This is a genomic window from Pantoea sp. YR525 (assembly GCF_900116775.1).
Lineage (GTDB): Bacteria > Pseudomonadota > Gammaproteobacteria > Enterobacterales > Enterobacteriaceae > Pantoea > Pantoea symbiotica.
The window spans coordinates 288,357-346,027 of the sequence record NZ_FPBU01000007.1 but is presented as its reverse complement, the minus strand read 5'-3'; the positions used below and the strand labels follow the sequence as shown (position 1 = coordinate 346,027).

Here is a 57,671-nt window from a genome sequence, read left to right as displayed (position 1 = left end):
CGGTAACGGCGTACAAGGCTGGAATTACAACGCGGGCGTACGCTGGGTGTTTTGATAAAACGGTCACCCTCACAAGCCCGCCGGTTTAGTTGACGGCGGGCTTTTTTACATGTTGCGAGCGCGGTAAAATTGACAACCTACCAATGGTAAGTTACTACTAGTAGCTTATTCATGACGGAGGTTGTCGCTATGCATGCTCTGATTGTTACTGCTCATCCAGATCCTAACTCCTATACTCATCACCTTGTTTCTCAGGTAGCGCATGGTATTGCTGCTGGCGGCCACAGCTATGAAATTGCCGATCTGGCGGCGGAGCAGTTTGATCCGCGCTTCAATCAGGCCGATTTTGATCAGTTCAAAAGTGTTGCGCCGTCGCCTGCCGACGTTGTGGCTGAACAGCAGCGGCTGGACCGTGCGGATGCGCTGGTGCTGGTTTATCCCATCTATTGGTGGTCGTTCCCGGCTCAGCTGAAAGGCTGGATCGATCGCGTTTTCACTCAAGGTTGGGCCTACGATGATGACGGCCAAACCGTGGTGAAAAAGCTCGGCCATTTGCAGGTGCATCTGCTGGCGCTGGGCGCGGCAAGTCAGCGCACCTATGTGCGTCGTGGCTATTTCAGTAGCATGCGCACGCAAATCGATGAGGGGATTTTTGGCTACTGCGGCGCGCCGGTGGTGACCAGCGAATTGCTATTGCCAACCGATGACAATTATCCCGACGCGCATTACACGCTGGCCCACCAACTTGGACAGCGAATTTTTAACGTGAAGGAATTGGCATGAATCAACCCACTCGCCAGCGCATGTCGCATCAGGCACGTCGTCAGCAACTGATTAGCGTGGCGTGGAATCTGGTGCGCGAGCAGGGCAGCGATGCGCTGACGTTAGGGCGCGTGGCAGAAGAAGCGGGCGTCAGTAAACCGGTGGTCTACGATCATTTTGGTACACGCCACGGTCTGCTCGCGGCGCTGTATGAAGATTTCGATCTGCGCCAGAACGCGATTATCGAGGCGGCAATGAATGCCGCCGGTGCCAGCCTTGTTGAGCGAGCTAACGTGGTGGCGTCGAGTTACGTTGATTGCGTGTTGACGCAGGGACGTGAAATCCCGGATGTGCTGTCAGCGCTTGATAGCTCGCCGGAGCTGGCGGAAGTGAAGCGCAAGTACCAGCTCGATTTTATTGAAAAATTCCGTGGCTGGTTTGCCGAAGCAACGTTGCCGCAAGCCAGCATGTGGGGAATGTTAGGCGCTGCCGATGCGATTTCTAATGCGGTGGTATGTGGCGATATCAGCCAGCAGCAAGGATTAGCGGAACTTCAGGCGCTGATTCTGGCGCTGGTGGAACGTCACCAGTAACCGAACAGGAGCAACAGATGTCATTGCGCGAGATTGATACCGCTTGCTGGCAACAACTGGAAACCGGCGCACGCGAGCCTGATTCCGGGTTTCACATCTTAACGCTCGCATCCGTTGATCTACAGGGCAAGCCGCAGGCGAGAACGCTGGTGCTGCGCGCGGTTGATCGTGAAAAACGCACGCTGGAGTTTCATACCGATATGCGCAGCCCGAAATGGCAGGCGCTGGCGGTGAATCCAGAGGTTACGGTTTTGGGTTACAGCGCGAAAACCCAGCTGCGGTTGCAGGGAACGGTCGAGTTGCACGCCGCGCACAGCGCAGTAGCTGAAGCGGCGTGGCAACGATTATCGCACCGGACGCAGCAAACCTATGCTGGCGCTGCGCCGGGAAGCGATATTGGCAACCCATCAAGAAACATAGTCAATGCTGAAGATAATTTCGGCGTCTTGATCATCCAAATCAACCTGCTGGATTGGTGCTTGCTGGCGCGCGAAAACAATCAAAGAGCGTTACTGAATTACCGCTCAGACGGAGCACTCACCAACAGCAAATGGGTGCATCCGTAACTAAGGCGTACATTGTTCCTGCGCCTTGCGACGGACGTTAAACAGCAGATAACTCGCCAGCGCCAATCCCCACACGCCCGTCGCGCCATACAGCAACACGCTGGAAAAACCGTCGGTCAGCACCTGGGCGGCAATATCGTGGGTAAGTAAAACCTCGCCGCCGCCGGCGATGCGCTCGGCCAGCGCATACACATTACTTTGTCCCGGCATAATGCGTTGCAGACTCGCCGCGATGCCCGCCACCAGCAAGCTGCCCATTAGCGCGATATTGATGGCAAGCGTAATCAGGCGCGCGCTGATATCGATGCCAGACGCCATGCCAACGCGATTTCCTGGCACCGATCCGGTTGTGGTGTTGGTGACTGGCGTGTTGGTCAATCCGAGCGCGATGCCAGAGAGCAGCGCGCCCGGCAGTAAACTCATCTGCTGCGCGGCGGCAAACTTCATCAGCATAAAGCCCGCGCCGATGGTGAATAATCCCAGCGGGATCATGCGCGCCGCGCCAAAGCGCACCACCAATTTCTCGCCAAGCGGCGGCATCAGTAAGGTCGGCAAGGTGTAAGCCAGCAGCGCCAAACCGGTTGCCATGCTGTTGTAGCCAAGCCCGCTCTGGTAATAGACCGGCAGATAAATCATCAGCGGCCAGAAACTGAAGTTCATGCCAATTGAGCCCATCAGCGCACCGGAAAAGTCGCGGATGCGGAACACCGAGAAATCAAACATCGGGTGTGGATGACGCTTCTCAACCCATACAAACAGCAGCGCGCTGAGCAGCGTAACCAGCAAAATAAGCTGTGCCGCCAGGCTGCTCCAGCCGAGGCTGCTACCCTGCGTGATGAGGTAGGTTGCGCCGACCACGCTGATTGATAAGGTGATCAGGCCGCCGAGATCGAGCTTTTTGGCTTCAGAATCACGCGATTCCACCACATTTTTCAGTGCGAGGATCAGCGTCAGCAATGCGATAAAGCCGTGCACCAAAAACACCCATTGCCAGCTAAACCAGGCGACCAGCATGCCGCCGATGATTGGCCCGAATCCCAGCCCAAAGCCAAAGGTAATGCCCCACGCGGCGAACGCACGACTGCGCGCTTTTCCCTGTGGAAACTGGAATGACAAAATGGCGATCAGGCAGGTTAACATTGCGCCACCGCTTAATCCTTGCAGCAAACGTCCGACGATCAGCCACCACGCATTGTCCGCCAGCCCGCACATCACCGACGTCACGCCGAAGGCGATAATGCTGATGATGAAAATACGCTTGCGTCCATAGGTATCTGCCAGCGTGCCGGTTGCCATTAACACGGCGGTGCAAGCCAGCGTGTAGGCGTTCATGATCCACTGCAGTTCGCGAAAACTGGCGTGCATCTCCTTTTCCAGCACCGGCAAAATCACCGGTACGCTCGAAATCTCCAATCCCGACATCAATGCGGCCAGACAAACCGCCATCAGCGCCAACATGTTCTTCATACTCAATCCCTGCGATACGTTAAGAGCGTGCCAGCATGAAAGATTGTAGTGACAGTGGAAATCTGCCCGCATGCCATATATCGTCAAGATCGTGCCAATTTCTCCGGTGACCTTTAATGCAAATGATTGCTCCGTTACATGCCCGTTCGCCTGCACCGTTTAACCGCCGCATGGTTCTGCTGGCGTATGAATGCCTGTGTACCTTTGAATTCGGCACGGCGGTTGAGGCCTTTGGGCGCGTCGACGACGCGTTCGGCCAGCCTTTATATGATTTGAGCGTGGCGTCGGTGGAAGAGGGTGTTTTCGGCGCGCAAGGCGGCGTGCGATTGGTGGTCGATGGCGGACTTGAGCTGCTGGAAGAGGCGGGCACCATCGTGATTCCCGGCTGGCGCAGCGTGCATGAACCGGCATCGGATGCGCTTATCGCTGCATTACAAAAAGCACACCGAAACGGCACACGTATCGTTTCGATCTGCGCAGGCAGTTTCGTGTTGGGCGCTGCCGGTTTGCTGGATGGTAAACGCGCTACCGCGCACTGGAACAGCACCGAGATTCTGGCGCAACGCTTCCCACAGGTGCAGGTTGAACACGGCATGATTTATGTCGATGAGGGCAACATCATTACGTCAGCGGGTGGCGCAGCGGGCGTGGATTTGTGTCTGCATCTGATTCGTCGCGATTATGGCATTGAAGTGGCAAACCGCACCGCGCGTCGTATGGTGACGCCGCCGCTGCGTGAAGGGAACCAGGCGCAGCTGATTCAGCAGCCGGTGCCGCAACGGGCGGCAAAGAATCTTTCGCCGCTGCTCGATGATTTACGCAATCACCTCAATACGCCGCTGGTGATTGATCAGCTCGCCAGACAAGCCGGCATGAGCCGCCGCACTTTTTTGCGCCGCTTCCATGACGCCACCGGTACCACGCCAGGAGAGTGGATGTTGAGCGTGCGGCTGGAAAAAGCCTGCGCACTGCTGGAGAGCGGCAAACTGAGCATTGACCAGGTTGCTGAGCAGGCGGGATTTGGATCGCCGGAAACCTTGCGGCATCACTTCAGACAGCGGCTGAATACCACGCCAACGCATTGGCGCAAGGCATTTAACGAAAGAGGGATGGTGCTTTAATTCAGCCAGGTGCGCATAAATGCGCACCCTACGAAAAGCCCGTAGGGTCGCCATTCATGGCGACCGTTTTAAATTTAATTCCCGCGATAAGTCGAATAACCAAACGGACTCAACAGCAGCGGAATATGGTAGTGCTCGCCGTTGCTTTCCATATTGAACTCCACCGGAATTTCCGGGAAGAAGGTTTTCTGGTTGTTCATTTTGTAATAGTCACCAGTTTTGAACACCACGCGATAGCTGCCTGCGCTGGCGGTTTTATCTTCAGGGAACAGCGCGCTGATTCTGCCGTTGCTGTCGGTTTTGCCGCTGGCTAATTTCACCCAGTTATTGTTCTGTTTCTGATCGAGTTCAACCTCAATACCCGCTGTCGGTGAGCCTGTCTGCAGGTTCAATACATGTACGCTGAGCGGATTTTTTGCTGCTGCCGGTTGTGCTGCTCCCGCTGACAGGCTGGTAGCAATCAGGATAGCGCTGGCTGAGGTAAAGAGAGTTTTCATTAAAATATCCTTTTTTAGCAGGTGAATGTGCTGCAATCCTAGGTTCTTCAACAACAAAATAATAATCGATAAGACTAAATGTGAAATTTCTGAGAACAAGCAATGAGTCAAGCGTGTGCCGTCATCGAAAGGGGCGCATTCATGCGCACCTGGTCACCATAAATGGCGACCCTACAAAAGATTGGCGCGTTTTTCGTAGGGTGCGCATTCATGCGCAACTGGTCACCATAAATGGCGACCCTACAAAGGATTGGCGCGTTTTTCGTAGGGTGCGCATTCATGCGCACCTGGTCACCATAAATAGCGACCCTACGAGTTCCGGATCGATTGTGTGTTTCGGTTTCCTGTTTTAGCGCTTCGATAACTATTCATGATTATTCTTAGTGGCCCGTAAGAATAATCCTTCGAAAGTTGTACCAGCCTTGAGACGGTGTACAAATAGAACGTTAAGTCCGCAATTTATTATTAGCCTGCAAATATAGTTTTCTGATTAATAAGCCAAGGGTAAAACCAGGATAAGCGAAGCGGTAAATAGGGTGAGATTGATCAAGAAATGATCAGTTATTCGGATTTTTCGCTATAAATAACTCTCCTGACATCGTTAAATCTGTATTTAAGCGAAGCGTAAATACGGAGTCAGGAGAGTTTTGTGCAGAAGTAAAACGCCGTTAGATGGTTATTCTTGTGCGAAGAATGTTATTTGCGTCGACTAATCTTTCCTCCTTTCCGTCCTGCTTCAATGGCGCGCTCCGGGTCGTTCTTGAAGTTGCCGCCGCTCGCTTGGCCACCCTTGCGCCCAGCCTCAGCTGCACGTTCCTTATTCTCTGCGAAGTTGCCTGCACCACCACGACGTTGCGTCTTTTTTTCTTCCTCATCGGGTTGCTTCTTAGCGTCCGTCATTGGTTCTCCTCTCTCTTAAATACCAACTTGATGCAAAATAAATGTAGTGCCATTTTTACCAGTTTCAAGCCTGGACTAATCTTAAGTCTTAATTCTAAGAGGCTTGCTTGTATTACTTCCAGTTAAATTTTCGATTGTCTCTAAATGTAACTAGCATGAGTTATGGCTTGGGGTTTTTTAACGTCAAGAAGAAAGTGGTGCAGGCCGGATAATAAGCGAAGCGGTAGGCGTGTTTGCTTGTAAACTTAATCGCAATTTCCGTTAGTATTACCTTGCCTTCATGCTTGCCTGCTATGTTTAATTAATCTGCTCATGTCGTATTAATTAACGCTTCGCTTATTCTAATTTATTACTCCGGTTAAGTTGATGTTTAACCCACCTGCCCGCTGACACTGAAACCGCCTCTTCGCGGTTCTTCTCACGAACAGTGCAAGCATTTGTGTCTCTGGCCTGGCGACTTCATCAACTGCCGGGCGCGGCGATCGAAGGCAGTTCGTCGTGTGCTAAAGCGGCGGTCATGCATCTGCTGGTCGCAGCATTTGACGCTGATTTTTAAAGTATGCGATTAGATAAACTATTTCCTTTGAGTCAAATTGCGCTAAATGGCAAAAAAAAGATCATTCTTTCGCTAATCGTAAGGTCCACTTAATCATTTATTTTAAATTAAGCAAAAAAACCAGCTTGCTGCTTTTATATTACTCGCTATCAATAAATGAAAATGATCAATGAAATCGATTTCAACCAAATTGCAGTTTTCACAGGGTGTTTTAATGTGACTGCGTCTCTAATGTTAATGAAATAGCTGACGATAACAGCAGGGATGCTGCCGATTAACTTCCGGAGCCTCTTCCATTTTTAAAATAACACCGTTGTCTTCACACCTTTTCAATCAAAATCATTGAGGTTTCTAAATGGACGTAGTTCAAAGATTTTCGCGTAATGTAAAGTTGCGAACCAAACTTACAATATCCTCTGTACTGAATATTGCGATGCTACTGTTAGTGGCGTTGCTCGGATTAAATTCGCTTTTCTTAGCGGAAACCGGCGTCAATGGCATGATGAAGGATGATTACCCGACCATCGCATTGGGCAACCAGTTGATTGATGAAATCAACGTAACGGTGCAGCAGCAGGCGCTGCTGCTGAGCCCCATTGATGCGCAGCGCAGAGCGACCATTCAAAATAATCTTCAGGAAGCATCGAAAAAGATCAGCGAAACCTACAAGCAATTAGGCGCGCTGGCAACGGATGAGGAATCCATTGCCTTTCTCAAACGCGTTGAATTGAAGCGTGCTGACTTTCTAAAGGAGCGAAACGCTTTCTTCGAGTTAGTGAATAGTGATGTGACAAAAGCGGTGGATTTCTATTTTTCTACTCTTGCCTCAGCGCAAAGAAATTACATCAATGAAGTTGAGGGTTTCATTAATCTGCAAGAGCAGCAAATGAATGGCTCTTACGATAATTTTATGGCGTCTTACAGTAAAACCAAAATTTCTATGCTGATTATTTTTGTGGTGGCTATTTTAGTATCCGCATTAATTGGCTGGATCATTATCCGCTCGATTACTGTGCCATTAAAACATGTGATCGCATTCCTTGGCCGCGTGGCGGATGGCGACCTCAGCTCTGATTTTTATGAGCAGCGTAAAGATGAAATGGGGCAGTTAATTAATGCCATTCAGCAGATGCAGGAAAAAATGTCGGATATTGTCAGCCATATTCGCATTAGCGCTGAACAGATATCCGGCGGCGCGAGCGAAATAATGTCAGGCACCAACGATCTCGCCGCCCGCACGGAAGAGCAGGCCAGCTCGGTGGAACAAACGGCGGCCTCGGTGGAGGAGTTCAGCGCCACCATCAGTAACACGCGAAATAACACCCACGTTGCCGCCGATCTCTCCGCCAAAGCGGAAAGCACGGTGGGACGTAATGCCAGCATGATGGACAACGTCGCCACTAAAATGGCCGAGATCAATGATTCTGCCAGCCGTATGGCGGACATCATCAATCTGATCGATTCGATTGCTTTCCAGACCAATATTCTGGCGCTGAATGCTGCGGTCGAAGCCGCACGCGCCGGTGAACATGGTCGTGGTTTTGCCGTGGTGGCGCAGGAAGTGCGCGCGCTGGCACAGAAAACCGCAACCTCATCGCATGAGATCCGCAATTTAATCGAGGAGTCTTCCACGCGCATTGCCGATGGGCGCGATATGGTCACCGACGCCAATAAGTTGATGAACGGCATGATGTCGAATGTGGCCGAAATGAAAGAGCTACTGGTGCAGATTAATCAGGCCAGCACCGAGCAGGCCGACGGCATCAGCCAGATCAACACTGCAATTAGCCAGATTGATATCACCACGCAGCAGAATGCGTCGCTGGTGGAGCAATCGCTGGCCGCGTCGGCGATGCTGAGTGAGCAGGCGGCAAATATGGTGAATAGCGTGAGCGTGTTTACGCTGCGTCAAACCGCTTAAGGCGATGTGGATCCAGAACGGTCTTCGCGTTCTGGATCTTTTTATTAAATAGCCTGATATTCGCCGGTACCTTCTGGCCACGGCGTCAGTAAATCAAACCCGGTTTCGGTCACTGCGATGGTGTGTTCCCACTGCGCCGACAGCGAGCGGTCTTTGGTGACCACCGTCCAGCCATCGGACAGCACGCTGGTGCCAGCTTTGCCCGCGTTGATCATCGGTTCGATGGTGAAAATCATGCCCGCTTGCAATTCCAATCCCGCGCCCGGCGTGCCGTAGTGCAGAATCTGCGGATCGCCGTGATACACCTCGCCAACACCGTGACCGCAATACTCGCGCACTACGGAAAAACCGGCTTTTTCCGCCACCTGCTGAATTGCCGCACCGATATCCCCTAAGGTCGCGCCCGGTTTTACTACTTTGATACCTGCAACCATTGATTCGTAAGTGATATCTACCAAACGTTTGGCGCGCACCGAAGGCTGACCGACGTAATACATGCGGCTGGTGTCACCGTACCAGCCATCTTTGATGATGCCGACGTCAATATTAACGATGTCGCCATCCTTAAGCTTTTTCTCGCCCGGAATGCCGTGACACACCACGTGATTTACTGAGGTACAGGTGGTTTTGCTGTAGCCGTGGTAGCCGATATTCGCTGGGATCACTTTCAGCACGTTTACCACGTAGTCATGACAAATCGCGTCCAGTTCATCGGTGGTAACGCCCGGTTTGACGTGTGGCGTGATGATCTCCAGCACTTTAGCGGCGGCATGTCCGGCGGCACGCGCAAGTTCGATCTCTTCAGCGGTATGCAGTTTGATGCTCATTACGCGATTCCCTGCGAGGTGAATAAAGGATGGTCGAGCAGTTGCGCTAAATCCGCGCCGCTGTCGCGTTCAACGCGCATCAGCAAGCGCGTTAATTCCTGATGATTGAGTGACGGATAAATCTCGGCCAGCATGCCGATCTTCATCCAGTGTTCTGCCTGCGCATTGATGGAACGGCTCATCGCCGTGCTGGCGATGCGCAGATTCTCATGCATCAGGTCGGAAATTTTTACGATGCCCATGATGAAACCTATATATGAAATGTATGCGATATGTATATAGGCTACTCAGGAATTAGCGGATTTGCAAAGGGGAAATTTTTTAGAGGGAAAGCGGCGGCTTTTCCCTCTGACAACGCGGTTCATTGATAGGTTAGCGAAAATGTCGCCGAGGCATTGGCCTTTCCGCCCGCATCTTCGCTTCGGTAATAGCGTGCGATGAGGGTCACCATAAATGGCGAACCTACAAAGGACTGGCGCGTTTTTCGTAGGGTGCGCATTCATGCGCACCGGCATAAAATTTAATGATGGGTGCCTGATTAAGCTTGCGGCTGCCCAACCGGTCCTTTACTCATGGGGCCGCCGGGAATCGGTTGTTCGGTTTGCACATTAGGGCGACCATCGGGGCCAATAGGGCGGTCAGAGTGATAGCAGCCTGATAACGTTATCAGGGCGGAAAAGATAATAAGCCCACCTAAAAATCGCTTCATATAAACACGTCCTATTGAAGGGTGTAAGAAACAAACGATCAAGCAGTGAAGCCAATCCATGGCATAAAAAATCCTAAGGCGCCTTACTCAGACTTCGTTGGAGGACGACGGCTAATTTTGCCCCCTTTCCGTCCCGCTTCAACGGCTCTTTCAGGATCGTTTCTGAAATTGCCTCCACTGGCTTTGCCTCCCGCTCTGCCAGCTTCTTTCGCACGTTCTGGATCGTTGGCAAAATTCCCTGCGCCGCCTCTGTAGCTCTGTTGTTTCATAGGAAGACCTCTTATCAATGTTCCGTGAGATTTGAGGACTAGCTAGTCACGCTGAAATTTTAGTATGCCGTTGAGGTAAAGCCAGGGCGCAGATGACGATCGTTGAAACGGATCATGAAAATAATTTTGGATGTTTATCGATTTAACAGTGACCTCCGTCACATTTTACAATTCCTGACTATACTTCTGCCTTTTGGGTTTCAACCTTTGCGCTCCAGAGCGCGTTCAATATGCAGGGAACAGGAATGGACACATCGCAGCAAAACAGTGACGACGATTCAGCGCTAAGCAATCTCACCGTCAAACAGCGCATCTTCTTCGTTGTACTGGTGGCGACCATGGGCGCGCTGGCCTTTGGTTATGACACCGGGATTATCTCGGGTGCCTTACCGTTTATGACCTTGCCGCTTGATCAGGGCGGTCTCAATCTCACTCCGTTCACCGAAGGTTTAGTCACTTCATCACTGATCTTTGGTGCCGCGCTGGGTGCTTTTCTCAGTGGCTATTTCTCCGATCGTTTTGGTCGCCGTATCACGCTGCGCTCTCTGGCGCTGATTTTTGTATTGGGCGCAATTGGTACCGCGTTAGCGCCGAACCTGCACGTGATGGTGGCGATGCGTTTTCTGCTCGGGATTGCAGTTGGCGGTGGCTCCTCAACCGTGCCGGTGTTTATTGCCGAAATCGCCGGACCAAAACGTCGTGCGCCGCTGGTGAGCCGCAACGAGCTGATGATTGTTTCCGGTCAGTTGCTGGCGTATGTGGTCAGCGCGGTGATGAGTTTCACGCTTAACGATCCGCATCTGTGGCGTTATATGTTGGCGATGGCGATGATTCCGGGCGCGTTGCTCTTCATCGGCACCTTCTTTGTGCCGGCTTCGCCGCACTGGATGGTGGCGGAAGGGCGTATCAAAGAAGCGAGCCGGATCCTGCACAAATTGCGTGAAACACCGCGTGAAGTGAAAAAGGAGATGACGGAAATGCGCCAGCACGCCAAGGCGGCGCGTCAGGGGCCTTCCGCGCGTGAACTGCTGCAAGAGAAATGGATTCTTCGCTTATTGCTGGTGGGTGCGGGACTGGGCATTGTTATCCAGTTCACCGGCGTGAACGCCTTTATGTATTACACGCCAGTGATTCTGAAAACCACCGGCATGGGCACCAACGCGTCGATTGCAGCGACTATCGGTAACGGCATTGTCTCGGTGCTGGCGACCATGGTGGGCATCAAAGCGGTGGGACGTTTTGGACGTCGCACCATGCTGATGACCGGTTTGACAGTGGTAATCGCCATGCAGCTGGTGCTCGGCTGCGTGCTGCTGCTGATGCCACAAGACATGACGCAAAGTATCTTCGCGCTGGCGGCGATTCTGGTGTTCCTGTTCTTTATGCAGATGTGCATTTCGCCGGTGTATTGGCTGCTGATGTCCGAGCTGTTCCCGATGAAAGTGCGCGGCGTGCTGACCGGCGCTGCGGTTTCATTCCAGTGGATTTGTAACGCGGCGGTGGCGTTTGCTTTCCCGCCGCTGCTGTCTGCCACCGGCAATGGCGCATTCTTCATCTTTGCGGCCATCAACGTCGGCTCGCTGATCTTCGTGATCACCATGCTGCCTGAGACCAAAGGCAAATCTCTTGAGCAGATCGAAAACGAAATGCGTGAGCGGTTTAGCGAGCAGGAGCAGGATCAACAGACCGCCTAACGGCGCTTGAGAATTCCTGGTCACGGGAGGAAGATACGCATCTTTCACCGGGCCAGGATTTCCCATGCTGATCACCGCCGAGAACACGCGCACTTTCAACACCGACATTCGGCTGGCCTGCACGCTGGCCGCCGTTGCGGGCGCACTCAACACCGCAGCGTTTGAAACCGTCGGTTTCTTCTCGGCAAACATGACCGGCAATGTCTCCTCACTTTCCGATCATCTGGCCAAAGCCAATCTGCACGTCGGACTGTTTTTTCTGCTCATCGTGTTGCTGTTTATCGCTGGATCGTCGGTCTCAACGCTGATTATCAACTCCGGCAGACGACGCCAGATTCGCGGCATCTACGCCATTAATATCCTGATTGAAGGCATCGCGTTGCTGGTGCTGGGCGTGATTGAAAGCTGGTTCCGCTTTAGCGGCTCCGGCGTGCTGCTGGTGCTTAGCCTGAGTTTTTTGATGGGATTGCAAAACGCCGTCGTGACGCGCATCTCCAACGCGCGTGTGCGTACCACGCACGTTTCAGGCACCGCGACCGATATCGGTATTGAGCTGGCGATGCTGTTTGATGTGCTGCGCCGCAAAGAATCACCCAAAGATGCGCCGCTCTATATCGAGCGACTTAAGCTGCATTTTTACACCGTACTGGCGTTTTTAGGCGGCGGCGTGCTGGGGATTTGGTTGCTGCAGTGGATGAGTTATTTACTACTGATGGTGATTGGTGCGCTGCTTAGCGTGCTGGCGTTAGCGGCACTCAAACGCCTCTAATCGGTGACCCGCTTCACACTTCTCCACGCTGTTCGCTAATACTGCTTGCCACTTTTTCCGCGCTGTAAGCATGATAGCGCCCGTTAAGGATTGTTACTGTTCGGCAGGCAAAACCTGAGACGCGCCCTTTTTCAATTGAAGAGGGCGCGTCTCAGGTTTTTTTTTGCGCGAAAAACGCGCCAATCCTTTGAAGGGTCGCCATTTATGGTGACCGAAAGACGCTTAACTGGCGAGCATTAGGGCATTGTTCAGGAGAAAGAGTGATGCAATATCAGGAACTGGCGGATGACATCGTTAGCGGTGTTGGCGGCAAAGAGAACATTATCAGCGTGATGCACTGCGCCACGCGTTTGCGCTTCAAGCTGAAAAACAGTCAAAAAGCGCAGACCGCCGCGTTAAAGGACAATCCCGGCGTGATCATGGTGGTGGAGAGCGGCGGCCAATATCAGGTGGTGATTGGCAATCAGGTTGCGGAAGTGTATCGCGAACTCACCGCGCGCCATGCGCTGGATAATCAGAACGAGGCCGCAGATAACGCTGCACCGCAAGGCCTGTTTGCACGCTTTATCGATCTGGTTTCCGGCATCTTTACCCCGTTTATCGGCGTGATGATCGCCACCGGCATCATCAAAGGTTTGCTGGCGTTGGCGCTGGTGCTCGGCGTGATGAGCGCCGACAGCGGCAGCTACAAAGTGCTGTTTGTTGCTAGCGATGGATTGTTCTACTTCCTGCCCATTTTGCTCGGCTACAGCGCCGGTAAAAAATTCGGCGGCAATCCGTTTGTCAGCATGGCGATCGCCGCTGCGCTGGTGCATCCGATGATTCTCGAGGTGCTGCAACAGCAGCAGCAGGGCAATGCGCTGACATTCATCGGCATCCCGCTCGAAGTGTTGAACTACAGCTCTTCAGTGATTCCGATTATCTTCGCGGCCTGGGTTTCCAGTTTGATTGAGCGCTGGGTGCATCCGCGTTCACCCAGCGCGGTGCGTAACTTCACTACGCCGTTGTGCTGCTTGCTGATCACCGTGCCGCTGACGTTCCTGGCGATTGGTCCGGCGGCGACCTGGCTGAGCCGCATGCTGGCCGAAGGCTATCTGTGGATTTACAGCCTGAGCCCAATGATTGCGGGTGCTGTGATGGGCGCGATTTGGCAAGTGTGCGTGATTTTCGGTCTGCACTGGGGATTGGTGCCGATCATGCTGAACAACCTCGCTAACTTTGGTCATGACACGCTGCTGCCATTGCTGATGCCAGCAGTACTCGGACAGGCGGGCGCGACGCTCGGCATCTTCCTGCGAACTCGCGAAGCGAAACTCAAAGCGATGGCGGGATCGGCCTTTACCGCCAGCATCTTCGGCATCACCGAACCGGCGGTGTATGGCGTGACGCTGCCGCGTCGTCGTCCGTTTATCTTCGGCTGCATCGGTGGCGCATTGGGCGCGGCGATCCTCGGCTTCTGGCACACCACCATTTACTCGTTTGGTTTCCCGAGCGTGTTCACCTTTATTCAGGTGGTGCCGAACAGCGGCATTGATGCCAGCGTGCTGGCGGCGTTTGCCGGTGCGGCGGTGGCGTTGCTGTTCGCCTGCATGAGCACTTATCTGTTCGGTTTGACCGAGCCCGCAGCCGAAGTGGTTGCGCCGCCCGCGCCGGTTTCTCCGCCCACCAATCTTACGCGCCGCGAAAGCGTGGTCAGCCCCATCGCGGGCGATGTCATTCCGCTGGAGCAGGTTAAAGACGAAACCTTTGCCAGCGGTTTGCTCGGCAAAGGCGCGGCGATTATCCCGCAGAGTGGCCGAGTGGTTTCGCCGATCGATGGCGTGGTGTCGTCGATGTTCCGTACCGGCCATGCGATTGGCCTGACATCGGCGCAGGGCGCGGAAGTGCTGATCCACGTCGGCCTCGATACCGTGAAGCTCGATGGACAATATTTTTCTCCTAAAGTCGCCAACGATCAGCCGGTCAAAGTGGGCGATCTGCTGCTGGAGTTCGATCTCGATGCAATTAAAGCCGCAGGATTTGACCTCACCACGCCGGTGCTGGTGAGTAATAGCGATGATTTTGTGGATGTGTTAACCCTGAGCCGCACGGCCGTGAGCGAAGGCGCTCCGTTGTTGGCCGTGCTGAAATAATGAGGAGCAAGCAGATGACTAAACGTTTCCCGGACGGATTTTTATGGGGCGGCGCCGTGGCCGCCAACCAGGTTGAAGGCGCGTATCAGGAAGGTGGCAAAGGTTTATCGACGTCCGACCTGCAACCCAAAGGCATTTTCGGTGCGCGCGTCGAGCGCAGCGGTGACGATTTTGGCATCAAAGATACTGCCATCGATTTCTATAATCGCTTCCCGGAAGACATCAAACTTTTCGCCGAAATGGGCTTTACCGTGCTGCGTACCTCAATTGCCTGGACGCGCATCTTCCCGCAGGGCGATGAAGCGGAACCTAACGAAGCAGGCATGGCCTACTACGATCGCCTGTTCGATGAGATGGCTAAATACAACATCACGCCGCTGGTGACGCTGTCGCATTATGAGATGCCGTATGGCTTGATCAAAAAGTACGGCGGCTGGGGCAATCGCATCACCATTGATTGCTTCGAACGCTATGCGCGCGCGGTATTTACCCGCTTCCAGCACAAGGTGAAACTCTGGCTAACCTTTAACGAAATCAACATGTCGCTGCACGCGCCGTTCACCGGCGTGGGTCTGGCAGAAGAGAGCGATCAGCAGGCAATCTATCAGGCGATTCATCATCAGCTGGTGGCGAGTGGACGCGCGGTGAAAGCCTGCCATGAGATCGTTAAGGACGGTAAAATCGGTAACATGCTGCTGGGCGCGCTGCTCTATCCGCTGAGCTGCCGCCCGGCGGACGTGCTGGAAACCTTACAGCAGAACCGCGAATGGCTGTTCTTTGGCGATGTACAGGTGCGCGGCGCGTATCCGGCCTATATGAAACGCTTCTTTGCCGATCGCGGCATCAGCATTGCAATGACAGATGAAGATAAGCGCGACCTGCAAAATACCGTCGATTACATCTCCTTCAGCTACTACATGACCGGCTGCGTCACCACCAATGAAGAGGAGAACCAGAAAGCGCGCGGTAACATTCTCTCTATGGTGCCGAACCCGCATCTGCCGAGTTCCGATTGGGGCTGGCAGATCGATCCAGAAGGGCTGCGCATTCTGCTTAACATCCTGTATGACCGCTATCAGAAGCCGCTGTTTATAGTGGAAAACGGGCTCGGTGCTAAAGATGTGGTGGAAGCGGACGGGCAAATTAACGACGATTACCGTATTCAATATCTCAACGATCATCTGGTGCAGGTGCGTGAAGCGATTGAAGATGGCGTGGAGGTGATGGGTTATACCTGCTGGGGACCGATCGATTTGGTCAGCGCCTCAAAAGCCGAGTTTTCCAAACGTTACGGCTTTATCTACGTGGATCGCGATGATGCGGGCAACGGTACGCTGGCGCGTTCGCGTAAGAAGAGTTTCTTCTGGTATCAGGACGTGATTCGCAGTCATGGCGAAGCGTTGAAGTAAGGCTGTTGGCGGTCGCCATTAATGGCGACCCTACAAAGGATTGACGCGTTTTTTGTAGGGTGCGCATTGATGCGCACCTGGTTCACGCCTCGTCTGCATCATCCTGCAACGCCAGCGTCTCTTTGCGTACCCGCTCAATATGAATGGTGAGAAACATGCGTTCCTCGCTGGAGAGTTCATACAAATATTTCTGCTGAATATGCTGGTCGATCTTCACCGCACATTGATAGGCGAGCGGATATTTATCACGCACCACATCATGCAGCGATTCATCCTCGCTCCACACGCCGCGTTTGCCCAACATACGTTGTGCAAAAAACTTCAAATGGTTAACGAAGCGGTTGTAGCTCAAGCTCTCGGTGCGGTAATCCAGTTGCAGACGATACTTCACGATATGCAGGATCTCTTGCATAAATTGCGTGATGTGCGATACATCGGCGAAATCGCTGTCGAGCTGCGCATTCACCAGATGCAGGGCGATAAATCCGGCCTCATCTTCGGGCAACTCCACGCCCAGCCGCTTGTTAATCAGCGCCAGCGCTTCGATACCCAATGAAAACTCTTGCGGATAGAGCGTTTTGATCTCCCACTTCAAGACGTTGCGAATCGGGATGCCTTGCTGGTGGCGCTCAATCGCAAAATGGCAGTGATCGCACAGCGCGATAGAGAGACTTTCATGCAGCGGCTGGCCCAGTTGCTGACGCGCATTGGCAATGATCAGTTCGCTGGTGGTGATCACCTCAAGCGGGATATCCGACAGCAGTTCGCTGAGCCGGCCTGTCAACGTATCACTTTGCAGCGCAAACACTTTTTCGATTAGCTGCGCATCCAGTTCGTCGCCGACGCGCTTCTGAAACGCCAAACCGCGTCCCATCACAACCTGTTCTTTGCCGTTGTCGCCCAGCACTACCGCGACATTGTTGTTGAGGATTTTCGCGATTTTCATTTTTATCTGCCCTGAAAATAAAAAACCTGACCCACCGGGAGGACGGCGTGTCAGGTTTTGCCTGCGCTGAACGCAGTAACAATCTGGCAAGATCATAATCGGCTGAGCTTTCCCGACAAGCACAGCGACAGTTAAATGTGAAATGCATCATATTTCCAGCGCGATTAATCATTGGCGATCAGACGCTAACGACGCGGCATTTTATGTTTGTAAGGATATCGTAAGGAAATGATCAGATTTTTATAAAGTTTGCGTTAAGGCTGCCGATAGTACCGTAACGTTAAATTAACAGGAGTTGCGTTCATGACTGGGATTTCAACATTAGGCGTCGGTTCAGGACTGGGTTTAAGCACCATCCTCGACAAACTGACTGCGGCAGAGAAGCAATCGCTGGCACCGATTTCCAAACAACAATCGGCGGCGACCGCCAAGTTGTCCGCCTACGGCACGCTCAAAACCGCGATTCAGACTTTCCAGACGGCAAACAACAAATTAAACGATGCCGCGCTTTATACCTCGACGACCACCGCATCCAGTTCAACAGCGTTTAGCGCCGATTCCAACGGCAATGCGCTGGCGGGCAAATACACCATCAGCGTGCAGAAGCTGGCGCAATCGCAAACGCTAACCAGCGATGCCAAAACCGATATCAAAGCGGCGATTGGTAGTGATGCTGATTCCAGAACGCTTAAATTTGTCACTGCAGAAGGTAAAGAGAAGAGCATTACGCTGACCAAAGATCAGACCTCGCTTTCTGCCATTCGTGACACCATCAATAAATCCGACGTTGGCGTGACCGCCAGCCTGATTAAGGTCTCGGCCACTGAATACCGTTTGTCACTGACTTCCTCTGCATCCGGCACCGGCAATGCGGTGAAATCGCTGAGCGTGACCGGCGATGATACCTTGCACGACTTTATCGGCTTTGATGCGACAAATGCTGGCAGCAGCGGCATGACGCAAAGCGTTGAGGCGCAGAACGCCAAGCTGACCGTGAATAATGTGGCGATTGAGAGCAGCAGCAACGTGATCACCGACGCGGTGGAGGGCATCACGCTAAAACTCAATGATGAAACCAGCGGCAACCAAACGCTGACGGTAAGCAGCGATACCAACAAGGCGAAAACCGCTATTACCGATTGGGTAAATGCCTATAACTCGCTGCAGGATACGATGGCGAGTTTGACCAAATTTACGGCGGTGGACGCGGGTAAAGACCCGGATGGCAAAAATGGTGCGCTGCTTGGCGATGGCACATTGCGTAACATTCAGGTGCAGATGAAAAGCATTCTGGCCAACACTTCCGGTTCCAGCGTCTATAAAACGTTATCGCAGGCAGGTATTACAACCGACCCAACCGACGGTAAACTGAAGCTTGATGCGACCAAACTGACCAGCAGTTTGCAGGTTAAACCGGAAGCCATTCGCGACATGTTTGTTGGCGATGGCAAGAAAACCGGCGTTTCGACCGTACTGAACACCACCTTCACTGCGTTCCTTAGCAGCAAAGGTGTGCTGCAGGGCGCGACGGATACCATCAGTAAAAAACTGAATACGCTGACCGATCAGTACAATACCGCCAGCAAACGTATCGATGACACTATCGCGCGTTATAAAAAACAGTTCACCAATCTGGATAAGATGGTTAGCGTGCTGAATAACACCAGCAACTACCTCACCGAGCAGTTCAGTAATAGCACTAAGACTAATAAGTAAGCGTAAATAATAGGTCGCCATAAATGGCGACCCTACGGTAATTTGGCGGGTACGCGGAACGGGCCTTCGTAGGGTCGCCATTCATGGCGACCTCTGTCTCAAACAATAACCTTACTTCTTCTTATTCAACATGGCCTTCAAATCGGCAAACGGATTATAGGTGGCTTCACCGACATCTTTTTGCGCATCTTCTCCTGCCACAACCGTTGTACCGTACTGATCCGCTTCGGTGTACTTCGAATGTTCATGGTCGTGACAATACAGACACAACAACTCCCAGTTACTGCCATCTTCCGGATTATTGGTGTGGTCGTGATCGATGTGATGGACGGTTAATTCGCGCAGATTGGAATAGACAAATTCGCGCGAGCAGCGGCCGCAGACCCACGGATAGATTTTTAATGCTTTTTCACGATAGCCGCTTTCCAGCCGCGTGTAGTTTTTAGGGATTAGAGCCATGCCAATGTTGCCTGTTAGAAAGAGATAAAGTGACATGTTATCCGCACTGCTCGCACCTGCCAATGATGTTTATCATCCCAGAGCATCCCTTCTAAAAAACCTCCTACACTAGGTTGTATCTAAGCGGAAATAAAAGTCCGCCCGCCCCCCATCGATGGAAATTCGCTAATAAAATGATGCCCGTAAATGATTCTCTGTCGGCAAGCCGGATGCAGCGTATCGCGTTGACCATGATGATGGGAATGCTCGCCACGCTCCCTGTGTGGACCAACAAAATTTATTATCGGGATGACCTTTACCGGATACTGGATGGCGATAGATCTGTATGGCTGAGCAACGGAAGACCGGGCACCTGGTTATTACAGGCTTTGGTCTCTTTTGGTAATACGGTCAGCGATGTTTCTCCGCTTAATTTACTGCTTGGATTGCTGGTGCTGAGTGTTGCAGCTGTTTTCTTCACTGAAAAACTTAAAATTCCCCTGATTGGCTACTGGTCATTTGTGCCGCCGCTTTTTGTGGTGCTTAATCCCTTTCTGGCGCAGGGAATGCTGTATACCTTTGACAGCCTCACCATTCTTTTGTCATTCGCGGGCGCGATGCTGGCAAGCATGGTGAACCGATCGAAGCCGTTTCAGGAGATCATTTACACGGCGCTAATATTACTGCTGATTCAGACGCTCTATCAGCCAGGACTTAATGTCTATATTGCTTGCGTAGCGTTGCTGGCTATTTCACGGTTGAATAATGATCAATCTTCATGGACGTGGCTCGCCGGGAAAATAGTGGCGCTGGGCATTGCCATTCTGGTCTATAAACTGGCGATGAATTATTTATTGCCGGTTGAGATCGACTGGTACAGCAAGAAACACAGCAAGCTGTTACTGCCCAATTCAGATTCTTTGCTGGTCATCATTGAAACGATTAAAACGTTTAGTCGTCTTTTCCTCAGCGCCTATCCACGCGACCTGATGATATTTTTATTGTTGCCTTTGCTGATGCTTTTTTTAGGCCTTATTTTGATGGCACACAACTTAAAACAGCAGCGGAAATTAACGGTAAGCGCGGCCATATTGATGTTGAGTGCAGGATTAATCGTCATTATGGCGATTCCCGGTCTTTCTTTGGCATTAGCCACTCCGTTATTTGCGCCACGCATGTTGGGCGCCTGCAGCATTACTTTCCTGTTCTGTTTCTACGTATCCGTGCACACTTTACCTGCAATAAAAAACTGGCTGGCGGGATTCAGTATCATTTTGCTGTTTTATCATTTGGTGGTGATGTTAATAAGTTTCAACACGGTGGTGAATGACCAGCGTTACCAAATGGATGTGATGAATCAGATTAAAATCACGCTGTCGGCGCCTGGCGCACAATCGATTGATTCTCTCGCATTTATTGGTCAGCTGAATGATGCTCCAGAAATACAAACCAATATTCGTAATTTCCCCATCATCGATCATATACGAATGAAAATGCTGGGTGAGTCTGAACCGTGGATTTGGCTGGCTTTGATTAAAAACGCTGGCTTGAGGTTGAAAGCGGTGAAAGCAACCGAAGAGATGAGAGTCATTAAACCGCGTGAATATCTTTCGCAGGGACCGGATTTTGACGCCTTTCAGGATGGTCAAACCATGGTGATTGATTTCAGAAAGTCGGGCGGGCAGGTTAACAAATAATGATTCAGCTGCTCGGTCCGGGAATGATTGTCATATCCCGGACCGAGTTTTGTATATGGTGCTTTTTGGCCGCGTTATTTATTCAGCAGCTCTTTACGTACGATCTCCGCACCGGCGCTTAACGCATCCAGCTTGCCTCTGGCAACGCCGCGCGGTAAAGGAATCATGCCGCAGTTGGTGCAAGGATAGAGTTTGTCGGCGTCGACAAACTGCAGCGCTTTGCGCAGCGTCGCGGCAACTTCTTCAGGCGTTTCAATGGTATTGCTTGCCACGTCAATGGCACCAACCATCACTTTTTTGCCGCGAATCAGTTCCATCAATTCCATCGGCACATGTGAGTTTTGGCATTCCAGTGAGATGATATCGATATTCGACTTTTGCAGCTTAGGAAAGATCTCTTCATATTGACGCCACTCGGTGCCCAGCGTCTTTTTCCAGTCGGTATTGGCTTTTATGCCGTAACCGTAGCAAATATGCACAGCGGTTTCGCATTTCAGCCCTTCAATGGCTCTTTCCAGGGTAGCGATACCCCAATCATTCACTTCGTCGAAGAAGACATTAAATGCCGGTTCATCAAACTGAATAATATCGACGCCCACCGCTTCTAACTCTTTGGCTTCTTCATTGAGAATTTTAGCGAATTCCCATGCCAGTTTTTCACGGCTTTTATAATGGTTGTCATAAAGCGTGTCGATCATGGTCATTGGACCCGGCAGCGCCCATTTAATTGGACGGTCAGTTTGCTGGCGCAAAAACTTAGCATCTTCAACGAACACCGACTTTTGACGACTTACCGGACCCACAACGGTTGGAACACTGGCATCATAACGATCGCGGATTTTTACGATCTCGCGCTTCTCAAAATCCACGCCGTTGAGATGTTCAATAAAGGTGGTAACAAAGTGCTGACGCGTTTGTTCGCCATCACTGACGATATCAATACCTGCCTGCTGCTGATCTTCCAGGCACAAACGCAGCGCATCTTGTTTACCGTCGGTTAATTCCTGATCTTGCAATTTCCACGGCGACCACAATGTTTCGGGCTGAGCCAGCCACGATGGTTTTGGCAAACTACCAGCAGTGGAAGTCGGTAATAATTTTTTCATAGCAGGTGACCTTATATTTTTATGGGTGATCAAAGAACGGGAGTAGCAAACCATTGCTCAAGAATAGTTTGGTAAGGCTTAATAAAGCGCTCTTCCGTGAACTTCCCTTGTTCAACTGCCAAATGGCTACGTTCTTCTCGATCATAAACAATTCGCGTTAAAGAATAATCCTGATGATTTAAGCTTGGCTGATACTGATTACCGGCGGCCGAGTTAGCATTGTAAATCTCAGGACGGTAAATCTTTTGGAATGTCTCCATGGTGCTGATGGTACCGATAAGCTCAAGATTGGTGTAATCACTGAGTAAATCGCCATGGAAATAGAAAGCCAATGGCGCAGCACTGTTCGCCGGCATGAAATAACGCGCTCGCAGGCCCATTTTTCCGAAATATTCATCAGTCAGTGAGAGTTCATCCTGCTGATATTCAATGCCCAATACCGGATGTACATTACCGGTACGATAATAGGTGTTTTTACTTGATACGCTCAGGCAGATAACCGGTGCTTTATTGAAGTTAGCTTTGTATGCGTCTGAGTTAACGAAGTTTTTGAAGATATTGCCATGCAGGTCGCCAAAATTATCTGGCGTACGGAATTCAGTGTGGCTCTTATTGTGCTCTGACAATACAACGCTGAAATCATAATCACGCACGTAAGAAGAGAAGTTATTGCCTACAATCCCTTCGATGCGCTCATTGGTTTTTTTATCAACGATATTGGTTTTCAATATTTCAATGACAGGGAAGGTATTGCCATTGCCTTCAGCACCGAGATTCAGCTCAGCCGTAATAATCTCCAGTTCAACCGCATAACGATCGCTTTTCGGGTTGTCCCAATGCGCCAGGGAATTGAAGCGGTTATCAATCATTACCAACGCGTTGCGCAGATTTTCCTGACGCTTCTCACCTCGTGCCAGATTCGCAAAGTTGGTGGTGATGCGTGTATTGCCAGAAGGATTGTAATTTTCGTCGAAACGAAGGCTCTTAACCGTAAAAGTAAAGGCGTTATTCATTTTAGTCTGCTGTCCTGGTTATAAATATAAGGCCTTGCTGTGGCTGGATTTTTAGGCTTTCCCCATGTTCTTAGCGGGTACTCTCAATCAGCAGGCTTCATATTATTTTAAGTTATTAACGATGGTACTTTTATGCCTGAGTCACTGGTTGAAAAAAAGTGATTTAATTTCATCGAACATGAAGGAATTTCATGATGAGAGTGATGATGAAGATCGTGTGTTCAGCAGTCAGCCCATGCGGTCTGGCACAGACTTCATCATTGCAGGTATACTCTTCCCAAATTTTTTAACGGGTCAGACACGAAAATGGCAAAACTCACCTTACAAGAGCAAATGCTGAAAGCAGGCTTAGTCAGCAGCAAAAAAATGGACAAGGTCCAGAGAACCGCTAAAAAATCACGCGTTCAGGCTCGTGAAGCCAGAGAAGCAGTGGAAGAGAACAAAAAAGCGCAGCTTGAGCGTGATAAGCAGCTGAGCGAACAGCAAAAACAGGCGACTTTAGCCAAAGAGTATAAAGCGCAGGTTAAGCAGCTAATCGAAATGAACAAAATCGATATTTCGAAAGGCAATATCGGTTTTAATTTCACCGACAATAATCTGATCAAAAAAATCGACGTGGATAAGCTGACCCAAACTCAGCTGATTAATGGCCGCCTTGCCATCGCGCGACTGAACGTTGATAGCAATGGTGAGAGTCAATACGCGATCATTCCCGCCAGCGTTGCGGATAAAATTGCACAGCGAGATACGAGCAGTATCGTATTGAACAGCGCATTGAGTCAGGAAGAGCAGGATGAAGACGATCCGTACGCTGATTTCAAAGTGCCAGATGATTTGATGTGGTAATCAAAACGCCGGTTGCGCTGTCAGAATGGGCAGGCATTCTGGATGTTTACCGACTCACCGCTTACCGGATGAATAAAATTCAACTCGCTGGCGTGTAACATCAAACGCGGCGTTTGTTCGCCTCCTGGCAGCAAGCGCCCGCCATACAGATCGCAACCCAAAATCGGATGGCCCAACTGCTGGCAGTGAATGCGCAGTTGATGGGTGCGTCCCGTTTCTGGCGTGAGTTCTACCCGCGTTAATGGCAGCATCCCTTCATGCGTGCGCTCAATGACGCGATAACGTGAGCGAGCAGGTTTGCCATTGACTGCGCAAATCGTCATCAGCGGAAACAGCGCCGGATCTTTAGCAATTGGCGCGTCGATCACACCTTCATCATCAGCCAGATGCCCGCACAACAGCGCGTGATAAATCTTGGTCACGCTGCGCTGGCTGAACTGCTGGCACAATGCGGCATTAATCGCCTTGTTGCGGGCAATCACCATTAACCCCGAAGTACCGAAATCCAGGCGATGCACCAGCGTACAGCCGGGGAACAGCTTTACTAACCGATGATGCACTGAATCGAGATTGAGCGGATTTTTCCCCGACAAGCTAAGCAGGCCAGCAGGTTTATTGATCAGCAGCAGATGATCATCCTGATAAAGAATCTCAATCTCGTCATTGCAAGGCGGGGCAATAAAGTGATCGATAATGGTAGACATCAAAACGCCCGGCTGAGGAAGGGAGGCGGATAATAGCGAATTTTCAACTAGCTGGCGAATCTGGTGGATACGCACTCGCATAGCCAAAAATTATCGTCCAGACTTACAGCAAAGACGTGGTCTGCGCAGGCAATGTGCTTTACACTGCGCGCTGAAAAAACTGAGTAGATAACGATTAGGTAGGCGGCAATGGCGATGAACGGAACGATCACAACCTGGTTTCAGGATAAAGGTTTTGGATTTATCAAAGATGAAAATGGCGATAACCGCTATTTCCATGTGATTAAGGTCGCTAACCCTGAGCTGATCAAGAAAGATGCGGCGGTGACATTCGAGCCGACAACCAATAACAAGGGTTTGTCAGCCTATGCGGTGAAAGTCTCGCCCGAGAGCAAATATATCTATATTGCCGGTGAGCGTCTTAAGCTTACGTCGATCAAGTCTTACGTGGTTTACAGCGAAGAAGTGCCGGTTGAGACGCGTATTGATAAAGAGAATACCGTGCTGTCTGTTGGTATTTTGATGAATAGCATCAAGCCGAAAACAGATGTTAAGCCGGATGAAGTCCGCTCACTGAAAAAACTGGCGATTACAACTTTTCAGGGCACGACCTTGATTTTCACGGCAGATGAAATCGATATTGATGCCACTGTGAAAATGCTGAAGGTCTGAGAATATTTGGATTTTGTCCCGAAATCCTGCGCTTTATATATGCAGGATTACGGCATCAATTAGGTTGCGATAAATCTCTTTTCAATAAATCCATTAATATATTGAAGTGCTCTTGTTCCTGACCAGCGTCACTGATGCGATACCACTTAATTTTAGCTTCATTTATCGTCTAACCCGTTGCTACAGCTTTATATAAATAAGGTGACGCAGAATCAATTTCTTTTTCTAACATTAACGGAGCATGTTGTCGGATAATGCTTGTCAGTTAAGCGTAAGTCGGTCGCCATGAATGGCGACCCTACGGTAAATTTGCGAGGGTTTTGTAGGGTGCGCATTAATGCGCACCTGCATATAAAGCTATTTATTGCTTAACTGAGCGGTATTAAGCATGTTGCCGCGTCCCTGTTAGTTTATTGTCGGTTCAATGCTGCCTTCACGATGCATGACATCTGAACCGCCTCTGATGACCGCTCCACCATCATCTTTGATAAACATGTGAACAGGTATAGCCATTTGAATCTCCTTAGTTAGTCGTACAACCAACGCCCAGCCTTTGCCGATTCCGCGAACATACGGACAGTTAGTGGCTTCACGGTTTGTTGTATGGGTTCCTTCGAAAAGTATTTTCGGAAAACTGTTTCTGTTTTCCAGGGATAATAAGCATCAAAATTTATTACTGTTGTATCGACATTATATTTTTTTCCAAAATCCTCAATCGCATAAGGTAACTCATCCCATCCGGCATAGCCCTGAAGAGGAGTATCAAATTCAATCGGGATGGGTTTTAATCTCCATGTGGTCATAAGAGAAAGCTCTTCTCGGAAAAAGTCTAATACTTGTTGTTCATCTACCATACTCGATCTTCTTCTCTGACGATCATGTTATAGGTTGATACTGTTTTATAAACTATTTGAGCGACATCATTTGTCAGTAATGCCCATCCTACAACAGGAACAGTACGACCAACAAAAGCACCAAGATTGTTTGTCCACATAGGCTTGAGTAACTTAATGCTAGTGTTAGTAAATTTTGGCAAGGGACGGGGCAATTTCACGTTCAACAATTGACGTGAATATTTAGAAGCAATTGAAGTGCCAGGCGTAGCATTGCCGGGCTTACCTCGTGTACTAAGAAGAGGAAGACCAAGAATAATGCTGCTCACCGCAACAATGTTATTTATGCTGCCAACATGCTCATCAATTTTTTCCAACAATATCCAAAAAAATAACTCGCCAGCCGAAACATTGCTGACTCCTTTGTAGAAGTAAGTCCCATTAAGCTGCTCAACCGTATCCATAATCATCCTCCCTGAATGACAGGTAGCCAGATTACAGCGGGATGAACGCTAATTTTTGTTCAAAAGAGAGGAGTGGAACGACTAATAGCGGGTGAAATATTGCAGAGTTTTGCCAGGCAGATGCAGTTAGGTCGCCATGAATGGCGACCCTACATTGCCGTAGGGTGCGCATTCATGCGCACCGGTTAAAACACCTTAAAAACTCTGCCAATCCGCGTCATTCACCACCGCAACGCGCGAGGGCTTAACGTATGAAACCTTCCGCACCACAGCATGCGTCTGATTAACCTCGCCTACACCCGCAACATGGAATTTTCCCACCAGTTGATTCAGATTTCCGGCTTGCTCCTGCAGCGACTGCGAAGCGGCAGAAGCTTCTTCCACCAGCGCGGCGTTCTGCTGCGTGACATCGTCCATCTGATTCACCGCTTGCTGCACCTGCACAATGCCCTGGCTCTGCTCAACGGCGGCGGCGGCAATCTCTTCCACCAGCTGGCTCACCTGATGAATCGCATCATTCATTACGCTCATATTGCGACCCACGTCGCTGGCCTGCGCGGCACCGGCTTCGGTCAAACGATGGGACTCTTCAATCAGCGTCTTGATTTCACGCGCGGCGGTGGTGGAACGCTGCGATAAGTTACGCACTTCACCGGCGACCACGGCGAATCCTTTGCCATGCTCACCGGCACGTGCGGCTTCAACGGCAGCATTGAGCGCCAGAATATTGGTCTGGAAAGCAATGCCTTCAATGATCGAAACAATTTCGGTCACTTTGCGCGAGCTACCACGAATGTTATCCATGGTTGAAAGCATGGTGGTCAGTGATGTGCTGCTCTTCTCCGACAATCCGCTGGCGTTAGCAGCAAGCTGACTCGCCTGGCGCGTGTTATCGGCGGTTTGACGTACCGTTTCACTCAGTTCGGTCATGCTTGCGGCGGTTTGTTCCAGCGATGCCGCCTGCTGTTCTGTACGTGATGAAAGATCTTCATTGCCTGCGGTGATCTGCACCGATGCGCTGCTAACCGATTGTGACGCCTGACGCACGGACGAGAGGGCGCCTGATACGCGATCCATTAGGATGTTAAACGAGTGCGCCATGTTGCCCACTTCATCACGACGACTTTCATCCGCCTTCAAGGTTAAATCAAGGTTCTCGCTGGCGGTCATCATCACCTTGCCCGCTGCAGATAAGCTGCGACGAATGCGCAGTACGGTGAACAGCGACAGCACACCAAAAATCAGCACGGTCGCGATAACGCCAGCAATGGTGGTCCACAGCACCGAATGGAAGGTGCTGCGGTTGGTGGCGCGCAGTTCATCGCCGATGGTGATATTCAGCTGCAGCTGTTTTTGATAATCACTTATCAGCTGTCGGATTGCGGCACCGATGCCGGTTTGTCCGGTGATCAAATCCAGACTAATGTCATTCTGATGGGCGCGTGATGCCGCTAAGAAGGGCGGAAGCGCTGCAATGACACGCTCAATATTGGTGTAAGCAACTTCCGTTAAGCGCTTATCTTCATCATTGGATATATCGTTAGCCATGTAGTAATCGGTTTGTGATTTCAAATCCGCCAGCTGTTTTTGGATCTCATTCTCAATCGACGGCATTTTACTGTCGTCGGTCTGGCTTTTGTGTTTGTACAGCGTTAGGGCCAGCTGGTTACTGCCATCAATCAATTTGCCAAGATCTTTGATCGAGGGAATCGCATTGGCCTGCACGTATTCAAAACGATCCTGAAAACCTGAAAGCAGAGAAATGGCGAGCACAGCTTGTAGGATGATGGCAGCAAACAGTATGGAAAAGGTGGCAAACAGACGTTGGGAGATGTTCATTTTATTATCCTTAATCTTAAGGCATCCCGGCTTTGGCGGCACAGGGTAGAGGGCAGATTAATAACCATCGGCAGTTTGAGGAAATTAGTTAATTTTTTTATCGATGATTTATGCCTTCGGTTATTTATCACACCAATTATTAACATCTTCCTACACAGGTTACTGATTCTGATGCGTGATAAGTAAAGGACTACAAGACTCCGCGCCTGCTCCGATATTTCCCTACAGACCTGCTCTTTATCATTTCGGCAATGGTTAAAAATTGCTGGGTATAGAGAGAGTCAATCCTATGAATAAAGTATTTCGTGTGGTCTGGAATGCAGCGATGCAGCGTTTTGTTGTGGCTTCAGAACTGGCTAAAGGCAAAGTTAAATCAAGTTCCTTAGCTATTGCGGCAGGTAACTCAACTTATAAAACGTTTGCTATTTCTGGGGTTGCTCTGGCACTGGCCTTAGCGTCGCCCTCTGTATTTGCAGTATCAATTATCGCAAATGGTGCAACCCTGACTTATGACGGACAGGACATTACCGCGACAGGTTCAGGTGAGTTCGCGCGTGGATTGAGTGCCACTAACAACGGTGTAATTAATTTCAGCAACGGTAGCGTCACCACTACTGCTGCAGCTGGCTTTGGTGCCTTCGTTGATACCAATGCCACCATTAAACTGGATAACACCACAATCAATACTGCGGGCACTAGTGCGCAAGGCATCTATGCCAAAGGCGCGGGTAGCGTAACCGGTGATGGTGTGCATATCACCACCAGCGGTACAACCGCCTATGGGATTCAAACCAGTAATGGTTCTGTGAGTTTGGCGAATAGCTCCGTGACTACCACAGGCGCGAATGCAACCGGCATTGTCGCTGCGGGTACAGCGGGAAAAGTTACTCTTACAAATAGCACCGTTGAGACTGCGGCGAATGGTGCGCAAGGTATCTATATCAAAGATGGCGCTACTGTATCGGGCGACGGTGCGCACGTCACCACCAAGGGTAATACCGCTTATGGCGTACAAAACGTCAATAGCTACGTGACGCTGACTAACAGCTCAGTCAACACAGTAGGAGAAGGTGCTATCGGTGTGGTTAGTACGGGAGCAGCTGGCAATACCACCATCAGTGACAGCCTCATCCATACGACAGGTGATACCGCACATGCGCTCTTTGCTTCAGGCGGCGCTCAGATAACGGTGAATAACAGCGAGATTACCGCTGAAGGTCACTTTTCAAATGGAGCTAAAGCGGCAGGCGCAGGCAGCGTTCTGAACGTCAATAACAGCAACATCACTACGTCAGGAGCGTCCGCAGAAGCGGTGTTAGCTTACGGTGGTGGCACGGTTAATCTGACCAACACCAATATCTTCACCGATCGCGTAAACTCTTATGGTCTTCGTGCCAATGGCGGTAATGCCGTGGTTAATTATGATGGTGGCAGCGTAACGACGACGGGAGGAACTTCAACGGTTCAGGCAATTAATGGGGGCGCATTAAATATCAATAACGCCACTCTTAGTGGTGGAGCGACAACTGTATACGGCTATTCCAATGGCGCAATTAATCTCGACAACGTGATAATTAATAATGATGGGTCACAAGCTAAAGTTGCGGCGGGGATTTATGCAAATGGAGCAGGTACAGCATTCAACGCGAAAAATGTCCAGGTAAATACCACAGGAACCAATGTTAACGGCATTCAGTTAGTCGGGGTTCATTCAACGCTGGATAATGTGGAAATAAACAGTGCAGTCAGAGGTGGCGGTCTTCAGGCATACGGTGGAAGTAATATTGTCGCGAAGAATTTGCGCGTGAATATTGAAAGCCAGGACGCACTGGATATGTCGACTGGCCTTACCATGGGCTCGGCTGCAGGTGATAATAACGTTGAGATGAGTAACTCTCAGATCGCTATGCAGGGTGCGAACAACACAGCTTTAATGTTCAAGTCAGACGCTATCAGCAATAACACTCTATCTCTGACCGACAGTGCTGTCACTTCGCCTGAAGGTACCGCGATGATGGTAACGGGAACGGCGAACACTCAGGTAACGACATCAGGCACCTTGTTAACCGGCGCAACGCTGTTATCCGCAGGTGCTGGCAATACTGCCGGTGTGCTGAGTAATGTCGAACTCACTGGCGATAACGGCTCGGTATTTAACGGTGATGTAATCATTGATCGCGCCAACACCGCGAAAAACATCATCAACCTCGACAACAATTCCGTGTGGAACGGTGCGACGAGTTCACTGGAAACGCTGAACGTCTCAAACGGCAGCGCCTGGAATGTCAGCAAAAGCTCCGCCGTCGATAATCTGACGCTGGATAACGGCACCCTGAACATGACGGCGCCGGGTACCGGTTACAGCGAAGTCACGGTCGGCAATCTGACCAGTAATAACGGCACGCTCGATTTCAAAACCCATTTAGGTGATGACTCTTCAGTCACGGACGATCTCATTATTACCGGCGATTACAGCGGTAACAGCAAAGTTGTGGTGCAGAATGCGGGCGGCACAGGCGCGCCAACCATTAACGGCATCGAACTGATTCGTGTCGATGGCAACGTCAACGGTACCTTTGCTCAGCAGGGCCGTATTGTGGCGGGCGCCTACGATTATCATTTAGTGCAAGATGGCAATAAATGGGTACTGCGTGATGATGTGGTCGGCGGCGTAGGTGGCGACACTGGCGCTCCGGTGGTGGGTGACGGTTCAGGTGCCCCAATTGGCGGCGGTTCAGGCGCACCAATCGGAAGTGGTTCTGGAGCAGTACCGGTTAAAGGCAAACCGATTACGCGTCCGGAAACTGGCAGCTACGCAGCCAACCTTGCGGCAGCGAACACGCTGTTCACCACTTCGCTGGATGATCGCTTAGGCGAGACGCACTACATCGGCGCAGATGGTAAGAAACACGCCACCAGCCTGTGGCTGCGTAACGCAGGTGGACACACGCGCTTCAGCGATAGCTCTGGCCAGCTGAAAACCACCGGCAACCGTTATGTGATGCAGTTGGGCGGCGATATCGCTCAGTGGAGCAGCAACGGCGCGGACCGTTTCCACCTTGGCGTCATGGGCGGCTACGCCAATGCGCAAAGTAACACGCACTCCAACGTAACGGGTTACACGTCGAAAGGTCAGGTGCACGGTTACAGCACCGGCTTTTACGCGACCTGGTTGCAGGATAACGAGGATAAGACTGGTGCGTATGTTGACAGCTGGATGCTTTACAACTGGTTCGATAACAGCGTGAAAGGTGATGGCATCGCGGAAGAGAGCTACAAATCCAAAGGCTTTACCGCCTCCGTTGAAGCTGGCTACGCCTTCAAAGTTGCGGAGATGAGCGAGCGTTCCAGCTTCTATCTGCAACCGAAAGCGCAGGCGACATGGATGGGCGTGAAAGCGGATGACCATAAAGAGCACAACGGTACGCGCGTGGTCGGTGAAGGTGACAATAACGTGCAAACGCGTCTGGGTGTGCGCGCCTATATCAAAGGCCACAACGCCATTGATGATGGCAAAAACCGCACCTTCGAACCGTTTATCGAAGCCAACTGGGTGCATAACACCGAAAGCTACGGCAGCAGCATGAATGGCGTCAGCGTTCAGCAAGCTGGCGCTCGCAACCTCGGCGAAGTGAAAGTGGGTGTCGATGCCAAGCTGAATCAAACCGTCAATCTGTGGGGCAATATTGGTCAGCAGATGGGGGATAAAGGTTACAGCGATACCAGCGCGATGGTGGGCGTGAAGGTTAATTTCTGATTGGTTGGGTAGCAGGTCGCCATGAATGGCGACCCTACGACAATGAGCCGGTTCGCACCGGCTCATTGATCATTACGGCCTGCGGAACAGCGCCAGACTGCGGCCTTCCAGCTCGAAATCCTTCTCTTTAGTAATCACCAATCCCTTCTCAACGCCTTCTGAAGTCGATAGCTCCAGCACCCAGCCGCCTTCACCAAACTGTGGAATACGGAACGGTACGTTGCCTTCGTACGGATTAAACAGCATTAACACGTCATGCCAGATACCTTCCTCCGTCTCTAAATCCGGGCGACCGAGATACACTCCGAGCGTGGTGCCATCATCCCATTGATCGGCCTGCTGGAAGCCGCCACCGGCGTTAAACCATTTGATTTCCATACCATCGCGCCAGCTCTCACGTCGCAGCAGCGGCTGTTTAGCCCTTAACGCCAGAACATGCCGGGTAAAGTCGCGCAGCGCATCAGCGGAAGGCGGCAGGTTTTCCCAATGCAGCCAGGAAATTTCGCTGTCCTGACAATAACCGTTGTTGTTGCCGAGCTGGCTACGACCAAACTCATCGCCCGCCAGCAGCATCGGCGTGCCGTGGGAGAACAGCAGCGTGGCGAGGAAGTTGCGTTTCTGCCGCTCGCGCACCGCGTTAATGCCTTCATCGTCCGTTGGGCCTTCCGCGCCGTAGTTGTACGAACGGTTCTCGTTATGGCCGTCGTTATTGTCTTCACCGTTGGCTTCATTGTGTTTCTCGTTGTACGACACCAAATCGTTCAGCGTGAAGCCATCATGCGCGGTAAGGAAGTTGATGCTGGCCCACGGACGGCGACCGCGCTGATCGTAGAGATCGCCGGAACCGAGCAGGCGCGCGGCGAAATCATTCGTGACCATGTCACCTTTCCAGTACTCACGCACCGTATCGCGATACTTATCATTCCACTCCGCCCAGCCTGGCGGGAAGCCGCCAACCTGATAGCCGCCCGGCCCGATATCCCACGGCTCACCAATCAGCTTCAGTTTTGACAGCACCGGATCCTGCATGATGGCGTCAAAGAAGCCGCCGCGCTGGTCAAAGCCTTCCGGCTCGCGTCCCAGCACGGTGCCGAGATCGAAGCGGAAGCCATCAACGTGCATCGATTCGGCCCAATAACGCAGCGAATCCAGAATCATCTGCAGCACGCGCGGATGCGAGGTATTCACGGTGTTGCCGGTGCCGGTGTCATTGATGTAGTAGCGATGCTGATCCGGCAGCGTGCGGTAATAGGAGTAGTTATCGATGCCTTTAAACGACAAAGTTGGACCGAGTTCATTGCCCTCGGCGGTGTGGTTATAGACCACATCCAGAATCACTTCGATACCGGCATCGTGGAAGGCGCGCACCATATCGCGGAAGCCCTGAATGCCGCGCGGTCCAAAGTAGCGTGTGGCTGGCGCGAAGAAGGCCAGCGTGTTGTAGCCCCAGAAGTTTTTCAGACCGCGATCCAGCAGATGCTGATCGTCCGGGAAACCGTGCACTGGCAGCAGCTCCACGGTGGTTACGCCGAGGCTTTTGATGTAATCGATCGAAGCCTGATTGCTTAAACCATCGTAAGTGCCGCGCATCTCTTCGGGCACCGCCGGATTGAGCTGGCTGAAGCCTTTCACGTGCGCTTCATAAATCACCGTTTTCGACCACGGAATATTCGGGCGATTGGCATCCTGCCAGTCGAATTCATTGGGATCGATGACCACGCATTTCGGCGTAAACGGCGCGCTGTCGCGGGTATCGAAACTTAAATCCTTCTCGTCATCGTGCAGGTCATACGCGAAGTGCGACTCATCCCACTGCAGTTCGCCCGCCAGTTCGCGCGCGTAAGGGTCGAGCAACAGTTTGTTGGGGTTAAAGCGATGGCCATTTTCCGGCTCATACGGGCCGTGTACGCGATAACCATAGAGCGCGCCAGGCTGCAAGTCGGGAATATAGCCGTGCCACACTTCATGGGTATATTCCGGCAAATCGAAGCGGGCGATTTCGTTTTCGCCGCTTTCATCGTACAAACACAGCTCAACTCGCTCAGCGCAGGCCGAAAACAGTGCAAAGTTCACGCCCTGGCCATCAAAGTTAGCGCCAAGCACTTGTCCCGAACCTGCTGTAATTTCTAGAGGCTTACTTGTCATCCATTATTCTCCACACAGATTAATCGGGTAATGCATCAGCTGCTTAGCAGCACCAACGGCGCACTTGAGGCCGCCTCATCCAGCGCGATGTAATCGCCGATCGCCACGCTTGCGCCTGTCCATAAGTTGCGATAGTGGCGATGGGCGAGTGATTCAGTCAGAACTACTTCGGTTTGTGTCCACTGTGCGTTGTCGAAACTCAGGCGCGGCAGGATCACCAGCAGCGCGTGGTCGCTATCCTGACGCGCAAAGGCGATAACTTTCTCCTGATGTTCGCCGCTAACCTGCAGCGGCTGATAATCACCCACGCGGAATAGCTGCGGATAATCGCGGCGCAGATGCAGAAGGCGGGCAATCACCTCTTGTTTCAGTTTGCCGCTCAGCCAGTTTTGCGCGTCGTTGAAATCGGGAGATTCAGACTCTTCAAGCTGCTGTTCCAGCAGATCAAAGTCAGGCGTGCGGCGGTTGTCGGGATCGACCAGGCTGAAATCCAGCGCTTCGCTGCCCTGATAGATATCCGGCACGCCCGGCGCGGTGAGTTTGATCACCGTTTGCGTCAGGCTATTGATCAGTCCGGCCTGGATAAATGGCTGCAACGCGTGGCTGAAGTCGCTGAGGAACAGCTGATTAGCCGGTGAAAGCAGATGGCGTGCGTAATCCAGCACCGCGTTTTCGTAGGCTTCATTGCTCTCTGCCCAGTCGGTGCGTAGCTTGGCTTCGCGTAATGCTTTCTCGACAAAGGGAATAAAGCGCTCTTCGAGTTGGCTAGCATCCTGCGGCTGCAAGGTGGTCGGCCATACGCCGGCTAACGCCTGATACAGCATCCATTCCACCGCCGGTTCCGGTGCGGCACCATCTTCCAGCTCAACCACCTGCGCCTGATTAATCTGCCGCCAGCGCGTCACGTGTTCCGCCCACAGCGCTGGCGCTTCGCTCAGCGTGTACAGCCGCGCACGCGCATCTTCGCCACGCTTGGTGTCGTGGGTTGAAGTGGAAGAGATGCCATCGGGTTGTTGTTGCAGCCGCGTTTGCATCTCGCTGTGGAAATGCGCCAGCGAGAAAGCATGCGGTAGCGGCTCTGCGCCAACTTCATTGATGGCTAACGCCACGTGATTGCGGAAGAACAGCGTGTCTTCCACCGACTTCGCCATCAGCGGTCCGGTCAACTGCTGGAAGCGCACGCGGAATTCATGCGCATCTTTTTCGCTCTCTTCGGAAACCGCGCCCAGCAGCATCGCCTGCAGCAAACTCAGTACCGTGGGCGACGCGCTGTTTTTCACGATTTCCAGCACCTGTTGCAGCAGTTCTTCGCCTTCCAGTGGCATACCGTCCTGCTGGCCGTAGGTGCGATACACCGGGAAGGCAATGAGGATTTCCCGCAGCGCGACGTGCAGCTCCGCTTCACCGAGGTTGCGATGTTCAGAAGTGGCAATCTGTGTCGCCAGCTTGAGTAAACGCGCAAACTCACCGGCGAAATTGCGATCGACCATCAATTCGCGCGCCACGCGCAGTCCGCCTTCAACGTCGTTTCGTTGTCCGGTAATAGCTTCATACGCCAGATGCAGCGTATCGATCTGCGAATCATTGACCAGCGCGTGCGACAGCGCGGCAATAAATTCGTAGCCGGTGGTGCCGGAAATCGGCCAGTCGTCAGGAATCTGTTCCCCTTCGGCGAGAATTTTTTCCACCGTGATATAGCAATCCGGGCCGGTGGCCTGGCGCAGCTGGCGCAAATAACCTTGCGGATCGGCAAGGCCATCAACGTGATCGACGCGTAATCCGCTGACCGCGCCCGAGCGCACCAGCTCAAGAATCAGCTGGTGGGAATCGGCAAACACCGCTTCATCCTCAACGCGTACGCCGACTAAACCGGTGATCTCAAAGAAGCGGCGATAAGAGAGCTCGCTGCGTGCATCGCGCCAGCTGATCAAGCGCCACGGCTGCTGATCATGCAGTTCGGCAATCGCTTTGGCATCGGTGATCGCCAGCACCTCGTCGGCGCGATCCTGCCAGCTGGCGGGCGTCAGCGGGTAAAAGCTGTCGTAATAGGCCAGTGCCGGATGGCCGGTTTCCGGATGCGCTTTGATGCTCAGCTCACCGTTTTCCAGCACGTTTTCGAAGCTGTCGCCGAGAAACGGCAGCGTCAGGCGGCGCGTCCAGTCGATGTCAAAGTGATTGGCATAGCGGCTGCTCTCGCCGTACTCAATCACATCGCGCCACCAGTTATTCTCCAGCGAAGCCGCCATATGGTTGGGCACGATGTCGAGAATCAAGCCGATCTCGGCGTCCTGCAACGCTTCAACCAGACGATTGAAGCCGTCACGCCCGCCAATCGCCGGCTCGATCTCATTGGCATCGGTCACATCGTAACCGTGAGTGGATTCGGCGGTGGCGCTGAAAATCGGCGACGCGTAAAGATGGCTGATGCCAAGACGTTGCAGATAAGGCACCAGCGCCGCAGCGCGATCAAAGGTCATGCCGTTGCGAAACTGAATGCGGTACGTCGCGGTTGGAATGCTCATTTTGTTGCTCCCTGATCCAAACGCACCACAATGGTGTTTTGGGGTAATGCTTCAGTTTCTTGCGGCCAGGCGAAAATCGTGCGGCCTGGCATGGTGGGTAAAGGTTGCGTCTGCTTGCCGATATTCAGCGCCAGCGACAGCTCGCCCTGCGGGAAACGCCAGCTGACGGCAACAAAGCCTTCCGCAGTGGCGAGCACCTTGCCGCTGTTGCCACCCGCATCCGCCAGCAGCGGCACGATGTGTTGCTGACGCAGCGCCAGCAGCTCGCGTGTTAACGCCAGCCAGCTCTGGCCCGCAGGCGTTTGCAGCTTATTCCAGTCAAGTTTCGAGCGGATGAAGGTCTGCTCAGCGTTAGGATCCGGCACTTCTTCGTCATGCCCGGCGTGACCGGTGAACTCCTTCGCGCGACCTTCACGCACCGCTTTGGCCAAATCGCCGTGGAAATCGGTGAAGAACAGGAAGGGATTGGTTTCGCCATACTCTTCGCCCATAAACAGCAGCGGAATGTGCGGCGACAGCAGCAGCGTCGCCAGCAGCACTTTGGTGCGATCGCTGCCCGCCAGGTTGATCAAGCGATCGCCCTGCGCGCGGTTACCGACCTGATCGTGGTTCTGGATGAAATCGACGAACGCCACCGGCGGCTGGCTGGCGCTCGGCACGCCGCGCCGTTGCCCACTCTGCGGCGACAGCTCGCCCTGATAAGCAAAGCCTTCGGTCAGCACGCGCGCCACGAGTTTCTCTGGCACGTCGGCGAAATCTTCGTAATAGGCGTGGGTTTCACCGGTGGCGAAGACGTGCACCGCATTGTGAAAATCATCGTTCCACTCGCCGGTAAACAGCGGCGCGTTGCCCTGTTTGTCGCGCGGATGCAGGAAGATGACGTTGCGGCAATCTTCAGTGGTGAGATGGATAGGGCGCTCGGGAATCGCCTGACGGATGCGTTCGGCAATCTCAATCAAGGCATGCTTGCTAGAGCTGTCTTCAATCTGGTCGATGGCATCAAAGCGCAGCCCATCCAGATTAAACTCCTGCAGCCAGTAGAGCGGCGCTTCGACGATGTAGCGCCGCACTGCATCGACATCATAAGCAATGCCCGCGCCCCACGGCGTCATGCGTTCCTGATGGAAAAATTCCGGCGCCAGCAGCGGCAGATAATTGCCTTCCGGGCCAAAGTGGTTGAGCACGATATCCAGCACCACCGACAAGCCGTGCGCGTGCGCGGCATCGATAAAGGCTTTGAAATCATCCGGCGATCCGTAAGCCGCATGCGGAGCGTAGAGCAACACGCCGTCGTAGCCCCAACCGCGATTGCCGCCAAACTGTGAAACCGGCAGCACTTCCAGCTGCGTGATGCCCAATTCAGCCAGCCACGGCAGCCTGGCTATCGCCGCCTGGAAAGTGCCTTCTGGTGTAAAGGTGCCGATGTGCAGCTCATACACCACCGTTTCGTGCCACGGACGACCTTGCCATTCGGTATGCTGCCAGCGATAGCTTTGTGGATCGACTACCAGCGAAGGACCGTTAACGTCAGCCTTTTGCGCGCGGGCGGCGGGATCGGGCACCACCGTGCCATCGTCCAGCACAAAGTTATACTCTGCTCCAGGCGTCACGCCGCTGACTTGCAGCTCAAACCAACCGTCGCCCGCGTCAATCATGGCCGAATCATGGTCGGCAACTCTTAAGGTGATGTGCTGCTGTCCGGGTGCCCAAACACGAAAACGGACGCTGCCATCAGCAAGAATCTCAGCGCCCCAGGATTTTTCAAATGATCTGAATTCCATTCAATTGCCTCGTTTAGCCCACGCAGGGGCAATGGACGACATCAAGCGATTCGCTACTGGCTGAAAACGATATAAAAATGGGGACTAACGTTGGGTCGGACTACAGATCATAGTCGATATTTTCGCCTTTTCTGGCGCGAGAAGGTGGATTTCAGGTGGGTTTCGGAAATTATCGAATAAGCGGGGGATTTTTACGCTTCGGTTAGATGAGGTCGCCATAAATGACGACCCTACAAACTGCGCCGGACTCTCACAAGATCGCCATAAATGGCGACCCTACAAAATCACCCGTAGGGTCGCCATTCATGGCGACCTCTATTGATGCGGCCTGCGATCTACGCCGGTTTATGTTTCACCTTGCGTTTACGCAGCTTATCGATCAAACGATGCGCTTCTGCTTCTGTCGCCACCGCAGGGGATGAACCTTTCAGCGGTTTACGCGCCGTTTCACTCAAGGTTAATACCGTCAGCAGACCAATAATCCCGGCACCGATCATGTAATACGCCGGCATCAGATTATTGTGCGTGGTATCCACCAGCCATGCGGTAATCAGCGGTGTAGTACCACCAAACAGCGAAACCGATAAGTTAAAACCAATCGCCAGCGCGCTGTAACGAATATCGGTGACAAACAGCGCCGGTAACGTTGCCGGCATGGTGCCGCTGAAGCAGGTATGCAACAAGCCCAGAATCGCCAATCCGGCAAATACCAGCAGCATGTTGCCAGAACCAATCAGCATGTAGCTCGGGATCGCCAGCACAATTAAGCCCAGCGCGCCTAAACCAATCACCGGGCGGCGGCCAATGCGGTCGGTTAAATGTCCCCACATCAACGTCAATGGCATCATGATGAACATAATCACCATTACCAACATCAAGCCGGATAATTCACTCATCCCCAGTACGCCGGTTAAATAGCTCGGCATATAGGCGGTCAGCATATAGTTGGAGACGTTGAACAGCAGCACCAGACCAATGCATTTCAGCAGCGGTTTACGCTGATCGCGCAGCATCTGCCACACGCTCAGACGCGGTTTGTTGTGCTCCATCTCTTCGCGTTTATCCATGTGATCTTTAAACGCAGGCGTCTCTTCCAACTTTAAGCGGATGTACAAGCCGAACAGCCCTAACGGCGCAGCAAGGAAGAACGGCACACGCCAGCCCCAATCCATCATGGTTTGATGCGGTAAGAAGGCGATCATCGCGGTGACCAAACTGGCGCCTAACAGATAGCCGCCCAGCGTACCGAACTCCAGAAAACTGCCCATAAAGCCGCGACGCTTATCGGTGGAGTATTCCGCGATAAAGGTAGCGGCACCGCCATATTCACCGCCGGTGGAGAAGCCCTGCAGCAAGCGCGCGAGCAGCAGCAGAATCGGCGCGGCGATACCAATGCTGGCGTAGCTCGGGATCAGACCAATACAGAAGGTACCGATCGACATCATGATCATGGTTAACGCCAACACCTTCTGACGACCAATGCGGTCGCCGAGCGGACCAAACACCATGCCGCCAATCGGACGCACTAAAAACGCCGCAGCAAAGGTACCGAACGAAGCGATTAACTGCGCGGCAGCGCTGGCATCGGCAAAGAACACCTGGCCAATGATCACGGCGAGATAGCTGTAGACGCCGAAATCAAACCACTCCATCGCGTTACCTAACGCGGCGGCACTGACCGCGCGTTTAAGTAATTTGTTGTCGATGACGGTGATGTCATCAACGGTTAAGCCACTGGATGTGGTTGAATTATTTGTATCCGTTCCTGTGCTCATATATTCCCCAGGTTAGAAAATGGCGCGATCTCATAGCTTTCGCAGCCGTAATTTCTTCAATGGAAAAGAAAGCTATAAGAGGCAGAAGAAGCGCAAACCCTAGTAAAGATTTCTATATCCTGCAAGTTGGCGGGATAAAACACTGGAAGATGCGGCTGTTGCGAGCGGTCGAAATAAATTAAAGTCGATCATGCGGGATTTTGTAGGGTTCACATTCATGCGCACCTGGCCGATGCAGAAGCGAAACTAATTGCCTTCTCACGCTGTCTTTAACTCATCTGCGTAACTATTCTGCCTGGAAAAATTAAATGACCTCCGTTCTGTTAATTGAGGACGATCATCGGCTAGCCCAGATGATCGTGCCTTACCTCACGCAGTACGAATTTAAGGTGGTGCACAGCGCCAGCGCGCAGGATGCGCCCTGTAACATATTAAACTTATTCTTGCTCTTCATCTTCAGAGAAATAATTTTTCAATTCCGATTTAAGATGCTTTTCAGTTTCAGTCAAAAACGAATTTTCCAAAATAGGAATTGAAGAAGAATTTAGAAAATCAATAAGGTCAGATTTGTTAACTCCTTCTTTGTTAGGTGTTGAAACAAGTACTATTTTAAGTGATTCTTTTAAGCTGCCAATGATATTATTAAAAATCTCGAAAGTAACATCCTCTTTTTTACTTTGCTTTATACTTTGGCTATTATCACATTGTTCATCATCAAAAAAATCTTTAGAAAGATTCATTGAAACAATTGAGTCTAAATTTATATGTACATAATCATCATCAATTTCAAACCCGAATGTATTTAAGGCTTGCAAATTCTCCTTTGAGAAATTTGCTGTAGGCATTATCGGATTGATATTTTTAACTACAGTGGAAAGTAACTCATGCATGAACTGATAGTTCACTCTTGAACCATTATACTCATGATTAAATACAATTAATTTCAACAAAAAATCAATTGATGTTTGCTGATTTAAGAACTTATAAGGTCCGTTTCCAAAATCTATGCTATCAACTATGCCTTGATATTCAGAAACCTTTTTGACTAAATAATCAGGGTTAAAATCTATATCATTATTTGAATCAGTAGGTTCTTGATTGTCATCTTGGTCTTGCTCTCTATATACCATTACCTCTCTAGCCGCAACTAACGTTTTAGGTGTGATATGTTTTTTAATTTCTTCTTTTATGTCGAGGTTGTTCATGTTTAATTCCTTACTGTATTGTATGTGTAATTTAGGGAGGTATAACTCTCATCGTTCAATATGACGACTGTTCTTGTTGCACATTTAAAAATAATCTCTTAAAGAATGGGTGTTATTTGTTTTTGGCTGAATTTTTTTGGGAAAATAATTATCATGTAATTTGTTAAAATTTAGATCTTTAGAGAGGTTGGAATTTTAAAAGGGTTTTTATACTGTTATTTAATTTATATAAAAAATAGAACGGACTTATGGCTTCTGCAAGGTTTTTTTATTATTAAGTTGCTAAGGGTTGTTAAGTTGCTGTTGTGTAAGTTTTTTCAATGAAATAAATTATTGATTATTAGGCATTCCAATTTTCCAAATTAAATTCAGCTCAATGAATTTTCGAACTGCGATAAGAGGGTTTTATTCTTCAGGGTTTTGTTACTATATGATAATCAATCAGTTGCCCTTTTATCATTTATTCCGTGTCAATGGCTCCAAAACTCCTACTATCAGGTAAATACAGTCAGGTCCGGATTCTACCGGGGAGAAGGCCGTCACGCCGTGGTCCGAGCCTGTTGTTACAGACAACTTGGTGAAATTAGAAAACGCTTAGGTCAAGAGGAGCAAGATCAACTGGGGTCACTGGGGCTGATCACTAGCAGCAGTGGTAGTGTGGAACACGCTTAACATGCAGACGCAATATGGTGTCACGACAGCGCAGTCGTCGCGCAGCGGTTTGGCACGTTACGATGCCGGAGCCGGTATAGAGAAAGTGTGCAGGCGAACGGCGTGCTGTATGCGGCGTGGCGCTTTTAATGTGCTCAATAAAAGAAAACCCGCCACTAAAGGCGGGTTTGATAACGTCAGCAGAACGGATTAATGGTTATTGTTGACCTGCATACCTTGCTGGATCAACAGCTCCACATCCTGAACGTCGCTGTGGTAAACGTCGTAGCTGACGCCGCCAACCGTGATTGCACCCAGGTTGTTCCAGCTGCTGGCTGTTGCGCCATCCGGCAACAGCGCTTCCAGATTAACGATATCGCCGGCATCGCCGTTGATCATCAGCTGCTTGCTGCCATCGTGCAGGAAGAGATCTTCATTGCCGAATGCAAGTACATCTGCGGCGCTGATGTTGAGCATGTTGATGCCGTGACCTTCGAGCGAAATGCTGTGAATTTCCTGCTGCTGATGCTCTTCGGCCAGAGAGGCGAAATCAAATACGCTTTCATGGTTTGTCAGCATCAGCTGGTGACCTGATAGGAGGAATGATGAGTCATCCTCACTTGCTCCGAAGCTGGAGATCGTGTTCGCGGCGATATCGGCAGCGTTGGCTTTGTAGACCTGAATGTTATCCAGATCGAAACCGCTGGTATCGTTGCGTACGGTAACCGTCGCTTTCGAAATAAGTTCGCCCGGTTTGCTGTCATAGCTGAAAATCAGAGAGCCACCACCAATTGGGACTTTATCCAGCTCCTGACCATTTTGGTCATAAAACGTGACATAACCTTCATAATTCGGACCACTCATACCAAACAGGGAAAAACTCATTTTGTAGGCTAAGTCATCGAGTTCGATATCAATATCAATATCGCCTTGTCTGAACGTTAAGAAGTTACCGCTAAATTCAGGGCCACGATCACCCGTTCCTATAAGAGTGGCAACATTCGGTGAGTAATTAATAGTGAAATCTGTCATTTTAGTGCCAGAAGCAAAACTAGAGCCTGGGGTAAATGATTCAAAACCTTCAACAGCATTTTCGGCCACTTTAACGACATATTCATCGCTCAGTTGGTCGTTGATTACGCCAGACTGGCTCAGCGATTTAACCGTAAAAGCATAGTTGTCAAATGACAGGTCATTGCCTGGCTGCCAGCTCCAGTCACCGTTAACATCTACATCAATACGGCCCACTTCCACACCATCCTGGAACAGGATCACCGTGCCATTTTCAGGACCTTTTCCCTGTAGCATTGGGCGCAGATCATCGGTGACGCCCTCATTGGCAATGACACCGGTATCAAGACCGTAATTATCAATCACAGTAGTGATAGAGGACACAGCCGGAACGGTATCATCAATGTGTAACGTAGTGGCATTTGAGGTGCTGCTGTTACCCGCCGCATCCGTCAGTCGAACCCGCAGTTCCCAGTCACCGTTCGTCAGCGCGGTTCCAGGCGTTACTGTCCAGTTACCCAGCGAATCGGTGATGGCGGTCCCAATCACATTGTTGTTTTTATCCAGCAGTTCTACGATAAGACCCGCTTCGTTACTTTTACCGCTGAAGACTGGATTTTTTTCATCGGTCCAGCTGCCATCAGCCAAATCACCTTTTACCGTACCTGAACTGTCACTGATGCTCTCTACCACAGCCACATCAGGAGCAGTGAGGTCGGTTTCAAGATTGAAACTCGCCGAAGGATCGCTGAGATTTCCTGCAGCATCTTCAAAGCGCAGATTTAAATCATGTGAACCCTCATCTAAATCTGGAGAAACAATTTCCCAGCGACCATCGCTGCCCACAACGCTGCTGGCGATTGGCGTGTTGTTGCCATCATAGAGATAGACAATGTCACCTGCGGAGCCGGTGCCACTGAATACCGGGTTTTTAACATTGGAGTCACCCGGCTGAATCACATTACCGTATTCGTCAGTGACATCAGCAATGACAGGCGCGTCTGGCGCGGTCAGATCAATCTCAAGTTGCAGGCTGTCAGAAGCGTCGCTCAGGTTGCCAGCGGCATCTTCGAAGCGCAGGTTTAAATCATGTGTACCTTCATCCAGATCTGGTGACACGATTTCCCATTTACCATCGGCTCCGACCACAACGCTGGCGATCGGGTTTTGTTCGCCGTCATAGAGATAAACGATATCACCCGGGTTCGCATTATCGCCGCTGAAAATAGGATTCTTCACATTGGACGCGCCCGGCAAAACGAGATCGCCGTTTTCATCCAGCACGTCACCCAGTACCGGCGCGGTCGGTGCGGTAAAATCAGATTCCAGATACAGGTTATCTGACGCATCGCTGAGGTTACCTGCAGCATCTTCAAAGCGCAGGTTCAGGTCATGTGACCCTTCTTCCAGAGTCGGTGCGATGATCTGCCAGTTGCCGTTTTCATCGACAGTGGTGCTGCCGATGCGGTCTGCACCATCATAAAGCCAGACGGTATCGCCCGGATTGGCGCCGCTGCCGCTGAAGATTGGATTTTTAACGTTAGATTCGCCCGATACCACCGGATTGCCTTCGCCGTCGGTGACGTTGCCCAGCACCGGCGCATCGGGTGCGGTGGTGTCATAAATCAGCTCAATCGAGTCAGAGCGGCCCACCAGGTCGCCTTCAGGGTTGCTGATGGTAAAGCCGACCTCAAAGTTCCCCTCGTTCGGCAGCACCAGGTCATAAGACCAGCTACCGTCCGCATCGATCACCAGTGAACCCACCGCTTCGCCATCGACAATCACGGTGACGATGTCGCCCGGCTGGCCTTCGCCGCCGAGGCGCAGCGGATTAGCGTTGGTGGCGTCGCCGTCGGCCAGCTCGCGACCGCTGTTATCGGTGATGGTATCGAAGGCCGGCGTTTCGTCCAGGCCGCTGTCGATAATCACGCTGCCGAATTCAACCGGCAGGCCGCTGTTGCCGGCCGGGTCAACCACGATGACCGAGAAGTTGTGCTCGCCGTCGGCGAAGTCGGTGTCCGGCTGCCACGACCACGCGCCGTCGCTGCCGACCAGCGCGCTGCCAATCAGCTCGCCGTTGTCGCGGATTTCCACCGTTGCACCTGGTTCAGCGCGGCCGGAGAAGACCGGACGAGTATCGTTGAAGGTGTCGCCGGGCTGAACCGGGCCGTGGCTGCTGCCGACTTTGTCGGTCAGGGTGAAGTTTTCCACGCGGCCAGGCGCGGTGAGGTCGAGCTCAAAGCTGACGCCTGCCGACAGCGGGCCTTCTTCACCGGCAGGATTGACCTCGCTGAAGCTCAGCTCGTGCGAGCCAGCCGACAGCGGCTGCTCCGGCTGCCATGACCAGAGGCCAGCGTCATCAATGACGGTGCTGCCAATCAGCTGTCCGTTGTCATAAATGCGGATAACCGAGCCCGGCGTACCGTTACCGGCCAGCACCACGCGGGCGTCGTCGGTGACGCCGCCAGGCGCTACCGGACCCTGCACGCTGCCGACGTTATCGGAGATGATTACGTTGCTGATATCGACGGGTGCCGGAGCAGGCACGGGCAATTCATCGCTGCCGCCGTTGCCGCTTTCATCGCCGCCACCGCCACCGCCGCCCGCCGCAGCGGCAATGCCGCCTAGCGCCAGCAGACCGGCGATGCCGCCGGCAATCAGCCAGCCGGTGGAAATACCGGCGGCAACGGCGAGTCCGGTCAGGCCGGTGAGGGCGCTGCCCGGCATCAGCGCGAGTGTTGCGCCGTCATCGAGTAAAAATGCGCTGCTTTCGGTCTGTTCGGCGACCAGCAGGTGATATTGACCGTCATTCCCCAATGCGGCGATGTCGCCGGGCTGAGAGAAATAGTCTTCGATGATGAACTCAGGACGTGAATCATCGTCATCGGCGAAAATCTCAAGGTTTTTGCCGTTACGTTTGACGATGACGTTGCCGTCGAGCGGGGCAGGCTTGCCCTCTGTGCCGGCGGCGAGCAGGTATTTTGCGCCGGGTTGTGCTTTGAGATGAGCGGGTGCGTTGTTAGCGGTGCCTTCGGCGGCCGCGACCACCTCTTTGCCCTGAACCGCGATGATATTGACAGATGAATTCATAACAGTGACCTGATTAGCTGAGAGAAAGCCGGAAAATTCCGGGGATCAAAAAATTCGACCCAATTATTCTTTCTCTCTGCGATATAAGCCCCAGGCTGGGTCTTGTTAAGACATCTCTGACAATAAATAAGGAAAATGGCTACCGCCATGAACAGGAAGGATGATTGACGGCGCGTGTGAGTCGCGCCGTGATGTACATCTGATGAGTTAGCCCGGACCTTCGCTACCGGCTGCCAGCAGCGGCACAATCACATCGCTGATTGGTGTGGGAATGCCGCGTGCCCGACCATAACGCTGCACCACGCCGTTGCGGATATCCCACTCCAGCGGACGATCGGCCTGGCGATCGGCAAGGATCGAAGTGCCCAAATCACTCGGTGCGCGGTGGAAGCGTTCGACAATCTCCTGCGGCACTTCATCCTTTAACGCGGCACCTTCGGCGCGTGCCACTGTCAGGCACTCCTGTAAATAGGCCAGCGCCAGCGCGGTTATGTCTTCGCGCTGGAACATGCCCGCACGACGATTCGACAGCACCATCAAACCGGCAACTGCGTTTTGCAGCAGCTTGCGCCAGGCGATAGTAAGAAAATCGGCAGAGAGATCGACTGCGCAGCGCGTATCTTTTAGAGCCGCAACCACACGTTCAGCCTGCGGGGTTTCTGGCAGCGTCAGGCGCGGCTTTTCGCGCAGCCAAACCGAAGCATCCGGCTCGCGCTGGGCCGGGAACCACACCACCGACGGCAGCACGGTCGCGCCATTGACGTAAGGCGCGAGTTGGCTTTTCTGCTCAACGCCATTCTGCAGTGCGCACACCACGGTTTTTTCATTGCACAGCGCTGCGAGCCACGGCGCGGTGTCCTCAACCTGAGTGGTTTTTACCGCCACAAACACCAGATCGAACGGCTGCGCGATCTCGGCGGGATTGGTCAGCACCGGGCCGGGAACAATAATGTTGCCGCTGTCGTGACGCAGCTCGAGCTGCGGATGCGCGGTACGCCCGCAAATCGTTGGCGTGCGTCCAACTTCATGCAGTGCCGCCGCGATGGTGGTGCCAATCGCGCCCGGTCCAATAAGGGCGATGGTGGGATTCTCAGACATCTTATTAAGCTCCTGATTATCAAAATGCTTGCAGGGACCGTAGCGGCGCAATTCATTGCGCGATAAATCGCGCCGCTACGGAATAGGCTTTGATTGGAAAGCGTGCGATGACCTTAACTGTTCAGCAGCGAAGAATAGCCGGTTACAGCACGGTTATGTGCTTTTTCCTTAGCAGTTGGCACATTTCGTCATCGGGCTGAGTATCAACAATCAACGTACTTGCCAGTGAAAGCTCGCCGATGGCAAACGCTGAGGCGGAATTCAGCTTTTCATTCGATACCATCACCACCGTTTCCGCCGCGCGTGCGGACAGCGCACGTTTCACACTGGCTTCTTCGTAATTGCCGGTGGTTAATCCTGCGGTTTTGTGTACGCCGGTTACACCCATGAAGAACAGATCGGCATTAATCCGCGCAATCGCTTCCAGCACCGCCGCACCCACCGCAACCACCGAATGGCGATACAGCAAGCCGCCAATCATGATCACGTCAACCTGCGGATAATCCACCAGCGCCACGGCGATGCTTGGACTGTGCGTCACTACGGTAAAGGCCAAATCAGGTGGTAGCAGCTTTACCATCTCGGCGGTGGTGGTGCCGCCATCGATAATCACCACTTGTCCGGGCTGAATAAGCTGTACCGCTTTCTGCGCGATAAGGCGCTTGGAGCTGATCTGCACGCTTTTGCGTGTTTCAAACGGTGCGATAGCCGCAGAAACCGGCAGCGCACCGCCGTGCACCCGTTGCAGTAAACCTTCGGCTGCTAACTCACGCAGATCGCGGCGAATAGAGTCTTCCGACACCGCGAAACGCTGGCTTAGCTCGCTCGACATCACCTGTTTTTCCTCGGACAGAATGGCGAGGATTTGCTGTTTACGTTGACTGGAAAGCATCAATTTCTCATTCATGTTTTTGCTTGTATATGCACGATTATGCATGTTAGCGTAGATTTTGTCACCAAGAATCGGGCAAACGTGCAAAAAACGCTAGCCCTAAACATCGAACCTCTGGAGAAGCCCAATGTTAATTCTTATCGCAGGACCAGTACGCAGCGGCACCAACGGCAATGAAGTGTTAATTCATGAAAATATTAAGAAATTAGACCAGATTGCCCTGCAGGTCTACCAGCGCGGACATACGCCGGTGATTGGTGAATGGCTGGCGTTGCCGCTGGCAAGCGCGGCCGGTTCGCAGAAGATTGGCGATGAAATCAGTGAATCATTTCTCTATCCGGTGGCGCATCGCTTGATTCATTGTTGCGATGCCATCTTGCGCATTCCGGGCGCTTCACAGGGTGCGGATAACGATGTGCGGATTGGTAAGGAGCGGGGGATTTCGATCTTTACCCAGTTGGATGAGATTCCGGTGGTTGAGGCGTAGAAAAGGCGTGGTCGCCATAAATGGCGACCCTACAAAAAACGCAAATATTCGTAGGGTCGCCATTTATGGCGACCTGGTACGCGTTACACCTGCGCCATACCGCCATCAACAAACAGTTCGGCGGCGTTGATAAAGCTGGACGCATCGGACGCTAAAAACGCCACCACTTTACCAATCTCGCCGGGTTCGCCGAGGCGACCTAACGGCACTTGCGCTGCGAGCGCATCAAACAATCCTTGCTGCTGATCTTCAGGCACCAAACCACCTAAACCTGGCGTGCGCACCGGGCCGGGACTGACCACGTTGACGCGAATACCGCGATCTTTCACATCCAACGCCCACGAGCGGGCAAAGTTACGCACTGCGGCTTTACTGGCGCTATATACGCTGAATCCGGCGGTGCCTTGAACCGATGTGGTTGAAGAAGTAAGGATTACCGAGGCGTTGTCGCTCAGCAGCGGCAGCGCTTTCTGCACAGTGAACAGCACGCCGCGCACGTTGGTACCAAAGATGCGATCGAAATGCTCTTCGGTGATGGCGCCGAGCGGCAGCATGTCGCCGCCACCGGCGTTGGCGAACAGGATATCGAGGCGGCCGGCTTGTTTCGCGATTTCCGCATAAACGTTGTCGAGGTCGCTCAGCACCGAAGCGTCGGCGCGAATACCGCTGGCGCTAGAACCGATGCTGGCAACTGCCGCATCAAGTTCCGCCTGACGACGACCGGTGATAAACACGCGTGCGCCTTGTGCCGCCAACTCTTGCGCGGATGCCAAACCGATACCGGTTGTACCGCCGGTTACCAATGCGATTTTACCGTTGAGTGCGTTCATGTTTGCTTCTCCAATGTGTGATGAGGTTTTGATGACTGCGATGCAGTGCATAAGAAGCAATCTAACGTCACGGCGTTTACTGATAAATGGTGTAGAATCGAAATGACTATTCCTGTGTGTGGATAATTGAATGCAGCGGAAAAAAGTATGGATCAGTTAATGGCGATAAAGGCGTTTGCGCGCGTAGTCGAAGCGGGCAACTTTACGCGTGCGGCGGATTCACTCGACATGCCCAACGCCACGCTGAGCAAACTGGTGCAGGAACTGGAAGCGCATCTTGGCATTCGCTTGCTACAGCGCACCACGCGGCGCGTCACGGTGACGCCGGAAGGGCATGATTACTACGAAAAAGCGCTGCGCATTGTGCGTGATTTGGAAGATATCGATCACTCGTTCAACGCTGAAAGCGCTAAACCCGGCGGCTATCTGCGTATTGATATTGGCGGATCAACCGCGCGCGATGTGTTGATACCCGCGCTGCCCGATTTCATCGCTCGTTATCCGGACATCCGTATCGATCTTGGCGTTGCGGATCGCGCGGTGGATTTGATCAGCGGTAATGTCGATTGCGTGATTCGCGGCGGTCCGCTCAGCGATTCGTCGCTGGTGGCGCGACATTTGGGGGATGCGGAGATGATTACCTGCGCCGCGCCGGGTTATCTGAAAACCTACGGCGTGCCAGCTTATCCGCAAGAGCTGAAAAATGGCCATCGCATGGTGAGCTATTTGTCGCCGCAGAGCGGCAGGGCGTTCCCGTTTCGTTTCACGCAGGGCGAAGAGCAGCTGGAGATTAAGAGTGAGCATCGGATCGGCGTCAATGAAAGTAACGCGCATCTGGCGGCGGCGGTTGCGGGATTAGGGATCATTCAGACCTTCCGCTACGCAGCGGCGGCAGATTTACAGGCGGGAAAATTGGTCGAAATTCTTGCGGCGTGGCGTCCGGCGAATTATCCGTTTCATGTGGTGTATCCACAGAATCGCCATCTGACGCAGCGGTTGCGGGTGTTTATTGATTGGTTGCGGGAAGTGTTTCCAGGGCGATTGAACGGGACAATGTAGGGTCGCCATTTATGGCGACCCCACGAATAATTAAAGCGTGCCGGTGCCGCCGTCGGAGCACCAAACCTGGCCGGAGGTGAAGCTGTTTTTCACATCGGCAAAGGTGACGTAGAGCGGGGCGATTTCAGCCGGTTGTCCCGGACGGCCCAGCGCTGCGGATGCACCAAACTTCTCCACTTTCTCTTGCGGCTGTCCGCCACTTACCTGCAGCGCGGTCCAGTATGGGCCAGGCGCGACGGCATTGACGCGAATCTGTTCTTTACCCAGTTGTTTTGCCAGCGCTTTAGTGAAAGCGACAATCGAGGCTTTGGTCTGCGCATAATCCAGCAATATCGCACTAGGATCATAAGCCTGCACTGAAGAGGTATTAATGATGGAGGAGCCCGCTGGCAGATATTTCAGCGCCGCTTTGGTAATCCAGAACATTGCATAGACGTTGGTTTTGAAGGTGGCGTCAAAGTCTTCAGTGGAAAGCGTGCGGATCGATTCGTTAAACTGCTGACGTCCGGCGTTATTCACCAGAATATCCAATCCGCCCAACTGTTCAGCAGCTTGGTCGACCAGCTTCTGGCAGAACTCTTCGGAGCGAATGTCGCCCGGAATCGCCACCGCTTTGCGGCCTTCGGCTTCAATCAGTTTCATTACTTCAGCCGCATCGGCTTCTTCTTCCGGCAGGAAGTTAATGGCCACATCGGCACCTTCGCGGGCATAAGCGATGGCCACGGCACGACCAATACCGGAATCGCCGCCGGTGATAAGCGCTTTACGGCCGGTCAATCTGCCGGTACCACGATAGCTGGTTTCACCATGATCGGGACGGGGATCCATTTTGCTCGCCAAACCTGGCATCGGTTGCGTCTGCTTTTTAAAAGGCGGAACCGGATACGCTTCAGTAATTAAGGTTTTATTGGTGGCTTGCGTTGTCATATATATCTCCTTGTCGCATGAGGTGAATAAATTAAGCCTGGCATAAATGTGATATTTGTCACGTTAGAAAGTGAACAATCAGATTTATTAAGACGAAACGGCAGGTTGAGGGGGTTAAAAATGGAATGCAGTTACGTAAGGTTATTAACGGTATTTATTTCAGATGGATAAAACTGAATGGGATAATTCTGAGGGCGTCCATGCCCTGGCGGGATTCCAAGGTGCTGTGTGCTATTTACAGCGTTGATGACTACTTCTTACCGCCTTTCTTGCCTGCTTCTGACGCTTTAGCGGGATCGTCTTTGAAACTACCGCCGCTTTTTTCTCCGCCTTTTTTACCGGCATCTGACGCTTTCTTTTTATCGTCAGCGAAATTACCGGAACCGCCTCTATGCTCAGCCATAAAACATCCTCTCGTGAGTTGTTGTTGCATGGCGGAAATAACTTCTTCAACGCCATGCCCGTGCTGCAAATTTAAGATTAGCGAGCTTCAGATTAATCACAAGCGGAGCGGAAGTGATTATTTATCGCTCGCTGGCGGGATGTTAATAAAATAAGTGCCGCTGTAAGGAATCGGTAAGAAATCATGGAAAATCTGCTGCAATGTCTTTTCAGGATCTATGTCGGCAAACAGCTGTGGATAGAGTGTCTTAGCCATAAATTCTGTCGCCGCGATGTGCCACGGGCTGAGGTAGAAGTTCATCCAGATCACCGCCGAGCGGCCATTTTTCAAGGCAGATAATTCACGTAAACCCTTTTGCTGCGCCGTCAGCTGTTTAAAACTGCTGAGCACGTTTTCTGGCGCCACTTCTGGCCCTAATTTCAGCAAGCCCTGCGAGGCATTATCGCCAAAACCGGTAGCAAAGTAGTACTGCGGCTGCGCGGCGATCACGCTCTCTTCACTCAGGCGACCAAACACGCCGTGCTGCGTTTTATTAGCGATATTGTCGCCGCCCGCCGCGTTGAGTAATTCGCCGAGGCTGCCATTGATCGCCGTCACGCAGCACTCGTTACGGCGTCCGAGATGCAGTTGCAGCAGCACCGAAGGCTTTGCGCCCTGATACGTGGCTAAGCGTTCACGAATCACCTGCATATGCTGATCGTAAAATTGATTAAACGCCTGCGCGCGGGCTTGCTGATTCAGCACTTCACCAAAAATTTCCACGCTGCGGCGGGTGTTTTTCAGCAGATGCACACGCAAATCAATCTTCACCACCGCGATATGTGCCGCCTTCAGCATGTTGACTAAGCGCAGGTCGGCATCATCGTAGCGCGCCAGGCTCGGCAAAATCACCACGTCCGGTTTCAGCGCCAGAATCTGCTCGGGATTAATGGCGTTCGGCCCGCCGGAACCGAGCGACGGGATTTTCAGCATCTGGGGAAACTGGCGCGCAAAGCTGTTCCAGGTTTGGCTGTCGTACTTCTTCAGATCCTGCGGCCACGCCACAATATGCTGAAAAGGATCGCCCGGCTCGAGCAACGCCAGCGTATACAGCATGCGGCTTTCGCCCAACACGATACGCTGCGGATGATCGGGGATCTCAACGCGATTGCCGTCAATATCGGTGATGGTTTTCGCCCACGCCGCGCTACTTATTAGTAACAGGAAACCGGCCAAAATCGTGGCAAGCAGGGAAGGCGCACGTCGTGCGCCGATGGTAAATATCGAATCAGAATTCAACGCTGGCCTCGAGCATCAGGTTGCGGGTTTCTCCTTCACGCACGCGCAGATTGCCGCCGCTGGAGGTGTAATAGTGCTTATTAAACAGGTTGTTCAGATTGAGTTTCAGTTGGGTTTTTTCGCCAAACAAACGGTTGTTCCAGGCGATAAAGCTGTCTGCCACCACATAATCGGGCATGTTAAAACTGTTTTCCGGATCGCCAGCACGCGTTCCTACATAGCGCGCGCCGCCGCCCACGCGGAAATCGCCAGGAACGCCGGGGATCGCCAGATTATGACTCAGGTAGAGCGCGCCAGAATGGCGGGGCGCGTTTTGCAGGCGGTTACCGTTGTTAGCCGCGTTAACGCCATCATCAACAATCTCAGCTTTGTCATAGCTGTAGTTGGCGCTGAGATCCCATCCCGGCAGCACTTCGCCATTTAACTCAAATTCCGCGCCGCTGGATCGGGCTTTATTGATGGCGCGCGTGGTGCCGTTAATGCTCAGCGACATATCGCGCTCGTCAATGCGATACAGCGCCACGCTGGCAAACAGCTTCGGTGAAATCTGCCATTTGCTGCCCACTTCCCATGTGGTGCCCTGTTCCGGTTTTCCGACGTTGCCGTCATCATCAACATCGGTCGATGGCGTGAAGGATTTACTCACGCTGGTGTAGAGCGAAACGTCCGGCGTCACCTTGTAGATCAAACCGGCCTGCGGCAGGAATTTGTTGCCTTCGCTGTCCAGCGTTTGCACCACCGGATCGAAGCCCTTTGAGGCGCGCTGCTCGTAATGCTGATAGCGCCCGCCGAGTACCGCGATCCAGTTATCCGTCAAACTGATGCTGTCTTTGGCATAGATTGAACGGCTGTGCGTGCGGTTGAGGTTATTAGCGTTGGCTGTGTTTTCGGTGCTGCTGTTGGTGATCGGCGACAGAATATCGTACTGAGGATTGTTGAAGTTAAAACCGGTGTTGGCTTTGCCCTGATACTGATGCGCGCGATAGGTTTGGATCATCTCGTAATCGGTACCCAATACCAGATCGTGCGTCATGCCCAACACTTGTTGTGAGCCAATCAAGTCCCAGGAAACGTATTTGGTTTTGTGGTTAAAGCCACGATTGGCATCGGCGCGACGCGTCACCACGCCGGTGGTGGGATTGACCGCCGTAACGCGCACTTCATTGTTATCGTATTGGCGCTGGTTCCAGCCGAGCGTAACCCGCGTGCTCCAGTCATCATTAAACTGCCAGTCATAATGGGCGTTGAGGGTTTTGTTGTGGCCCCACGCATGGTTGGCTTTGTCATCCAGGCGATCTTTGTAGCCAATATCAATCGGTTTGCCGTCGATAAATGCGGTGCCGCGATCGTAAGGAATGTCGTACTGATAATCTGAATAGCTAATCAGGAAGCTGGCTTGCTCACCAAACCACTGCAGCGAGGGCGCGATCAACGTGTGCTTTTCACTGCCAAAATTGCGCCAGTAATCCTGATTCTGTTTTTCCGCGATCAGGCGGAAGGCGAAGCCGTTGCCGAGCGGTCCAGTAACGTCCACGGTGCCCGCGCCGCCGCCTTCACTTGAGGTTCGGCCGCTGACTTTGGTGTGCCACTGATACTGTGGCTTCTTGCTTATCACATTGATTACGCCACCCGGATTCTGGATGCCGTACAGCAAAGATGCCGAGCCTTTCAGCACTTCAACGCGCTCGGTGGTGGCATCAAAGTTCAAACCCTGGCTGCTGCGCACGCCATCGCGATAGATCGAACCATCCGAATTGCTGCCAAAGCCGCGACGTACAAAGCCATCTTCGGTGCCGCCCAGCGTGTTGCCTTCCGTCACGCCGCTGACAAAGCGCATCGCATCGGTAAGACTCGACGCCTGAAAGTCTTCAAGTTGCTGCTGCGTCACCACGCTGACTGACTGCGCTTGGTTAATACGCGGCGTAGACGTTTTACTGCCAACCGAACTATTGGTGACGTTGTCACCTTGTGCGTTATCTTCCTGCGCTGAAACGGTGAGCGTGTGGCTATCATCAGCGGCAAAACTGCTGGCGGAACTACAGAGGCTAACGCCGTAAATCGCAGCAAGGGTGGCTGGATGGCGTTGAGATTTAAAAGTGAAGGACTTGTTGTTATTCATTCATCATTAACCTGGTTCAATGCAATTGAGAATCATTCAACCATGATGTAATGTAGTAGTAAATGGAAATAATCTCGAGGCTGTTACACTATTATTAATATAAATTCATTTACTTATATATTTTATGCTTGGTAGTAATTACGTAATTCACTACAAACCTTCAGTAATAATCTCACTCTTTAGAGAGCAACCAGCAGATGAGTCGTAATAGCATTAAAAGTCGTGTGGATGTTTTGGGTGAACGCTATCGATCGCGCGCGCCGACATTATCATCCAGCCTGCAAGCGGTGGCGCGCTACATCCATGACCATCGCGAAGTGGTTTTGGATGCCACGGCGATGGAAATTGCCGACGCCACCAACACCTCGGATGCCACCGTAGTTCGCGCGGTGCAGGCATTAGGTTTTGCCGGTTTGCGCGATTTGAAAACCACGCTGACCGCCTGGTTTGGCCCGGCGATGAACTCCGAAGAGAAGATGAGCGCCACCGTTAGCGAACTGTCGTGCGATATTAATTCGGGCATCGATTTTGTGCTGAGCGGCCACAAACGCGCCTGCGATGCGTTATCCGAACCGCACAATCGGGAAGCGGTCGCCAAAGCGGTGACGCATTTGATTGACGCACGTCAGGTGGCGCTGTTTGGCATCAATGCTTCGGGGATTTTGGCGGATTACAGCGCGCGTTTGTTTACGCGTATTGGGATTCCGGCGGTGACGCTCAATCGCTCCGGCATTGCGCTGGCGGAACAGTTGATTGAGCTGCAGCGTGGCGATGTGCTGATTATGATGGCGCAGAAGTCGGCGCACCGTGAAGGCATCACTGCACTGAAAGAGGCGAAACGTCTCGGCATGCCGATGATTTTGCTGACTAATGCACTGGATTCGGCTTTCGCTAAACAGGCGGATGTGGTTATCAACGTGCCGCGCGGCGGCGAGAATGGTCGTATGCCGCTGCACGGAACGGTGCTGGTGTGTCTGGAGATGCTGATTTTGTCGGTGGCTTCGGCGACCTCATCGCGTACGGTGAAAACCATGAAGCGTATTCAGGATCTCAATCGATCGCTGAAGCCATCCGGAAAAAAATAGCGCTATTTGCTGGCGCTGCTGTTTATAGCAGCGCCTTTGCCGAAGCCATTGCTGGTTACCAGCCATACCGCGCAGACAATCAGCAGCGAACCGCCGATAAATCCCTGATTGATCTCTTCGCCCAGCACTAACCAGCCCCATAAAATCCCAAACGGTGGGATCATAAAGGTCACGGTCAGCGTGCGCAGCGGACCAATATCGGCGAGTAGGCGGAAGTAGATGATGTAAGCCAGCGCGGTGCAGATAAATCCAATCGCCAGAATGCTGGCCCAGACTTCTGGAATTTGCCAACTCGCCGCTGGCGTTTGCGGTGCGCTAAAGGCAAAGATCGGCAGTAGAAATACTGACGCGCCGAGTTGACTACCAAAGGCGACTTTGGTGGCATCGAGACCGCCGCGTGCACCGATCCAGCGCTTGGTCAGGAAACCGGCAAAACCATAACAGGCGGTGGCGATCAAACAGGCTAAAATCCCGCCAATTAAAGTGCTGCTAAGATGCGCTTCTCCGGTGGTGCTGATGACAATAATTCCACTAAATCCGGCGATCATGCCGAGAACTTTATTAACTGTTAGCTTTTCGTCGAAGAAGGCTGCACCAATAATCACGCCCATTAATGGTGTGGTGGCGTTGAGAATCGCTGAATAACCCGCCGGTAACACGCGTGCCGCGAGGCAGTACATCAGAAATGGAAACGCCGAGTTGATGACGCCCAGCAACATCGCCCAACCTAATTTGCCGTCAAAGCGGCGCGGAATGCGCATCACCGCCATGATGAACAGTAAACCCAACATGCCGCAGAATACGCGTAAAAATGCGGTATTCACCGCGCCCAGCGCCGGTACCGCAATGCGCATGAACAGAAAACTGGCACCCCAAATCGCCGCTAAAAACAGCAGCCGCAACAAATCCGATGTTCGCATAGGTTTCACAATTGTTAAGAAAGAGTCGCGCACAGAATAGCAAACAACCCACTCCGTAGGGTCGCCATTAATGGCGACCGCTTCTCGCTTTGCAGAAATATTCCCTGCTGCCGCAATCATCATGTAGTATTTAGGAATTGATCATTTCCTAAATATACGGAGAGCGAAAA

Annotated in this window: 47 protein-coding genes and 2 pseudogenes (2 of these 49 cut by a window edge); 20 read left to right on the top strand and 29 right to left on the bottom strand. The window is 52.1% G+C overall.

Features of this window, described 5'->3' with window-relative positions; translation table 11 throughout:
* The 4 genes from BM323_RS16400 to BM323_RS16385 all read left to right on the top strand — a co-directional run.
* Positions 1-55, top strand: the end of a protein-coding gene (locus BM323_RS16400) for an autotransporter outer membrane beta-barrel domain-containing protein (protein ID WP_008105693.1). It extends 4,505 nt beyond the left edge of the window; 55 of the gene's 4,560 nt are visible here — the last part of the coding sequence; its start codon lies off the left edge, out of view; it ends in the stop codon at positions 53-55.
* 134 nt (positions 56-189) lie between these two features.
* The gene (locus BM323_RS16395) at positions 190-783 is read left to right on the top strand and encodes an NAD(P)H-dependent oxidoreductase (protein WP_008105691.1); all 594 of its coding nucleotides are present in this window, start codon (positions 190-192) and stop codon (positions 781-783) included.
* On the top strand, positions 780-1,355 hold the full coding sequence (locus BM323_RS16390) for a TetR/AcrR family transcriptional regulator (protein WP_008105690.1): 576 nt from the start codon (positions 780-782) through the stop codon (positions 1,353-1,355). Before BM323_RS16395 ends, BM323_RS16390 begins: the two co-directional genes overlap by 4 nt.
* A gap of 17 nt (positions 1,356-1,372) precedes the next feature.
* Positions 1,373-1,921, top strand: coding sequence for a pyridoxamine 5'-phosphate oxidase family protein (locus BM323_RS16385; protein ID WP_008105688.1), 549 nt, complete (start codon positions 1,373-1,375; stop codon positions 1,919-1,921).
* Here the strand turns inward: BM323_RS16385 and BM323_RS16380 are convergent, their stop codons facing one another.
* On the bottom strand, positions 1,922-3,388 hold the full coding sequence (locus BM323_RS16380; protein ID WP_008105686.1) for an MFS transporter: 1,467 nt from the start codon (positions 3,386-3,388) through the stop codon (positions 1,922-1,924).
* A gap of 116 nt (positions 3,389-3,504) precedes the next feature.
* Here BM323_RS16380 and ftrA point away from each other — a divergent pair, with 116 nt between their 5' ends.
* On the top strand, positions 3,505-4,509 hold the full coding sequence (ftrA, locus tag BM323_RS16375) for a transcriptional regulator FtrA (RefSeq protein ID WP_008105684.1): 1,005 nt from the start codon (positions 3,505-3,507) through the stop codon (positions 4,507-4,509).
* A gap of 74 nt (positions 4,510-4,583) precedes the next feature.
* Here the strand turns inward: ftrA and uraH are convergent, their stop codons facing one another.
* Together uraH and BM323_RS16365 are read right to left on the bottom strand one after the other, a co-directional pair.
* Positions 4,584-5,006: a hydroxyisourate hydrolase gene (gene uraH, locus BM323_RS16370; RefSeq protein WP_008105683.1), complete on the bottom strand. Its 423-nt coding sequence runs from the start codon at positions 5,004-5,006 to the stop codon at positions 4,584-4,586.
* A 696-nt stretch (positions 5,007-5,702) separates the two neighbouring features.
* Positions 5,703-5,906: a con-10 family general stress protein gene (locus BM323_RS16365; protein ID WP_008106297.1), complete on the bottom strand. Its 204-nt coding sequence runs from the start codon at positions 5,904-5,906 to the stop codon at positions 5,703-5,705.
* Between the two features lie 911 nt (positions 5,907-6,817).
* Here BM323_RS16365 and BM323_RS16360 point away from each other — a divergent pair.
* Positions 6,818-8,383 (top strand): methyl-accepting chemotaxis protein, encoded by a 1,566-nt coding sequence (locus BM323_RS16360; RefSeq protein ID WP_008106300.1) that lies wholly within the window; start codon positions 6,818-6,820, stop codon positions 8,381-8,383.
* 44 nt (positions 8,384-8,427) lie between these two features.
* Here BM323_RS16360 and map read toward each other — a convergent pair whose 3' ends face one another.
* From map to BM323_RS16340, 3 genes are all read right to left on the bottom strand, one after another.
* Positions 8,428-9,210: a type I methionyl aminopeptidase gene (gene map / locus BM323_RS16355; RefSeq protein ID WP_008106302.1), complete on the bottom strand. Its 783-nt coding sequence runs from the start codon at positions 9,208-9,210 to the stop codon at positions 8,428-8,430.
* Positions 9,210-9,452 (bottom strand): ParD-like family protein, encoded by a 243-nt coding sequence (locus tag BM323_RS16350; RefSeq protein WP_008106304.1) that lies wholly within the window; start codon positions 9,450-9,452, stop codon positions 9,210-9,212. The genes map and BM323_RS16350 overlap by 1 nt, the downstream gene beginning before the upstream one ends.
* Before the next feature lie 550 nt (positions 9,453-10,002).
* The gene (locus tag BM323_RS16340) at positions 10,003-10,188 is read right to left on the bottom strand and encodes a con-10 family general stress protein (protein ID WP_008106309.1); all 186 of its coding nucleotides are present in this window, start codon (positions 10,186-10,188) and stop codon (positions 10,003-10,005) included.
* A gap of 245 nt (positions 10,189-10,433) precedes the next feature.
* On the opposite strand from BM323_RS16340, the gene BM323_RS16335 reads away from it, so the two are divergent.
* The 4 genes from BM323_RS16335 to BM323_RS16320 all read left to right on the top strand — a co-directional run bounded on the left by BM323_RS16335 (position 10,434) and on the right by BM323_RS16320 (position 16,192).
* The gene (locus BM323_RS16335; RefSeq protein WP_008106310.1) at positions 10,434-11,882 is read left to right on the top strand and encodes a sugar porter family MFS transporter; all 1,449 of its coding nucleotides are present in this window, start codon (positions 10,434-10,436) and stop codon (positions 11,880-11,882) included.
* A gap of 64 nt (positions 11,883-11,946) precedes the next feature.
* Positions 11,947-12,651 carry a YoaK family protein gene (locus BM323_RS16330; protein WP_008106311.1) on the top strand — a complete coding sequence of 235 codons (705 nt, stop codon included), beginning with the start codon at positions 11,947-11,949 and terminating at the stop codon, positions 12,649-12,651.
* 263 nt (positions 12,652-12,914) lie between these two features.
* Complete coding sequence (gene bglF / locus BM323_RS16325; protein WP_008106312.1) at positions 12,915-14,783, top strand: PTS beta-glucoside transporter subunit IIABC; 1,869 nt, start codon at positions 12,915-12,917, stop codon at positions 14,781-14,783.
* Positions 14,784-14,797: 14 nt separating this feature from the next.
* Positions 14,798-16,192 (top strand): glycoside hydrolase family 1 protein, encoded by a 1,395-nt coding sequence (locus tag BM323_RS16320; protein ID WP_008106315.1) that lies wholly within the window; start codon positions 14,798-14,800, stop codon positions 16,190-16,192.
* An 82-nt stretch (positions 16,193-16,274) separates the two neighbouring features.
* Here BM323_RS16320 and licT read toward each other — a convergent pair whose 3' ends face one another.
* Positions 16,275-17,138: a BglG family transcription antiterminator LicT gene (gene licT / locus BM323_RS16315; protein ID WP_091004078.1), complete on the bottom strand. Its 864-nt coding sequence runs from the start codon at positions 17,136-17,138 to the stop codon at positions 16,275-16,277.
* A gap of 303 nt (positions 17,139-17,441) precedes the next feature.
* On the opposite strand from licT, the gene fliD reads away from it, so the two are divergent.
* A complete protein-coding gene (fliD, locus tag BM323_RS16310; protein WP_008106319.1) occupies positions 17,442-18,854 on the top strand; it encodes a flagellar filament capping protein FliD in 1,413 nt (470 codons plus the stop codon).
* 111 nt (positions 18,855-18,965) lie between these two features.
* On the opposite strand, the gene yajD is transcribed toward fliD, so the two are convergent.
* On the bottom strand, positions 18,966-19,313 hold the full coding sequence (gene yajD, locus BM323_RS16305) for an HNH nuclease YajD (protein ID WP_008106321.1): 348 nt from the start codon (positions 19,311-19,313) through the stop codon (positions 18,966-18,968).
* A 173-nt stretch (positions 19,314-19,486) separates the two neighbouring features.
* On the opposite strand from yajD, the gene BM323_RS16300 reads away from it, so the two are divergent.
* A complete protein-coding gene (locus BM323_RS16300; protein ID WP_238541724.1) occupies positions 19,487-20,989 on the top strand; it encodes a glucosyltransferase domain-containing protein in 1,503 nt (500 codons plus the stop codon).
* Between the two features lie 74 nt (positions 20,990-21,063).
* Here BM323_RS16300 and BM323_RS16295 read toward each other — a convergent pair whose 3' ends face one another.
* Both BM323_RS16295 and BM323_RS16290 read right to left on the bottom strand, forming a co-directional pair.
* Positions 21,064-22,095, bottom strand: coding sequence for a methionine synthase (locus BM323_RS16295; protein ID WP_008106326.1), 1,032 nt, complete (start codon positions 22,093-22,095; stop codon positions 21,064-21,066).
* A 29-nt stretch (positions 22,096-22,124) separates the two neighbouring features.
* Positions 22,125-23,108, bottom strand: a complete 984-nt coding sequence (locus BM323_RS16290; protein ID WP_008106329.1) for a DUF1852 domain-containing protein — start codon at positions 23,106-23,108, stop codon at positions 22,125-22,127.
* 306 nt (positions 23,109-23,414) lie between these two features.
* On the opposite strand from BM323_RS16290, the gene BM323_RS16285 reads away from it, so the two are divergent.
* Positions 23,415-23,954: a DUF2058 domain-containing protein gene (locus BM323_RS16285; protein WP_091004081.1), complete on the top strand. Its 540-nt coding sequence runs from the start codon at positions 23,415-23,417 to the stop codon at positions 23,952-23,954.
* Positions 23,955-23,974: 20 nt separating this feature from the next.
* On the opposite strand, the gene BM323_RS16280 is transcribed toward BM323_RS16285, so the two are convergent.
* Positions 23,975-24,658, bottom strand: coding sequence for an RluA family pseudouridine synthase (locus tag BM323_RS16280; protein ID WP_036648896.1), 684 nt, complete (start codon positions 24,656-24,658; stop codon positions 23,975-23,977).
* Between the two features lie 189 nt (positions 24,659-24,847).
* On the opposite strand from BM323_RS16280, the gene BM323_RS16275 reads away from it, so the two are divergent.
* Positions 24,848-25,330, top strand: a complete 483-nt coding sequence (locus tag BM323_RS16275) for a cold-shock protein (protein WP_008106338.1) — start codon at positions 24,848-24,850, stop codon at positions 25,328-25,330.
* 79 nt (positions 25,331-25,409) lie between these two features.
* Here the strand turns inward: BM323_RS16275 and BM323_RS24390 are convergent.
* From BM323_RS24390 to BM323_RS16260, 4 genes and pseudogenes are all read right to left on the bottom strand, one after another.
* Positions 25,410-25,580: pseudogene (locus BM323_RS24390) on the bottom strand (type VI secretion system tube protein Hcp); the annotation flags it as partial.
* Between the two features lie 277 nt (positions 25,581-25,857).
* On the bottom strand, positions 25,858-26,184 hold the full coding sequence (locus BM323_RS16270) for a DUF1493 family protein (RefSeq protein WP_036648899.1): 327 nt from the start codon (positions 26,182-26,184) through the stop codon (positions 25,858-25,860).
* Positions 26,178-26,627: an STM2901 family protein gene (locus tag BM323_RS16265; protein ID WP_008106343.1), complete on the bottom strand. Its 450-nt coding sequence runs from the start codon at positions 26,625-26,627 to the stop codon at positions 26,178-26,180. The genes BM323_RS16270 and BM323_RS16265 overlap by 7 nt, the downstream gene beginning before the upstream one ends.
* A gap of 195 nt (positions 26,628-26,822) precedes the next feature.
* Positions 26,823-28,466, bottom strand: coding sequence for a methyl-accepting chemotaxis protein (locus BM323_RS16260; protein WP_008106345.1), 1,644 nt, complete (start codon positions 28,464-28,466; stop codon positions 26,823-26,825).
* 289 nt (positions 28,467-28,755) lie between these two features.
* On the opposite strand from BM323_RS16260, the gene BM323_RS16255 reads away from it, so the two are divergent.
* Positions 28,756-32,223, top strand: coding sequence for an autotransporter outer membrane beta-barrel domain-containing protein (locus BM323_RS16255; protein WP_008106347.1), 3,468 nt, complete (start codon positions 28,756-28,758; stop codon positions 32,221-32,223).
* 72 nt (positions 32,224-32,295) lie between these two features.
* Here the strand turns inward: BM323_RS16255 and glgX are convergent, their stop codons facing one another.
* From glgX to BM323_RS24380, 5 genes are all read right to left on the bottom strand, one after another.
* Positions 32,296-34,368 carry a glycogen debranching protein GlgX gene (gene glgX, locus BM323_RS16250; RefSeq protein ID WP_008106350.1) on the bottom strand — a complete coding sequence of 691 codons (2,073 nt, stop codon included), beginning with the start codon at positions 34,366-34,368 and terminating at the stop codon, positions 32,296-32,298.
* 35 nt (positions 34,369-34,403) lie between these two features.
* Positions 34,404-36,890 carry a malto-oligosyltrehalose synthase gene (gene treY, locus BM323_RS16245; RefSeq protein WP_008106352.1) on the bottom strand — a complete coding sequence of 829 codons (2,487 nt, stop codon included), beginning with the start codon at positions 36,888-36,890 and terminating at the stop codon, positions 34,404-34,406.
* Entirely contained in the window at positions 36,887-38,671 is a 1,785-nt protein-coding gene (treZ, locus tag BM323_RS16240) for a malto-oligosyltrehalose trehalohydrolase (RefSeq protein ID WP_008106353.1), read from the bottom strand. Before treZ ends, treY begins: the two co-directional genes overlap by 4 nt.
* Before the next feature lie 335 nt (positions 38,672-39,006).
* Positions 39,007-40,446 (bottom strand): glycine betaine/L-proline transporter ProP, encoded by a 1,440-nt coding sequence (gene proP, locus BM323_RS16235; protein WP_008106356.1) that lies wholly within the window; start codon positions 40,444-40,446, stop codon positions 39,007-39,009.
* Positions 40,447-40,883: 437 nt separating this feature from the next.
* Positions 40,884-41,651, bottom strand: coding sequence for a hypothetical protein (locus BM323_RS24380; RefSeq protein WP_008106360.1), 768 nt, complete (start codon positions 41,649-41,651; stop codon positions 40,884-40,886).
* Between the two features lie 525 nt (positions 41,652-42,176).
* Here BM323_RS24380 and BM323_RS24500 point away from each other — a divergent pair.
* A pseudogene (locus BM323_RS24500) lies at positions 42,177-42,330 on the top strand (Tn3 family transposase); the annotation flags it as partial.
* Between the two features lie 182 nt (positions 42,331-42,512).
* Here BM323_RS24500 and BM323_RS16225 read toward each other — a convergent pair.
* The 3 genes from BM323_RS16225 to BM323_RS16215 all read right to left on the bottom strand — a co-directional run bounded on the left by BM323_RS16225 (position 42,513) and on the right by BM323_RS16215 (position 48,393).
* Positions 42,513-46,403 (bottom strand): Ig-like domain-containing protein, encoded by a 3,891-nt coding sequence (locus tag BM323_RS16225; protein WP_091004084.1) that lies wholly within the window; start codon positions 46,401-46,403, stop codon positions 42,513-42,515.
* A gap of 207 nt (positions 46,404-46,610) precedes the next feature.
* Positions 46,611-47,501 (bottom strand): oxidoreductase, encoded by an 891-nt coding sequence (locus BM323_RS16220; RefSeq protein WP_008110183.1) that lies wholly within the window; start codon positions 47,499-47,501, stop codon positions 46,611-46,613.
* A 142-nt stretch (positions 47,502-47,643) separates the two neighbouring features.
* Positions 47,644-48,393 carry a DeoR/GlpR family DNA-binding transcription regulator gene (locus BM323_RS16215; protein WP_008110184.1) on the bottom strand — a complete coding sequence of 250 codons (750 nt, stop codon included), beginning with the start codon at positions 48,391-48,393 and terminating at the stop codon, positions 47,644-47,646.
* Positions 48,394-48,520: 127 nt separating this feature from the next.
* Here BM323_RS16215 and BM323_RS16210 point away from each other — a divergent pair, with 127 nt between their 5' ends.
* A complete protein-coding gene (locus BM323_RS16210) occupies positions 48,521-48,880 on the top strand; it encodes a hypothetical protein (RefSeq protein WP_008110185.1) in 360 nt (119 codons plus the stop codon).
* 83 nt (positions 48,881-48,963) lie between these two features.
* Here the strand turns inward: BM323_RS16210 and BM323_RS16205 are convergent, their stop codons facing one another.
* The gene (locus BM323_RS16205; protein ID WP_008110186.1) at positions 48,964-49,710 is read right to left on the bottom strand and encodes an SDR family NAD(P)-dependent oxidoreductase; all 747 of its coding nucleotides are present in this window, start codon (positions 49,708-49,710) and stop codon (positions 48,964-48,966) included.
* Positions 49,711-49,857: 147 nt separating this feature from the next.
* Here BM323_RS16205 and BM323_RS16200 point away from each other — a divergent pair, with 147 nt between their 5' ends.
* Positions 49,858-50,769, top strand: coding sequence for a LysR family transcriptional regulator (locus BM323_RS16200; protein ID WP_008110187.1), 912 nt, complete (start codon positions 49,858-49,860; stop codon positions 50,767-50,769).
* A 30-nt stretch (positions 50,770-50,799) separates the two neighbouring features.
* Here BM323_RS16200 and BM323_RS16195 read toward each other — a convergent pair whose 3' ends face one another.
* The 4 genes from BM323_RS16195 to BM323_RS16180 all read right to left on the bottom strand — a co-directional run bounded on the left by BM323_RS16195 (position 50,800) and on the right by BM323_RS16180 (position 55,496).
* Positions 50,800-51,696: an SDR family oxidoreductase gene (locus tag BM323_RS16195; RefSeq protein ID WP_008110188.1), complete on the bottom strand. Its 897-nt coding sequence runs from the start codon at positions 51,694-51,696 to the stop codon at positions 50,800-50,802.
* A 250-nt stretch (positions 51,697-51,946) separates the two neighbouring features.
* Entirely contained in the window at positions 51,947-52,099 is a 153-nt protein-coding gene (locus BM323_RS16190; RefSeq protein ID WP_008110189.1) for a KGG domain-containing protein, read from the bottom strand.
* 117 nt (positions 52,100-52,216) lie between these two features.
* Positions 52,217-53,377: an ABC transporter substrate-binding protein gene (locus BM323_RS16185; RefSeq protein WP_091004086.1), complete on the bottom strand. Its 1,161-nt coding sequence runs from the start codon at positions 53,375-53,377 to the stop codon at positions 52,217-52,219.
* Positions 53,367-55,496 carry a TonB-dependent siderophore receptor gene (locus BM323_RS16180; protein ID WP_008110191.1) on the bottom strand — a complete coding sequence of 710 codons (2,130 nt, stop codon included), beginning with the start codon at positions 55,494-55,496 and terminating at the stop codon, positions 53,367-53,369. The genes BM323_RS16185 and BM323_RS16180 overlap by 11 nt, the downstream gene beginning before the upstream one ends.
* Positions 55,497-55,693: 197 nt before the next feature.
* Between BM323_RS16180 and BM323_RS16175 the strand changes: the two genes are divergently transcribed.
* Entirely contained in the window at positions 55,694-56,581 is an 888-nt protein-coding gene (locus tag BM323_RS16175) for a MurR/RpiR family transcriptional regulator (protein ID WP_008110194.1), read from the top strand.
* 2 nt (positions 56,582-56,583) lie between these two features.
* On the opposite strand, the gene BM323_RS16170 is transcribed toward BM323_RS16175, so the two are convergent.
* Entirely contained in the window at positions 56,584-57,501 is a 918-nt protein-coding gene (locus BM323_RS16170; protein WP_036650112.1) for a DMT family transporter, read from the bottom strand.
* Between the two features lie 169 nt (positions 57,502-57,670).
* Between BM323_RS16170 and BM323_RS16165 the strand changes: the two genes are divergently transcribed.
* A protein-coding gene (locus BM323_RS16165) for an alpha/beta fold hydrolase (RefSeq protein ID WP_008110198.1) crosses the window boundary here: on the top strand, position 57,671 shows a 1-nt sliver of it. It continues 914 nt past the right edge of the window; just 1 of its 915 coding nucleotides falls inside the window; the start codon is cut by the window's right edge — 1 of its three bases falls inside, at position 57,671; its stop codon lies off the right edge, out of view.

Bases quoted from the DNA above. Each gene is read 5' to 3' on its own strand.
- BM323_RS16395 (WP_008105691.1), top strand. From the start codon at position 190: ATGCATGCTCTGATTGTTACTGCTCATCCAGATCCTAACTCCTATACT.
- BM323_RS16390 (WP_008105690.1), top strand. From the start codon at position 780: ATGAATCAACCCACTCGCCAGCGCATGTCGCATCAGGCACGTCGTCAG.
- BM323_RS16385 (WP_008105688.1), top strand. From the start codon at position 1,373: ATGTCATTGCGCGAGATTGATACCGCTTGCTGGCAACAACTGGAAACC.
- BM323_RS16380 (WP_008105686.1), bottom strand. From the start codon at position 3,388: ATGAAGAACATGTTGGCGCTGATGGCGGTTTGTCTGGCCGCATTGATG.
- ftrA (WP_008105684.1), top strand. From the start codon at position 3,505: ATGCAAATGATTGCTCCGTTACATGCCCGTTCGCCTGCACCGTTTAAC.
- uraH (WP_008105683.1), bottom strand. From the start codon at position 5,006: ATGAAAACTCTCTTTACCTCAGCCAGCGCTATCCTGATTGCTACCAGC.
- BM323_RS16365 (WP_008106297.1), bottom strand. From the start codon at position 5,906: ATGACGGACGCTAAGAAGCAACCCGATGAGGAAGAAAAAAAGACGCAA.
- BM323_RS16360 (WP_008106300.1), top strand. From the start codon at position 6,818: ATGGACGTAGTTCAAAGATTTTCGCGTAATGTAAAGTTGCGAACCAAA.
- map (WP_008106302.1), bottom strand. From the start codon at position 9,210: ATGAGCATCAAACTGCATACCGCTGAAGAGATCGAACTTGCGCGTGCC.
- BM323_RS16350 (WP_008106304.1), bottom strand. From the start codon at position 9,452: ATGGGCATCGTAAAAATTTCCGACCTGATGCATGAGAATCTGCGCATC.
- BM323_RS16340 (WP_008106309.1), bottom strand. From the start codon at position 10,188: ATGAAACAACAGAGCTACAGAGGCGGCGCAGGGAATTTTGCCAACGAT.
- BM323_RS16335 (WP_008106310.1), top strand. From the start codon at position 10,434: ATGGACACATCGCAGCAAAACAGTGACGACGATTCAGCGCTAAGCAAT.
- BM323_RS16330 (WP_008106311.1), top strand. From the start codon at position 11,947: ATGCTGATCACCGCCGAGAACACGCGCACTTTCAACACCGACATTCGG.
- bglF (WP_008106312.1), top strand. From the start codon at position 12,915: ATGCAATATCAGGAACTGGCGGATGACATCGTTAGCGGTGTTGGCGGC.
- BM323_RS16320 (WP_008106315.1), top strand. From the start codon at position 14,798: ATGACTAAACGTTTCCCGGACGGATTTTTATGGGGCGGCGCCGTGGCC.
- licT (WP_091004078.1), bottom strand. From the start codon at position 17,138: ATGAAAATCGCGAAAATCCTCAACAACAATGTCGCGGTAGTGCTGGGC.
- fliD (WP_008106319.1), top strand. From the start codon at position 17,442: ATGACTGGGATTTCAACATTAGGCGTCGGTTCAGGACTGGGTTTAAGC.
- yajD (WP_008106321.1), bottom strand. From the start codon at position 19,313: ATGGCTCTAATCCCTAAAAACTACACGCGGCTGGAAAGCGGCTATCGT.
- BM323_RS16300 (WP_238541724.1), top strand. From the start codon at position 19,487: ATGATGCCCGTAAATGATTCTCTGTCGGCAAGCCGGATGCAGCGTATC.
- BM323_RS16295 (WP_008106326.1), bottom strand. From the start codon at position 22,095: ATGAAAAAATTATTACCGACTTCCACTGCTGGTAGTTTGCCAAAACCA.
- BM323_RS16290 (WP_008106329.1), bottom strand. From the start codon at position 23,108: ATGAATAACGCCTTTACTTTTACGGTTAAGAGCCTTCGTTTCGACGAA.
- BM323_RS16285 (WP_091004081.1), top strand. From the start codon at position 23,415: ATGGCAAAACTCACCTTACAAGAGCAAATGCTGAAAGCAGGCTTAGTC.
- BM323_RS16280 (WP_036648896.1), bottom strand. From the start codon at position 24,658: ATGTCTACCATTATCGATCACTTTATTGCCCCGCCTTGCAATGACGAG.
- BM323_RS16275 (WP_008106338.1), top strand. From the start codon at position 24,848: ATGGCGATGAACGGAACGATCACAACCTGGTTTCAGGATAAAGGTTTT.
- BM323_RS16270 (WP_036648899.1), bottom strand. From the start codon at position 26,184: ATGGTAGATGAACAACAAGTATTAGACTTTTTCCGAGAAGAGCTTTCT.
- BM323_RS16265 (WP_008106343.1), bottom strand. From the start codon at position 26,627: ATGGATACGGTTGAGCAGCTTAATGGGACTTACTTCTACAAAGGAGTC.
- BM323_RS16260 (WP_008106345.1), bottom strand. From the start codon at position 28,466: ATGAACATCTCCCAACGTCTGTTTGCCACCTTTTCCATACTGTTTGCT.
- BM323_RS16255 (WP_008106347.1), top strand. From the start codon at position 28,756: ATGAATAAAGTATTTCGTGTGGTCTGGAATGCAGCGATGCAGCGTTTT.
- glgX (WP_008106350.1), bottom strand. From the start codon at position 34,368: ATGACAAGTAAGCCTCTAGAAATTACAGCAGGTTCGGGACAAGTGCTT.
- treY (WP_008106352.1), bottom strand. From the start codon at position 36,890: ATGAGCATTCCAACCGCGACGTACCGCATTCAGTTTCGCAACGGCATG.
- treZ (WP_008106353.1), bottom strand. From the start codon at position 38,671: ATGGAATTCAGATCATTTGAAAAATCCTGGGGCGCTGAGATTCTTGCT.
- proP (WP_008106356.1), bottom strand. From the start codon at position 40,446: ATGAGCACAGGAACGGATACAAATAATTCAACCACATCCAGTGGCTTA.
- BM323_RS24380 (WP_008106360.1), bottom strand. From the start codon at position 41,651: ATGAACAACCTCGACATAAAAGAAGAAATTAAAAAACATATCACACCT.
- BM323_RS16225 (WP_091004084.1), bottom strand. From the start codon at position 46,403: ATGAATTCATCTGTCAATATCATCGCGGTTCAGGGCAAAGAGGTGGTC.
- BM323_RS16220 (WP_008110183.1), bottom strand. From the start codon at position 47,501: ATGTCTGAGAATCCCACCATCGCCCTTATTGGACCGGGCGCGATTGGC.
- BM323_RS16215 (WP_008110184.1), bottom strand. From the start codon at position 48,393: ATGCTTTCCAGTCAACGTAAACAGCAAATCCTCGCCATTCTGTCCGAG.
- BM323_RS16210 (WP_008110185.1), top strand. From the start codon at position 48,521: ATGTTAATTCTTATCGCAGGACCAGTACGCAGCGGCACCAACGGCAAT.
- BM323_RS16205 (WP_008110186.1), bottom strand. From the start codon at position 49,710: ATGAACGCACTCAACGGTAAAATCGCATTGGTAACCGGCGGTACAACC.
- BM323_RS16200 (WP_008110187.1), top strand. From the start codon at position 49,858: ATGGATCAGTTAATGGCGATAAAGGCGTTTGCGCGCGTAGTCGAAGCG.
- BM323_RS16195 (WP_008110188.1), bottom strand. From the start codon at position 51,696: ATGACAACGCAAGCCACCAATAAAACCTTAATTACTGAAGCGTATCCG.
- BM323_RS16190 (WP_008110189.1), bottom strand. From the start codon at position 52,099: ATGGCTGAGCATAGAGGCGGTTCCGGTAATTTCGCTGACGATAAAAAG.
- BM323_RS16180 (WP_008110191.1), bottom strand. From the start codon at position 55,496: ATGAATAACAACAAGTCCTTCACTTTTAAATCTCAACGCCATCCAGCC.
- BM323_RS16175 (WP_008110194.1), top strand. From the start codon at position 55,694: ATGAGTCGTAATAGCATTAAAAGTCGTGTGGATGTTTTGGGTGAACGC.
- BM323_RS16170 (WP_036650112.1), bottom strand. From the start codon at position 57,501: ATGCGAACATCGGATTTGTTGCGGCTGCTGTTTTTAGCGGCGATTTGG.